Annotated in this window: 40 protein-coding genes (1 of these 40 running past the window's edge); 12 read left to right on the top strand and 28 right to left on the bottom strand. The window is 34.8% G+C overall.

The annotated features are described in order from the left end of the window. The 4 genes from rpoB to FF52_RS15295 form a co-directional block, all read left to right on the top strand. On the top strand, positions 1 to 2,258 hold the 3' portion of the coding sequence (gene rpoB / locus FF52_RS15310) for a DNA-directed RNA polymerase subunit beta (protein ID WP_008466915.1). It extends 1,555 nt beyond the left edge of the window; the window shows 2,258 of its 3,813 coding nt (coding positions 1,556–3,813); its start codon lies beyond the left edge, outside the window; the stop codon is at positions 2,256 to 2,258. Between the two features lie 288 nt (positions 2,259 to 2,546). Further along, complete coding sequence (gene rpoC / locus FF52_RS15305; RefSeq protein ID WP_008466914.1) at positions 2,547 to 6,854, top strand: DNA-directed RNA polymerase subunit beta'; 4,308 nt, start codon at positions 2,547 to 2,549, stop codon at positions 6,852 to 6,854. Positions 6,855 to 6,864: 10 nt separating this feature from the next. Further along, positions 6,865 to 7,176 carry a DUF3467 domain-containing protein gene (locus FF52_RS15300; RefSeq protein WP_008466913.1) on the top strand — a complete coding sequence of 104 codons (312 nt, stop codon included), beginning with the start codon at positions 6,865 to 6,867 and terminating at the stop codon, positions 7,174 to 7,176. 322 nt (positions 7,177 to 7,498) lie between these two features. Then, the gene (locus FF52_RS15295) at positions 7,499 to 8,236 is read left to right on the top strand and encodes a hypothetical protein (RefSeq protein ID WP_008466911.1); all 738 of its coding nucleotides are present in this window, start codon (positions 7,499 to 7,501) and stop codon (positions 8,234 to 8,236) included. Between the two features lie 88 nt (positions 8,237 to 8,324). Here the strand turns inward: FF52_RS15295 and FF52_RS15290 are convergent, their stop codons facing one another. Continuing rightward, the gene (locus FF52_RS15290; RefSeq protein WP_008466910.1) at positions 8,325 to 9,917 is read right to left on the bottom strand and encodes a peptide chain release factor 3; all 1,593 of its coding nucleotides are present in this window, start codon (positions 9,915 to 9,917) and stop codon (positions 8,325 to 8,327) included. 146 nt (positions 9,918 to 10,063) lie between these two features. Beyond that, positions 10,064 to 11,506: an alpha-amylase gene (locus FF52_RS15285; RefSeq protein ID WP_008466909.1), complete on the bottom strand. Its 1,443-nt coding sequence runs from the start codon at positions 11,504 to 11,506 to the stop codon at positions 10,064 to 10,066. Between the two features lie 491 nt (positions 11,507 to 11,997). Between FF52_RS15285 and FF52_RS15280 the strand changes: the two genes are divergently transcribed. From FF52_RS15280 to FF52_RS15265, 4 genes are all read left to right on the top strand, one after another. Beyond that, complete coding sequence (locus FF52_RS15280; protein WP_008466908.1) at positions 11,998 to 13,428, top strand: peptidylprolyl isomerase; 1,431 nt, start codon at positions 11,998 to 12,000, stop codon at positions 13,426 to 13,428. A gap of 78 nt (positions 13,429 to 13,506) precedes the next feature. Beyond that, positions 13,507 to 14,460, top strand: a complete 954-nt coding sequence (locus FF52_RS15275) for an AAA family ATPase (RefSeq protein WP_008466907.1) — start codon at positions 13,507 to 13,509, stop codon at positions 14,458 to 14,460. Between the two features lie 388 nt (positions 14,461 to 14,848). Then, positions 14,849 to 17,620, top strand: coding sequence for a bifunctional aconitate hydratase 2/2-methylisocitrate dehydratase (locus FF52_RS15270; protein ID WP_008466906.1), 2,772 nt, complete (start codon positions 14,849 to 14,851; stop codon positions 17,618 to 17,620). Between the two features lie 124 nt (positions 17,621 to 17,744). Beyond that, the gene (locus FF52_RS15265; protein WP_008466903.1) at positions 17,745 to 20,009 is read left to right on the top strand and encodes an aconitate hydratase; all 2,265 of its coding nucleotides are present in this window, start codon (positions 17,745 to 17,747) and stop codon (positions 20,007 to 20,009) included. Positions 20,010 to 20,071: 62 nt separating this feature from the next. Here the strand turns inward: FF52_RS15265 and FF52_RS15260 are convergent, their stop codons facing one another. Beyond that, on the bottom strand, positions 20,072 to 21,448 hold the full coding sequence (locus FF52_RS15260) for a carboxypeptidase-like regulatory domain-containing protein (RefSeq protein WP_035691707.1): 1,377 nt from the start codon (positions 21,446 to 21,448) through the stop codon (positions 20,072 to 20,074). 240 nt (positions 21,449 to 21,688) lie between these two features. Here FF52_RS15260 and FF52_RS15255 point away from each other — a divergent pair, with 240 nt between their 5' ends. Then, positions 21,689 to 22,852 (top strand): C40 family peptidase, encoded by a 1,164-nt coding sequence (locus FF52_RS15255; RefSeq protein ID WP_008466899.1) that lies wholly within the window; start codon positions 21,689 to 21,691, stop codon positions 22,850 to 22,852. On the opposite strand, the gene FF52_RS15250 is transcribed toward FF52_RS15255, so the two are convergent. From FF52_RS15250 to FF52_RS15235, 4 genes are all read right to left on the bottom strand, one after another. Further along, on the bottom strand, positions 22,849 to 23,238 hold the full coding sequence (locus tag FF52_RS15250; protein ID WP_008466897.1) for a response regulator: 390 nt from the start codon (positions 23,236 to 23,238) through the stop codon (positions 22,849 to 22,851). The two genes, FF52_RS15255 and FF52_RS15250, sit on opposite strands and share 4 nt — an antisense overlap. After that, positions 23,228 to 24,652 carry a sensor histidine kinase gene (locus tag FF52_RS15245; protein ID WP_008466893.1) on the bottom strand — a complete coding sequence of 475 codons (1,425 nt, stop codon included), beginning with the start codon at positions 24,650 to 24,652 and terminating at the stop codon, positions 23,228 to 23,230. The genes FF52_RS15250 and FF52_RS15245 overlap by 11 nt, the downstream gene beginning before the upstream one ends. A gap of 266 nt (positions 24,653 to 24,918) precedes the next feature. Then, on the bottom strand, positions 24,919 to 25,677 hold the full coding sequence (locus FF52_RS15240; RefSeq protein WP_008466891.1) for a methyltransferase domain-containing protein: 759 nt from the start codon (positions 25,675 to 25,677) through the stop codon (positions 24,919 to 24,921). A 193-nt stretch (positions 25,678 to 25,870) separates the two neighbouring features. Then, a complete protein-coding gene (locus FF52_RS15235; protein ID WP_008466890.1) occupies positions 25,871 to 26,725 on the bottom strand; it encodes a hypothetical protein in 855 nt (284 codons plus the stop codon). Positions 26,726 to 27,131: 406 nt separating this feature from the next. On the opposite strand from FF52_RS15235, the gene FF52_RS15230 reads away from it, so the two are divergent. Beyond that, the gene (locus FF52_RS15230) at positions 27,132 to 28,541 is read left to right on the top strand and encodes an APC family permease (protein ID WP_008466888.1); all 1,410 of its coding nucleotides are present in this window, start codon (positions 27,132 to 27,134) and stop codon (positions 28,539 to 28,541) included. Between the two features lie 79 nt (positions 28,542 to 28,620). On the opposite strand, the gene FF52_RS15225 is transcribed toward FF52_RS15230, so the two are convergent. From FF52_RS15225 to dinB, 7 genes are all read right to left on the bottom strand, one after another. Beyond that, positions 28,621 to 29,022, bottom strand: a complete 402-nt coding sequence (locus FF52_RS15225; protein ID WP_008466886.1) for a hypothetical protein — start codon at positions 29,020 to 29,022, stop codon at positions 28,621 to 28,623. Between the two features lie 157 nt (positions 29,023 to 29,179). Further along, positions 29,180 to 29,641 (bottom strand): DUF1810 domain-containing protein, encoded by a 462-nt coding sequence (locus tag FF52_RS15220; protein ID WP_008466885.1) that lies wholly within the window; start codon positions 29,639 to 29,641, stop codon positions 29,180 to 29,182. Positions 29,642 to 29,802: 161 nt separating this feature from the next. Then, the gene (locus FF52_RS15215) at positions 29,803 to 30,429 is read right to left on the bottom strand and encodes an alpha-ketoglutarate-dependent dioxygenase AlkB family protein (protein ID WP_008466884.1); all 627 of its coding nucleotides are present in this window, start codon (positions 30,427 to 30,429) and stop codon (positions 29,803 to 29,805) included. 7 nt (positions 30,430 to 30,436) lie between these two features. Further along, positions 30,437 to 31,213 carry an exodeoxyribonuclease III gene (gene xth / locus FF52_RS15210; RefSeq protein ID WP_008466883.1) on the bottom strand — a complete coding sequence of 259 codons (777 nt, stop codon included), beginning with the start codon at positions 31,211 to 31,213 and terminating at the stop codon, positions 30,437 to 30,439. A 49-nt stretch (positions 31,214 to 31,262) separates the two neighbouring features. Then, on the bottom strand, positions 31,263 to 32,642 hold the full coding sequence (locus FF52_RS15205; RefSeq protein ID WP_008466882.1) for an exonuclease domain-containing protein: 1,380 nt from the start codon (positions 32,640 to 32,642) through the stop codon (positions 31,263 to 31,265). 129 nt (positions 32,643 to 32,771) lie between these two features. Then, the gene (locus FF52_RS15200) at positions 32,772 to 35,831 is read right to left on the bottom strand and encodes a DNA polymerase III subunit alpha (protein ID WP_008466881.1); all 3,060 of its coding nucleotides are present in this window, start codon (positions 35,829 to 35,831) and stop codon (positions 32,772 to 32,774) included. Next, a complete protein-coding gene (dinB, locus tag FF52_RS15195) occupies positions 35,831 to 37,012 on the bottom strand; it encodes a DNA polymerase IV (protein ID WP_008466880.1) in 1,182 nt (393 codons plus the stop codon). The genes FF52_RS15200 and dinB overlap by 1 nt, the downstream gene beginning before the upstream one ends. An 89-nt stretch (positions 37,013 to 37,101) precedes the next feature. Between dinB and FF52_RS15190 the strand changes: the two genes are divergently transcribed. Continuing rightward, the gene (locus tag FF52_RS15190) at positions 37,102 to 37,875 is read left to right on the top strand and encodes an XRE family transcriptional regulator (RefSeq protein ID WP_008466879.1); all 774 of its coding nucleotides are present in this window, start codon (positions 37,102 to 37,104) and stop codon (positions 37,873 to 37,875) included. A 160-nt stretch (positions 37,876 to 38,035) separates the two neighbouring features. Here the strand turns inward: FF52_RS15190 and FF52_RS15185 are convergent, their stop codons facing one another. From FF52_RS15185 to FF52_RS15125, 14 genes are all read right to left on the bottom strand, one after another. Beyond that, the gene (locus FF52_RS15185; RefSeq protein ID WP_008466878.1) at positions 38,036 to 38,797 is read right to left on the bottom strand and encodes a phosphatase PAP2 family protein; all 762 of its coding nucleotides are present in this window, start codon (positions 38,795 to 38,797) and stop codon (positions 38,036 to 38,038) included. A gap of 338 nt (positions 38,798 to 39,135) precedes the next feature. Further along, positions 39,136 to 40,851 carry a sensor histidine kinase gene (locus FF52_RS15180; protein WP_008466877.1) on the bottom strand — a complete coding sequence of 572 codons (1,716 nt, stop codon included), beginning with the start codon at positions 40,849 to 40,851 and terminating at the stop codon, positions 39,136 to 39,138. A 137-nt stretch (positions 40,852 to 40,988) separates the two neighbouring features. Beyond that, on the bottom strand, positions 40,989 to 42,110 hold the full coding sequence (locus FF52_RS15175; protein WP_008466876.1) for a sensor protein KdpD: 1,122 nt from the start codon (positions 42,108 to 42,110) through the stop codon (positions 40,989 to 40,991). A 146-nt stretch (positions 42,111 to 42,256) separates the two neighbouring features. Next, positions 42,257 to 43,333, bottom strand: a complete 1,077-nt coding sequence (locus FF52_RS15170) for a porin (RefSeq protein WP_008466874.1) — start codon at positions 43,331 to 43,333, stop codon at positions 42,257 to 42,259. Positions 43,334 to 43,625: 292 nt separating this feature from the next. Then, positions 43,626 to 44,177, bottom strand: coding sequence for a K(+)-transporting ATPase subunit C (locus FF52_RS15165; protein WP_008466871.1), 552 nt, complete (start codon positions 44,175 to 44,177; stop codon positions 43,626 to 43,628). Between the two features lie 81 nt (positions 44,178 to 44,258). Beyond that, positions 44,259 to 46,316 carry a potassium-transporting ATPase subunit KdpB gene (gene kdpB, locus FF52_RS15160; protein WP_008466870.1) on the bottom strand — a complete coding sequence of 686 codons (2,058 nt, stop codon included), beginning with the start codon at positions 46,314 to 46,316 and terminating at the stop codon, positions 44,259 to 44,261. A gap of 193 nt (positions 46,317 to 46,509) precedes the next feature. Then, complete coding sequence (gene kdpA, locus FF52_RS15155) at positions 46,510 to 48,231, bottom strand: potassium-transporting ATPase subunit KdpA (RefSeq protein ID WP_008466869.1); 1,722 nt, start codon at positions 48,229 to 48,231, stop codon at positions 46,510 to 46,512. Between the two features lie 134 nt (positions 48,232 to 48,365). Then, complete coding sequence (kdpF, locus tag FF52_RS23435; protein WP_073418200.1) at positions 48,366 to 48,443, bottom strand: K(+)-transporting ATPase subunit F; 78 nt, start codon at positions 48,441 to 48,443, stop codon at positions 48,366 to 48,368. Positions 48,444 to 48,604: 161 nt separating this feature from the next. Continuing rightward, a complete protein-coding gene (locus FF52_RS15150; RefSeq protein ID WP_008466868.1) occupies positions 48,605 to 48,886 on the bottom strand; it encodes a hypothetical protein in 282 nt (93 codons plus the stop codon). A gap of 376 nt (positions 48,887 to 49,262) precedes the next feature. Beyond that, entirely contained in the window at positions 49,263 to 50,606 is a 1,344-nt protein-coding gene (locus tag FF52_RS15145; protein ID WP_008466867.1) for a sigma-54-dependent transcriptional regulator, read from the bottom strand. Positions 50,607 to 50,802: 196 nt separating this feature from the next. Further along, positions 50,803 to 54,342 carry a M1 family aminopeptidase gene (locus tag FF52_RS15140; RefSeq protein ID WP_157498621.1) on the bottom strand — a complete coding sequence of 1,180 codons (3,540 nt, stop codon included), beginning with the start codon at positions 54,340 to 54,342 and terminating at the stop codon, positions 50,803 to 50,805. A 4-nt stretch (positions 54,343 to 54,346) separates the two neighbouring features. Beyond that, positions 54,347 to 55,231 (bottom strand): ABC transporter ATP-binding protein, encoded by an 885-nt coding sequence (locus FF52_RS15135; protein ID WP_008466865.1) that lies wholly within the window; start codon positions 55,229 to 55,231, stop codon positions 54,347 to 54,349. A 115-nt stretch (positions 55,232 to 55,346) separates the two neighbouring features. After that, positions 55,347 to 55,553 (bottom strand): helix-turn-helix domain-containing protein, encoded by a 207-nt coding sequence (locus FF52_RS15130; RefSeq protein WP_008466864.1) that lies wholly within the window; start codon positions 55,551 to 55,553, stop codon positions 55,347 to 55,349. Between the two features lie 2 nt (positions 55,554 to 55,555). Continuing rightward, positions 55,556 to 56,071 carry a DUF2975 domain-containing protein gene (locus FF52_RS15125; protein ID WP_008466863.1) on the bottom strand — a complete coding sequence of 172 codons (516 nt, stop codon included), beginning with the start codon at positions 56,069 to 56,071 and terminating at the stop codon, positions 55,556 to 55,558. A gap of 173 nt (positions 56,072 to 56,244) precedes the next feature. Here FF52_RS15125 and FF52_RS15120 point away from each other — a divergent pair, with 173 nt between their 5' ends. After that, a complete protein-coding gene (locus FF52_RS15120) occupies positions 56,245 to 57,249 on the top strand; it encodes an LLM class flavin-dependent oxidoreductase (protein WP_008466861.1) in 1,005 nt (334 codons plus the stop codon). Positions 57,250 to 57,671: the final 422 nt, after the last annotated feature.

Here is a 57,671-nt window from a genome sequence, read left to right as displayed (position 1 = left end):
GTCCGATTGAAACTCCTGAGGGACCAAACATTGGTTTGATTTCATCTCTTGGTGTTTATGCAAAAGTTAACGGAATGGGATTCATTGAAACTCCATACCGTAAAGTAACAGATGGTGTTGTTGATTTAGAAAGCGCACCAATTTATTTAAGTGCTGAAGAAGAAGAAGGAAAAATGATTGCTCAGGCAAACATTGAAATGGATGCTTCTGGTAAAATTACAGCTAGTAATGTTATTGCTCGTGAAGAGGGTGACTTCCCAGTTGTTGAACCAAGTTCAGTACATTATACAGACGTTGCTCCTAACCAGATCGCTTCGATTTCTGCATCTTTGATTCCATTCTTGGAGCATGATGATGCGAACCGTGCGTTGATGGGATCAAACATGATGCGTCAGGCAGTTCCTTTGATCCGTCCTGAAGCACCGATTGTTGGTACAGGTTTAGAGCGTCAGGTAGCTTCAGATTCAAGAGTATTGATCAATGCTGAAGGGCATGGTACTGTTGAATACGTAGATGCTAACATCATTACTATTAAATACGATCGTACAGAAGACGAGAGAATGGTAAGTTTTGATGCTGATGAGAAAACGTACAACTTAATTAAATTCAGAAAAACCAACCAAGGTACAAGTATCAACTTGAAGCCAATCGTAAGAAGAGGTGACAGAGTTGTTCCTGGACAAGTATTATCAGAAGGATATGCTACTCAAAATGGAGAATTAGCTTTAGGTAGAAACTTAAAAGTTGCGTTCATGCCATGGAAAGGGTACAACTTCGAGGATGCGATTGTAATTTCTGAAAAAGTAGTTCGTGATGATATTTTTACATCTATTCACGTTGATGATTATTCATTAGAGGTTAGAGATACTAAGTTAGGAAATGAAGAGTTAACAAACGATATTCCTAACGTTTCTGAAGAAGCTACTAAAGATTTAGATGAAAACGGTATGATCAGAATTGGAGCAGAGGTTAAGCCTGGCGACATTTTGATCGGAAAAATTACACCAAAAGGAGAATCAGATCCAACTCCAGAGGAGAAATTGCTTCGTGCAATCTTCGGGGATAAAGCTGGTGATGTGAAAGATGCTTCATTAAAAGCTTCTCCATCTTTACATGGTGTAGTTCTTGACAAAAAATTATTTGCAAGAGCCGTAAAAGATAAACGTAAACGTACTCAAGATAAAGATGCTTTAGGCGCTTTAGAAATGGAATTCGAAACTAAATTTGTTGAATTAAAAGACAGATTAGTAGAGAAATTATTCTTGATCGTTAACGGAAAAACATCTCAAGGTGTAATGAATGATTTGGGTGAAGAAGTTTTACCAAAAGGTAAAAAATATACTCAAAAAATGCTTTACGCAGTAGAGGATTTTGCTCACTTAAGCAAAGGTCAGTGGGTTGCTGATGACGCTACAAATAAAATGGTTAATGATTTGATTCATAACTATAAAATTAAGCTGAACGACTTACAAGGAGCTTTAAGAAGAGAGAAATTCACTATTACAGTTGGAGATGAATTACCATCTGGAATTTTGAAATTAGCTAAGATTTACATTGCTAAAAAACGTAAGTTAAAAGTGGGTGATAAAATGGCGGGTCGTCACGGTAACAAAGGTATTGTTGCTAGAATCGTTCGTCATGAAGATATGCCTTTCTTAGAAGATGGAACACCAGTAGATATCGTATTGAATCCACTTGGGGTACCTTCACGTATGAACATTGGTCAGATTTATGAAACAGTATTAGGATGGGCTGGTATGAACTTGGGTAGAAAATTTGCTACTCCAATCTTCGACGGAGCTTCTCTTGACGAAATCAATGCTTTGACTGATGAAGCTGGAGTACCGCGTTTCGGACATACTTACCTATATGATGGTGGTACTGGAGAGCGTTTTGCACAAAAAGCGACTGTGGGTGTAATTTACATGCTTAAATTAGGACACATGGTTGATGATAAGATGCACGCACGTTCTATTGGACCATACTCATTGATTACGCAACAGCCACTTGGAGGTAAAGCTCAATTTGGAGGTCAGCGTTTTGGAGAGATGGAGGTTTGGGCACTTGAGGCTTATGGAGCTTCTAGTACACTACGTGAGATCTTAACTGTTAAGTCTGATGACGTTATTGGTAGAGCTAAAACTTACGAGGCTATCGTTAAGGGTGAAACTATGCCAGAACCAGGTTTACCAGAATCATTCAATGTATTAATGCACGAATTGAAAGGTCTAGGATTAGATCTTCGTTTGGAAGAATAATAAAAGTTTTGAGTCACAGTTTCAGTATTCAGTTAACACTGAAAACTGAGACTGTCGACCATTACGAATAATATTAAAGTTTTTAAGATTTATACCCGTAACCCGTTCCGATTTTTTATAATAATGCAGGGCATTTTATAACTAGCACTTCAAATAAGAGTTTGAGGTTTAGAGAAGTAAACCGAGGTAAGCGCGATGATTTAACTCTTTTGAAAGGAATTTTTGAAAGATGGAGATTATGAAAATCTAAAATCAATTTTTAACAGCAGTAAATCAATAGTAAAAACTATGATGAATAATAGAAACAATAAAGATAAGAATCCAGTAAAAAGATTTAACAAAATCTCTATTGGATTGGCTTCACCAGAATCTATCTTGAAAGAATCAAGAGGAGAGGTTTTAAAGCCAGAAACAATCAACTATAGAACTCATAAACCAGAGCGTGACGGACTTTTCTGCGAAAGAATCTTCGGACCAGTAAAAGATTTCGAATGTGCTTGTGGTAAGTATAAAAGAATTCGTTACAAAGGTATCATCTGTGACCGTTGTGGTGTTGAAGTTACAGAGAAAAAAGTACGTCGTGATAGAGTAGGACACATCAACCTTGTTGTGCCAATTGCTCACATCTGGTACTTCCGTTCTCTTCCAAACAAAATTGGTTATATACTTGGTCTTCCATCTAAGAAATTAGATATGATTATTTACTATGAAAGATACGTAGTAATTCAGCCAGGTATCGCTAAAAATGCAGATGGAGAATCATTACAAAGATTAGATTTCTTAACTGAAGAAGAATACTTAAACATTTTAGATACTCTTCCGCAAGAAAATCAATATTTAGATGATTTAGATCCAAATAAATTTGTTGCCAAAATGGGAGCAGAGTGTATTATGGATTTATTAGCTCGTATTGACTTAGATGCTTTATCTTATGAATTAAGACACAGCGCTAACAACGAGACTTCTAAACAAAGAAAAACTGAGGCTTTAAAAAGATTACAAGTTGTTGAATCTTTCCGTGAGTCTAACGAAAACCGCGAAAACCGTCCAGAATGGATGATTATGAAAGTGGTTCCAGTTATCCCGCCAGAATTACGTCCGCTTGTGCCACTTGATGGAGGTCGTTTTGCAACTTCAGATTTGAACGACTTATACCGTCGTGTAATCATCCGTAACAACCGTTTGAAAAGATTAATGGAGATTAAAGCTCCAGAAGTTATCTTGAGAAACGAGAAACGTATGTTACAAGAATCTGTAGATTCATTATTCGATAACACTCGTAAAGCTTCTGCTGTTAAAACAGAATCTAACAGACCATTAAAATCATTATCTGACTCATTAAAAGGTAAGCAAGGACGTTTCCGTCAAAACCTTTTAGGAAAACGTGTGGATTATTCTGCTCGTTCGGTAATCGTCGTTGGTCCAGAGTTAAAATTATATGAGTGCGGATTGCCAAAAGATATGGCTTCTGAGTTATACAAACCATTCGTTATCCGTAAATTGATCGAAAGAGGTATTGTTAAAACAGTAAAATCTGCTAAGAAAATCATTGACAAAAAAGAGCCTGTAGTTTGGGATATCCTTGAAAACGTAATTAAAGGACACCCAGTATTGCTTAACCGTGCTCCTACTTTGCACAGACTTGGTATTCAGGCATTCCAACCAAAATTAATTGAAGGAAAAGCGATCCAGTTACACCCATTAGTATGTACGGCATTCAACGCCGATTTCGATGGTGACCAGATGGCGGTTCACTTACCATTAGGACCAGAGGCTATTTTAGAGGCACAATTATTAATGTTGGCTTCTCACAATATCTTGAACCCTGCAAATGGTGCTCCAATTACTGTACCTTCTCAGGACATGGTCTTGGGTCTATACTATATGACCAAAGAACGTATCTCAACAGGAGATCACAAAATTATCGGCCAGGATTTAACTTTCTATTCTGCTGAAGAAGTAAATATTGCATTAAACGAAGGAAGATTAGAATTGAATGCTCGTGTGAAAATTAGAGCAAAAGATTTTAATGAGAACGGAGAGTTAGTGTACAAAATCATCCAGACAACTGCGGGACGTGTATTATTTAACGAAGTAGTACCAGAAGCAGCTGGATATATCAATGACGTATTGACTAAGAAAAACCTTAGAGATATTATCGGACACATTTTAAGTGTGACTGATGTACCTACAACGGCAGCTTTCTTGGATAATATGAAAGATATGGGGTATAAATTCGCATTTAGAGGAGGTTTATCATTCTCTTTAGGTGATATTAGAATTCCAGAACAAAAAACGAAGTTAATTGCAGATGCTAGAGAGCAAGTTGAAGGTATCTCAACTAACTATAACATGGGTCTTATCACAAATAACGAGCGTTACAACCAAGTTATTGACGTATGGACTTCAGCAAATGCTCAGTTAACAGAGTTAGCAATGAAAAATATTAGAGAAGACCAGCAAGGTTTCAACTCTGTATATATGATGCTTGACTCTGGGGCGAGGGGTTCTAAGGAGCAGATTCGTCAGTTAACTGGTATGCGTGGTTTGATGGCTAAGCCTAAAAAATCTACTGCTGGTGGTGGTGAGATTATTGAAAACCCAATTCTTTCTAACTTTAAGGAAGGTCTTTCGATTCTTGAGTACTTCATTTCTACTCACGGTGCTCGTAAAGGTCTTGCGGATACGGCTCTTAAAACAGCCGATGCTGGTTACTTGACAAGAAGGCTTCATGACGTTTCTCAAGATGTTATTGTTAACATCGAGGATTGTGGAACTTTAAGAGGTGTTGAAGTTGCTGCCTTGAAGAAAAATGAGGAAATCGTTGAATCTTTAGGTGAGAGAATCTTAGGACGTGTTGCATTACAAGACGTTATCAATCCTCTTACTAACGAGATCATGGTTAGATCTGGAGAGCAAATCACTGAATCAATTGTTAAGACTATCGAAGCCTCTCCAATTGAGAAAGTTGAAGTTAGATCTCCATTAACTTGTGAAGCTTTAAAAGGTATTTGTGCGAAATGTTACGGTAGAAACTTAGCTACTGGTAAGATGACACAAAGAGGTGAAGCTGTCGGAGTTATTGCAGCTCAGTCTATTGGGGAGCCAGGTACACAGTTGACACTTCGTACGTTCCACGTTGGAGGGGTTGCTGGAGGTATCTCTGAAGAGTCTAGTATTGTTACAAGATTCAACGGTAGACTTGAAATCGAAGATTTAAAAACAGTTAAAGGAGAAGATAGTGAAGGTAACGAAGTTGATATCGTTGTATCACGTTCTACTGAGTTGAAATTAATTGACGAAGGAACCGGAATTGTTTTAAATACGCATAACATTCCTTACGGATCTAGTATTTTTGTAAATGATGGAGATGTAGTTACTAAAGGAACTGTAATCTGTAAATGGGATCCATATAACGGTGTAATTGTTTCTGAGTTTACGGGTAAGATTGCTTACGAAGATTTAGAACAAGGACAATCGTACATGGTTGAAATCGATGAGCAGACTGGTTTCCAAGAAAAAGTAATTTCTGAGGCTAGAAACAAAAAATTAATCCCAACTTTATTAGTTTATGGTAAAGAAGGTGAATTGATTCGTTCATACAACTTACCAGTAGGTGCACACTTAATGGTTGAAAATGGTGAGAAAATTAAAGCAGGTAAAGTATTAGTAAAAATCCCACGTCGTTCTTCTAAAGCAGGCGATATCACGGGAGGTTTACCTAGAATTACTGAGCTTCTTGAGGCTCGTAACCCTTCAAACCCAGCAGTTGTATCTGAAATTGATGGTGTTGTATCATTCGGTAAAATTAAGAGAGGTAACCGTGAGATTGTTATCGAGTCTAAATTTGGTGAGGTTAAAAAGTATCTAGTGAAACTTTCAAGCCAAATCTTAGTACAAGAAAATGACTTCGTAAGAGCGGGAGTTCCATTGTCAGATGGTGCAATTACACCAGATGATATCTTAAGAATTCAAGGGCCAGCTGCTGTTCAACAGTACTTGGTAAATGAAATTCAAGAGGTTTACCGTTTACAAGGGGTAAAAATCAATGACAAACACTTCGAGGTTGTAATTCGTCAAATGATGCGTAAAGTTAAAGTTGAAGATCCAGGAGATACTCTATTCTTAGAAGATCAATTGATCCACACTAAAGACTTTATCCTTCAAAATGATAAATTATACGGTATGAAAGTGGTTGAAGATGCTGGAGATTCTTCAGTATTAAAACCAGGTCAGATCATTACACCTCGTGAGTTACGTGATGAAAATTCATTATTGAAACGTACAGATAAAAATCTTGTTGTAGCAAGAGATGTAATTACTGCAACTGCAACGCCAGTTCTACAAGGTATTACAAGAGCTTCGTTACAAACTAAATCATTCATTTCTGCGGCTTCATTCCAGGAGACAACGAAAGTACTTAACGAAGCTGCAGTAGCTGGTAAAGTAGATGATCTAGAAGGATTAAAAGAAAACGTAATCGTTGGACACAGAATCCCTGCCGGAACAGGTATGAGAGAATACGATAACACAATCGTAGGATCTAAAGATGATTACAATGAAATGATGGCTAATAAAGAAGAATACATTTATTAATTAGGAAACTATGAGTAATCCGAAACAACAACAAGAGCAAATTAATATTGAGCTAGACGAAACTGTCGCAGAAGGAATTTATTCTAATCTTGCGATTATTAATCACTCATCATCTGAGTTTGTTTTAGATTTTGTGAGCATTATGCCAGGTATTCCTAAGGCCAAGGTAAAGTCAAGAATTGTCTTGACACCACAACATGCTAAAAGATTATTGAGAGCTATAGGTGAAAACATCCACAGATTTGAGGCCGCTCATGGCGAAATCAAAGAAACGGAACAAGCACCAATTCCGCTTAATTTTGGTCCAGCTGGACAAGCATAAATTTTAAAAGCCCCTTTTTTTAAGGGGCTTTTTTTATGGTTAATGAATAAAAAGTGCAATTCATCGGATTTAATTTATTTTAGTCGACTAAGTTTCTTCTCTAATCAATATTGTTTTAACTTTCTATAACCTAAAAAGATTGAATTTTGAAATATAATGACTTAGTAAAGGTTAATTTAATTCAAATTATAAAAAAGCGCTAATTTAATATTAGCGCTTTTTTTATTCTGATTTTTTTTCTATTCTTCCCAACCTTTCGATGCAAAATGTACTCTATATAAGTAAATAGTCTGTGAAAGATTTTAACTTAAAAAGAGACATGATGAAAAAGAAATTCACCTTAGAAATAGCAAATCCTTGTTCTGAAAATTTTGATAAAATGATTCCAAATTCAGAGGGCTCATTTTGTAATTCATGTATGAAGAATGTAATTGATTTGAGCAAGAAAACGAATTCAGAAGTTGCTAAATTCATTACTGAAAATAAAAATAAATCTATTTGTGCAAGGCTGAAAACAATACAGTTGGAAGAACAGTTTGAATACAATGAAACTTCTAAAATCAATACTTTGAAATATGCTGCAGTTGCTGCATCTGTATTATTGGCATCAAATGTTTCAGCGCAAGAAAAAGAACCTGTTAAAACAGAAATAAACTGTCTGAAGCCCAACAATACTTATAAAGTAGGCAAAGTAGATTATAATCACGCTTCAAATGCTGAAATTTCTATAATTATAAAAGGAAAATTGTTGGAATCAAAAACAAACAAACCTTTTAATAGAGAAATCTATCCTAATTTGATGCTTGCCGTTGACGGTGCTCAAAATCCGGTGAAAGTAAATCCTAAAACAGGTGAATTTTCTATAGCGGCCAAGGTTTTGAAGAATAGTAAAACACTAATGGTAACAATTACAGCAAATGATTATTATTTGTCAAAAGAAATAGCCTTTGATGTACAGTCTGCTAAAAATAAAGTTTTGATAAAAAATATAATTATTGCTTCTAATGAGCTTAACAAAATTTATATCGCGGGCGGATTAGGAATTAACTACACAAAATAATCATCAAAATTACATATTGGGGAATGTAAATGAAAAAGGCTGTCTAAATAAATTGACAGCCTTTCTTATATTTTTAATCTAAAGTAAATTAATCAAACTCAGAGGTAAAGTATAATTTCACGGTTGGATATTTACTTTGCGTCATTTGAATAGTAAAATCAGAATCAGCTAAGAATACTAATTGTCCGTATTTATCATGAGCCAAGAATTTTTGTTTAATACGTTTAAACTCTTTAAATTCCTCATTTTTAGCGTCATCAGGTTTAACCCAGCAAGCTTTATGCACTGGGAAGTTTTCGTAAGTACATTTAGCTCCATATTCATGCTCTAAACGATATTGAATAACCTCATATTGAAGCGCTCCAACCGTTCCGATAACTTTACGATTGTTCATTTCTAAAGTAAACAACTGAGCAACTCCTTCATCCATTAATTGGTCAACTCCTTTTTCCAATTGTTTCGCTTTCATAGGATCAGCATTATTGATGTATCTAAAATGCTCAGGAGAGAAACTTGGAATACCTTTAAAACTCATGATTTCGCCTTCAGTTAAAGTATCACCAATTTTAAAGTTTCCAGTATCGTGTAAACCCACAATATCACCAGGATAAGAAATATCTACAATTTCTTTTTTCTCAGCAAAAAATGCATTCGGACTAGAAAATTTTAGATTTTTCTTTTGGCGAACGTGGTAGTAAGGTTTATTTCTTTCGAAAGTTCCAGAAACGATTTTGATAAATGCTAAACGGTCACGGTGTTTTGGATCCATGTTAGCGTGGATTTTGAAAACAAATCCAGTCATCTTCTCTTCTGTAGGTTCAACTGTACGAGTTTCAGAATCTTTTGCTCTTGGAGAAGGAGCAATTGTAATGAAACAGTCTAATAGTTCGCGAACTCCAAAGTTATTCAAAGCAGAACCAAAGAATACTGGTTGGATTTTTCCATCTAAATAATCTTGGCGTTCAAATTTTGGGTAAACCTCGTCAATTAGTTCTAATTCTTCTCGAAGCTTATTAGCAGCTTTTTCTCCCACAATTTTATCTAGTTCAGGATTGTTCTGTACATCAGAAAAAGCAATTGTTTCTTCTATATTTTTACGGCTATCTCCGCTGAAAAGGTTAATGTTTTCTTCCCATAAATTATAAATTCCTTGGAAATCATAACCCATTCCGATTGGGAAACTTAAAGGTGTTACTTTCAATCCTAATTTTTGTTCAACCTCATCCATTAGATCGAAAGCATCTTTACCTTCACGGTCTAATTTATTGATGAAAACAATCATTGGAATGTTACGCATTCTACAAACAGCAACCAGTTTTTCTGTTTGCTCCTCAACCCCTTTTGCAACGTCAATTACAACAATTACACTATCAACAGCGGTTAAAGTTCTAAAGGTGTCTTCTGCAAAATCCTTGTGTCCAGGAGTATCAAGGATATTGATTTTTTTATCTTTATAATTAAAAGCAAGCACAGAAGTCGAAACCGAGATGCCTCTCTGACGCTCGATTTCCATAAAGTCACTCGTTGCTCCTTTTTTAATTTTATTGTTTTTTACCGCTCCAGCTTCCTGAATAGCACCTCCAAACAACAGTAATTTTTCAGTTAAAGTTGTTTTACCGGCATCAGGGTGCGAGATAATCCCAAATGTTCTTCTGCGTTGTATTTCTTTTAAAAAGCTCATATTTTGTATAAATAGGTTGCAAAAGTACTATTAAATACGGCTTTATGAAAATATTCAGTTCGTAAATTTGGAAGTCTTTATTATTAAAAGGTTTTTTTAGAAAAAAATAAGGCTGTTTTGCAACAGCCTTAAATAGTCATTTTAAATTACTGATTAATTGACCAAATTGAATATCCTTTTGGAGGACATTGTATTTTTACCCATTTATCGGCTTGAGTTGTCGGATACCAAGATGAGTTTCCTGTGAAATCTTTAATTTGAGTATTAGCCCAATTCGTCTGAATCCATCTTTCTTGCCAAACATCTGAGTTGTTGATATAAACTACCAATCCTGGATTTCCGTTGTACCCGTTTCTTCTTGCCACATATTCGTCATTATCAGAATATAAGATAGAAGTTGTTCCTGTTGCTTTATTGTTATGAATCCAAATCAGATTATTCAGTTTGTTTTTGTCCAGCCATTCTTCATAATCTCTATAGAAAATGGTTGGATATCCTTCGTGAGTTAATATATAGGAGTAAGCTAACATTTTGCTCCAAATTTCATCGGTATCATGATTGGTTACAAAAGTTACTGCTTTGTACGGATTACGTTTCCACATCATGTCATCATTCAAAAGGGCAAGGTTGTTTCCGTCAAAAGCATCGTTCATTTTATAGTAGCATGCGAAATCAAAAACAGAACTGTTTGCGTTATTAGCCCACCATTCAAGCGTATTTACATTAGAGTCCCAATATTCTCCAACAGAGAACCCGCCTACGTTGGCATTCCAAGCATTTACAACCCATGGGCCAAATCCTTTTACATAGTCAAATCTCCAGCCGTCAAACTTCATAGTGTTTTTATAATATTTCCCAACTCCATCTGTTCTTAACCACAGCCAGTCTTTTACATTTTGAGCGGCATGGCATAAATCAGGGAATCCACCAAAGGAACCTTCGTCATTATTTCCGAAGCTGTTTTTGTAAAAATCATTATAAGTTCGTTTGAATTTTCCAGAGGCGATTCCAGTAAAATTAGTCCATGTATTTGTACCAGTAAACGGATTTGCTTCAGATTGTCCGCCGCTGTTATGATTGATAACGATATCTGCATAAACTTTGATGTTTTCGTTGTGAGCAGCCGTAATTAAATTTACTAATTCAGTTTTTGATCCAAATCTGGTTTCGATACTTCCGTTCTGATTGTAATCTCCAAAATCAAAGTAATCTGTTGGATCATATCCCATGGAAAATGCTCCGTTTTGTGCTTTTGAAGCAGGCGGAAGCCAAATAGAACCAATTCCGGCATTGCCCCAAGCCGTTACCTTGCTGCTTACGGTATTCCACCAAGTTCCCCCAGAAGGGACGTCCCAGTAGAAAGCTTGCATCATAACACCTCCACCTGGATTATCAACATATTTTCCTGTTGAAGAAGAATTGGAAGTTCCTGTGCTAAAAGGTTTTCCGTCATGATGTGTAACATCAATAATTTTAAATTTCTGACTCTCAGCTTTTGAGTCAGATTCGTTCATTTCGTTCTGTGAACACGAATACAGAAGTCCAGTAAATGCCGTAATAAGGCATAATTTTAAAATAGGTTTTTTCATAATAGATGTGGTTAAGTTAAATAGTAAGTTTTGTAATTGTCAAATTTTGAGCTTAAAAAAGCAGATATTGCTATTTTTTGATACCCTAAAATGATAATTACGCATCTAAAGTAATTTTTTTTTGATTTAATTTTAATTTGTAAGAAAATTGTTTGTCACGAAAACGTTGTAGTGTTGAGAACTTTTTCTAGGGACTACAATTTAGGGGGGTATTGATCAATAAAAATTCAATTTTTAAAAGCAATCATAAAAAATTGTGTTTCATAGAATTAGAAAAATTGAAATGTACATCTCTATATGCCTATGTAGAACTATCCTATAATTTTTTGTTAATAGTATATCGGATAGTTGGATTATGTAATTGAATTGTTATTTTTGTTCGTTATAAGTTACGAAAGAACTATACTTTAATTATTTATGTTAATGATCAACATCAATAATTTCTGAGGGAACATCTAATATAGACTTACATTCAAATAAAATTTAAAATAATGTTATTAAAAAAATTACAGCTAAAAACAATTGATTTCAGGTTTGCACTAACAATTTGTTTTTTTCTTTTTTTAACTCCAATAATTACAGCGCAAGAAGTTATTCCGGATGTTGTTGCTCAAAAACCAGCTGAAACTCCTTCTGGCGGAAAATTGAAAATTGATGGAATTATTGCGACAGTAGGAGATTATATTGTTTTAGATTCTGATATTGATAAAGGATTTTTAGAAATTACTGCTCAAGGCGGATCTATAAAAGATATTACAAGATGCCAAATGCTTGGTAAACTTTTAGAAGACAAATTATACGCTCACCAAGCCATTCAAGATAGTATTATTGTGAGTGATGCCGAAGTTAGAAGTATGATGGAAGAGCGTCTTAACTATATGACGCAGCAAGTAGGTGACATTAATAAAGTAGTTGAATACTATAAAAAGAGCTCTGTAGAAGAATTTAAAACCTATTTTGCTGATATCTTAAAGGAGCAGAAATTGGCTTCTGAAATGAGAGATAAAATCATTAAAGATGTTGAGATTACTCCAGAGGAAGTTCGTAATTTCTTTAAGAAAATCCCAAAAGACGAATTGCCAACTTTTGGAGCTGAAATGGAAGTAGCACAAATTGTTGTGGAGCCTAAAATTTCTAAAGAAGACAAACAAAAAGTAATCGATAGATTAAACGCTATAAGAAAAGATGTTCTTGAAGGTTCTAGTTTTGCTACAAAAGCCGTTTTGTACTCTCAGGATCCAGGATCATCACCAAACGGTGGTTATTATAAAATGACAAGAAAAACACCTTTTGTGAAAGAGTTTAAAGATGTTGCGTTTAGTTTGCAGGCGGGAGAAATTTCGCAACCATTTGAGACAACTTTTGGTTTTCATATTATAATGGTGGAAAAAATTAAAGGGCAAGAAGTTGAGCTTCGTCATATTTTGATTGCTCCAACAGTTTCAGAAGCTGCCTTAAAAGAAGCAAAAGAAAGAATTACCAATATTAGAAATAAAATTATCAATAAAGAAATAACTTTCGCTGAAGCGGCAAGAACCGAATCGGATGAAAAAGAAACTAGAGCAAACGGAGGAACATTAGTAAATCCAACAACACAAGATACTCGATTTGAGCTGACAAAAATGGATCCTCAATTGTATAGTCAAGTTTCAAATTTAAAAGGAGATGAAATTTCTCAACCACTTTTAAACACAGACGATAAAGGTAAAAAAACGTATAAGTTAATTACAGTTACAAACAGAATTGACGAACACACTGCTGATTATGCTAAAGATTATACTAAAATTAAAGAATTAGCACTTAAAGAAAAGCAGATCAATGCCATTGCAAAATGGTTTGATACTAAAATTAAAGATACTTACATCAAAATCATTGGAGAGTATAAAGACTGTACTTTTGCAAACAATTGGTTAAAAAAATAAGTTTTAATAAATAAATAAAAAGAGTTAGTTTTATGATTTCATAGAATTAACTCTTTTTAATTTTAAATACATTCATAAATGTCTGACGTAACAGCAATTCACAATTTAGTTCAAAAAAGAAACGAATTAAAAAAAGAAATAGCGAAAATCATTGTAGGGCAGGACGCCGTTGTAGATCAAATTTTACTTTGTATATTTTCTGGAGGGCACGCGCTTTTAATTGGAGTTCCTGGTTTAGCAAAAACCTTAATGATAAATACTTTGTCTCAGGCTTTAGGGCTAGATTTTAAAAGAATTCAGTTTACGCCAGATTTGATGCCTTCTGATATTTTAGGAAGTGAAATTTTGGATGAAAATAGAAACTTCAAATTCATTAAAGGGCCAATTTTCTCTAATATTATTTTGGCAGATGAGATCAATAGAACGCCGCCAAAAACTCAGGCAGCGTTGTTAGAAGCGATGCAAGAGAGATCGGTAACTATTGCTGGGCAGCATCATAAATTAGATTTGCCTTATTTTGTTTTGGCAACTCAAAACCCAATTGAGCAAGAAGGAACTTATCCTTTGCCGGAAGCTCAGTTAGACCGTTTCATGTTTGCTATTAAATTAGAATACCCAACTTTTGAAGAAGAAGTTCAAGTAGTGAAGCGAACAACTTCTGATGTTAAAACAGAAATTAATCCGTTATTTAATGCGCAGGAAATTATTGATTTCCAACATTTAATACGCAGAATTCCAGTCGCAGACAACGTTATAGAATATGCAGTGACTCTGGTAAGCAAAACTCGTCCAGACAATTCTTTGACCAATGATTTTGTAAAGAATTATTTAGATTGGGGAGCAGGGCCAAGAGCTTCGCAGAATTTAATTTTAGCAGCAAAAGCACACGCTGCATTCAACGGAAAATTTTCACCAGATATTGAAGATGTTCAGGCGGTGGCAACAGGAATTCTTCGTCATAGAATTATTAAAAATTATAAGGCCGATGCAGAAGGAATTGCAGAAGAAGCAATCATTAAAAAACTAATGTAATTACTGCGAAAAATATTTACTAAATCCCGATAAGTTATTGTCGGGATTTTTTGTTTTTGTCTGGAATTTAAAATAGATTGATGACGTTTAAACGACGTCAAAAAGATCAACTATAACGTTATAATTTTTTATTTAGAAAGATTCTTAGCGAAAACAGAGGTAAAAACTTACTTACTTTATAACATCGAATTTCGACTTTGTTAAAGAAAAGATTTTTAAATATTAATAATTCATTATTTTAATTAAAAATTGATTTTTTGGCAAAAACAAGCAGTGAAAATCGTTTTTTAGCAATAATAATTTTTGAAAAGCCTTGTTCTATTATATTTTTTTTAATTATCGGGTTTAATGCTTAAATTTGCCTCAAAAAAATAAATCCGCTTTTATTATGAGTATTTATCAGGATTACCTTCAAGAAATTGAAGAAAGAAAAAATCAAGGGTTACACCCTAAACCAATCGATGGAGCTGAATTATTAAGCGAAATCATTGCCCAAATTAAAGATGTTGATAACGCATACCGCGAAGATTCTCTTAAGTTTTTTATTTACAATACTTTACCAGGTACTACAAGTGCTGCTGGTGAAAAAGCTAAGTTCCTAAAAGAAATTATTTTAGGTCAATCTGTAGTTAAAGAAATTACTCCAGTTTTTGCTTTTGAATTATTATCACATATGAAGGGTGGACCTTCAATTGAAGTGTTATTGGATTTAGCTTTAGGAAACGATGATGCAATCGCTAAACAAGCTGCAGATGTTCTTAAAACTCAAGTTTTCCTTTACGATGCAGACACAGATCGTTTGAAAGAAGCTTTCAAAAATGATAATGCAATTGCTAAAGAAATTCTAGAAAGCTATGCGAAAGCCGAATTCTTCACGAAACTTCCAGAAGTGGCTGAAGAAATTAAGGTTGTTACTTATATCGCTGGAGAAGGTGATATCTCTACGGATTTATTGTCTCCAGGAAACCAGGCTCACTCACGTTCAGATCGTGAGCTTCACGGAAAATGTATGATTACGCCTCAAGCGCAAGAAGAAATTCAAGCTTTACAGGCTAAGCATCCAGATGCAAGCGTGATGTTAATTGCTGAAAAAGGAACAATGGGAGTTGGTTCTTCTCGTATGTCAGGTGTAAACAACGTTGCACTTTGGACAGGAAAACAAGCTAGTCCATACGTTCCATTCGTAAATATTGCTCCAATTGTTGGAGGAACAAACGGTATTTCTCCAATTTTCCTTACTACGGTAGATGTAACAGGAGGAATCGGAATTGACCTTAAAAACTGGGTTAAAAAACTTGATGCAGACGGAAAACCTGTATTAAACGAAAATAATGAGCCAATTCTTGAGCAAGCATATTCTGTTGCTACGGGAACTGTTTTGACTATCAATACTCAAACAAAAAAACTTTATAATGGTGATCAAGAATTAATTGATATTTCAAGATCATTTACTCCTCAAAAGAAAGAGTTCATTAGAGCTGGAGGATCGTATGCAATTGTGTTCGGTAAAAAACTTCAAACTTTTGCGGCTAAAGTTTTAGATATTCAAGCTCCTGCAGTATTTGCTCCGTCTAAAGAAATTTCTAATGAAGGACAAGGTTTAACTGCAGTAGAAAAAATCTTCAATAAAAATGCTGTAGGTATTGCACCAGGAAAAGTATTGCATGCTGGATCTGATGTTCGTGTAGAGGTAAACATTGTAGGTTCTCAGGATACTACAGGTCTTATGACTGCTCAAGAGTTAGAGTCTATGGCTGCTACAGTTATTTCTCCAATTGTTGACGGGGCTTACCAATCTGGTTGTCATACAGCTTCTGTTTGGGATAAAAAAGCTCAGGCTAACATTCCTAAATTGATGAAATTTATGAACAACTTCGGTCTAATCACGGCTCGTGACCCGAAAGGTGTTTATCATTCAATGACAGATGTAATTCATAAAGTGCTTAATGATATTACTGTAGACGAATGGGCTATCATTATTGGTGGTGACTCTCATACAAGAATGTCTAAAGGTGTTGCTTTTGGTGCTGACTCAGGAACAGTTGCTCTTGCTCTTGCTACTGGAGAAGCTTCTATGCCAATTCCAGAATCTGTAAAAGTGACTTTCGTTGGAGATATGAAAGAATACATGGATTTCCGTGATGTAGTTCACGCTACACAAGCTCAAATGCTTAAGAAATTCAATGGTGAGAACGTATTCCAAGGTAGAATTATCGAGGTTCATATCGGAACCCTTACAGCTGACCAAGCGTTTACATTTACAGACTGGACTGCAGAGATGAAAGCAAAAGCTTCTATTTGTATTTCTGAAGATGATACTTTGATCGAATCATTGGAAATTGCTAAAGGCAGAATCCAGATCATGATTGATAAAGGAATGGACAACGAAAGACAAGTTCTTCAAGGATTAATCAATAAAGCAGATAAGAGAATTGCAGAAATTAAATCTGGCGAAAAACCAGCTTTAACTCCAGATGCAAATGCTAAATATTATGCTGAAGTTGTAGTTGACTTGGATCAAATTGCTGAGCCAATGATCGCTGACCCAGATGTAAACAATAAAGACGTTTCTAAACGTTATACTCACGATACTATTAGACCATTATCTTTCTATGGTGGAGAGAAAAAAGTAGATCTTGGATTTATTGGTTCTTGTATGGTTCACAAAGGAGATATGAAAATTTTAGCTCAAATGTTGAAAAATGTTGAAGCGCAACAAGGAAAAGTAGAATTTAATGCTCCTCTTGTAGTTGCTCCTCCAACTTACAACATCGTTGATGAATTGAAAGCTGAAGGTGACTGGGAAGTTTTACAAAGATATTCAGGTTTTGAATTTGACGATAATGCTCCAAAATCGGCAGCGCGTACAGAATACGAAAACATGTTGTACTTAGAGCGTCCTGGATGTAACCTTTGTATGGGTAACCAAGAAAAAGCAGCTAAGGGAGATACAGTAATGGCAACATCTACTCGTTTATTCCAAGGAAGAGTTGTAGAAGATGCTGATGGTAAAAAAGGAGAATCATTGCTTTCTTCTACGCCAGTTGTTGTTCTTTCTACAATTTTAGGTAGAACTCCAACAATGGAAGAGTACACTGCCGCAGTAGATGGTATTAACTTAACGAAGTTTGCTCCATCTAACAAACAGTTAGTTATGTAATCTAGACATTCTTTTAGGATATTTTAAAAGCCCGAGTCGTAAAACTCGGGCTTTTTTAGTAATAATTGTTCTATTTTTTGTAACTTGTCATGTTCAAAAAAGAATAATAAAAACAAAAAAATCTATGGCTTTTGATATCGAAATGATTAAAAAGGTGTACGAAAACATGCCAGCGCGAGTTGATAAAGCGCGTGAAATTGTAGGTCGCCCACTTACTTTAACAGAGAAAATTTTATACAATCACCTTTGGAATGGAAATCCGACTAAGGCGTTTGGAAGAGGAATTGATTATGTTGACTTTGCACCAGACCGTGTTGCTTGTCAAGATGCAACAGCACAAATGGCTTTATTGCAGTTTATGCATGCGGGTAAATCTAAAGTGGCAGTGCCTACAACAGTTCACTGTGACCACTTGATTCAGGCAAAAGTTGATGCTGCAACCGATTTGGCAAGAGCAAAAACTCAAAGTAATGAGGTTTTTGATTTCTTATCGTCAGTTTCTAATAAATACGGAATCGGTTTCTGGAAGCCAGGAGCTGGAATTATTCACCAAGTAGTGCTTGAAAATTATGCTTTCCCAGGCGGAATGATGATTGGTACCGATTCTCACACTGTAAATGCAGGTGGGTTAGGAATGGTCGCTATTGGTGTTGGTGGAGCAGATGCTGTAGATGTTATGTCTGGAATGGCTTGGGAACTTAAATTTCCTAAACTGATTGGAGTTAAATTAACAGGTAAATTATCTGGCTGGACAGCTCCAAAAGATGTCATTCTTAAAGTTGCTGGTATTCTTACTGTAAAAGGAGGTACTGGAGCAATTGTAGAATATTTTGGAGAAGGTGCGAAAGCAATGTCTTGCACGGGTAAAGGAACTATTTGTAACATGGGGGCTGAAATTGGAGCTACAACTTCAACTTTTGGCTATGATGATTCAATGAGCCGTTACCTACGTTCTACAAATAGAGCAGATGTTGCAGATGCTGCAGATAAAATAGCTTCTTATTTAACAGGAGATCCAGAAGTATATGCTAATCCGGAGCAATATTTTGATCAAGTAATTGAAATCAATTTATCTACATTAGAGCCGCACTTAAATGGTCCTTTTACGCCAGATTTGGCTACTCCGATTTCTAAAATGAAAGAAGAAGCAATCAAAAATAACTGGCCGTTACAAGTTCAGTATGGTCTGATAGGTTCTTGTACAAACTCATCGTACGAAGATATTTCTCGTGCTGCTTCTTTAGCAAAACAAGTTGCTGCTAAAAATTTAAAAACAAAAGCGAAATTTACTATTACGCCAGGTTCTGAGGTAGTGCGTTCTACAATAGAAAGAGACGGATTTATTGATACTTTTAATAAAATCAACGCCACAGTATTTGCAAATGCATGCGGACCATGTATTGGTATGTGGGATAGAGAAGGAGCAGAAAAAGAAGAAAGAAACACTATTGTGCACTCTTTTAACCGTAACTTCTCAAAACGTGCCGATGGTAACCCGAATACTTTAGCTTTTGTAGGTTCTCCTGAATTGGTGACTGCTTTAGCTATTGCAGGTGATTTAGGGTTTAATCCATTAACTGATAAATTAATTAACGAAGATGGTGAAGAGGTAATGCTTGAAGAGCCAACAGGAGATGAACTTCCTGCTAAAGGTTTCTATGCTGAAGACCCAGGATTCCAAGCTCCGGCTGAAGATGGATCAAATGTTCAAGTTGTTGTTAATCCGACTTCAGAACGTTTGCAATTATTGGCTCCTTTTGATGCTTGGGATGGTAAGAATATTACAGGTGCCAAATTGTTAATCAAAGCATTCGGAAAATGTACGACCGATCATATTTCTATGGCTGGCCCATGGTTGCGTTTCCGTGGACATTTAGATAATATTTCTAATAATATGTTGATTGGTGCTGTGAATGCATATAACCAAAAAACAAACTCTGTAAAAAATCAATTAACGGGACAATATGATGCTGTTCCTGCGGTAGCTCGTGCGTACAAAGCTGCTGGAGTTCCATCTATCGTAGTTGGAGATCATAATTACGGAGAAGGTTCTTCTCGTGAGCATGCTGCTATGGAGCCTCGTTTCTTAGGAGTTAAAGCGGTATTGGTGAAATCATTTGCTCGTATTCACGAAACTAACCTTAAAAAACAAGGCCTTTTAGGATTGACGTTTGCAAACGAAGCAGATTATGACAAGATACAAGAGGATGATACAATTAACTTCTTAGATTTAACAGAATTTGCTCCTGGAAAACCATTAACTCTTGAATTTGTTCATGCTGATGGTACAAAAGATATTATTTTGGCAAATCATACTTACAACGAAGGTCAGATTGGCTGGTTTGTAGCTGGCTCTGCATTGAATTTGATTGCTGCAGGAAAAGCTTAATATTTGTATTCAATTATATCAAAAAAACGCTCTGTTTTTACTGGGCGTTTTTTTATTATTCATTAATTAATTTTAATTGAATTTGATCCCAAAGTTTTAATCCGATTTGGTTTTGTTGTTTCGAATTCATCAATTGAAATGCTATAAGTGTTTGCAGAAGGTGTTTTAGAATAATCGTTATAGGTATAACCTCCAATTATGTATAATTTGTCTTTGTAAAAATACATAGCAGAAAACTTTAATCCCAATTCAATTTTGTATTCTTTGAGTTGTCTTGTTTTTAATTGATATGTGTACATTTTTGTGTCTTCAAAAAAGTAAACAACATCATTATGGCAGGCTATTGCAGGTCTTTCTAATTCCGAAAATAATTCGCCTTCCGTCTCCCATTTTTGAGTAATCAAATTAAAAGTTTCAATTTTGGAAAGAGGTTGGCCGTTATTTCCTCCGATAAGATATATTTTGTCATCAATTAAAATTCCTGTAGTTTCTTTTGCTGTTGGCATATTGTCCAATTCGTACCAATAGCCCGAAGTAATGTTGTATAAGTGCGTTTTGTTGGTAAAAGTTTTTTTACCGCTTTCAGTCATTTTTTCAGAACCACCCATTATAATGATATTGTCCTTATAAGTAAAAGAAGCGAAATCTGCAGCTTGATGCGGATTTGTATTGTCAACTGTTATGGTTTGGCCGGCAAGGCTTAGCACTTCGATCTGATCTTGTAAATACTCAAACTTTCCATTTGCAGAAATTCTTTTCCCGCCTAAAACGTAAACTGAGTTATTATATAAATGTATATTGTGGTGTGCTCTTTTAATAAACTTTACAGGTGTAATTTCCCAGTTGTCATTTGAAATGTCATAAGTGCAAAAGTCTCCTTTATAAAACAGAAAAGTCGAATTTCTGCTTAATTCATTTTGAAAATCTTTTAAAGTGGGATCGGGTTTTTCTGCAGCAACTTTCTTCCATGAGTCAGCTTCATTCGATCCGTTTCCGCCAATGACATAAATTTTGCCATCATTTAAAAATGAGCCAAAAGAGAAGATTGGATATTTTAAAGGGTTTAATTTGTTAAAATCTAGCTTTGGTTTTAATTTAAGCTGATAATTGGCAGTAATCTTCAATTCAGATAAATCTTCTACTTCATTAGTCATAAAAATCCTGAAATTTGATTTTTTTAAATCTTTCAGATTTATTTTTATAGTGGTAAATCCAATATGAGTGAATTCTAAAATTTCATCATCTTTAAATTGGAAAAGCAGCTTTAAAGAGAATTTTCCGTTGCGATCTGTTGTAGTTCCCACTTTGCTTGATAGTGCGAAGACATTAATATTGTCAATAGGAAGGCTGTCTTTTTTTGAGATTACTTCGCCATTTATATTCTGCGAAATAGAAAAGAAAGGAATAAAGACTAAAAACAAGAGGATTGTTTTTGCCATTTCTTTTGGTTTTAGCATAAAAAAAACTTTTAAAAAATTGCCTCAAATGTAAAAAACTGCATTTCAAAAAGTTGGCTCAATTTCTATGCCGAGGCTGTTAATTTGAGGTAAAATAATTGTTAAAAATACAGGTTTTTTTACTTTAAAAAGTTAAATTCGCTTTTTAGGCAATATATTTGTTTTTTTTGAGTTGAGATTAATGTATAATATAAAAAAAGTGTAAAAACTTAATAATAGAATATGGTTTATCGGTTAATAATAGTATTGTTTTTTTTCAGTGTTGGAGCCTTTGCGCAGGATAATTTTATTAAGCACAAAATTTCACAAGGAGATAATCTTTCTGTTATTGCTAAGAAATACGGTGTAAAGGTAAAAGACATTACAGATGCAAATCCGAATGCTCCTAAAATATTAAAACTAAATTCAATTCTTTTAATTCCAAATAAAAATAAAGCCACTGCAAAGACAAAAACAAAAAATGTTGAAGTTGCGGCAAATGATACTCCTTCTATTTCTGCTTCCGGCACTCATGAAGTAGCTGCAAAAGAGACACTCTGGGGAATTTCTAAAAAATATAATGTCTCTGTTGATGATTTAAAGAAAGCAAATCCATCTCTGGAAAACGAAGGCTTAAAAATAGGTCAGCAAATAAATATTCCCTCAAATAACGTCGCGTCAAATATTAGTTCATCAAGTGAGGCTCCAGTTAATTCAGAAGTAGTTTCAACAGAGGTAGAGCTTATAAGAGAAGTTAGGCCTAAAGAAACAAAATATGGTATTTCTAAAGAATACGGCATTACAGTCGCAGAATTAGAGCGTCAGAATCCGTCAATTAAAGGAAAAGTACCTGTTGGATATTTGTTGAAAATTCGTGTTCCGAAAGAAAAAGCAGATGCAATTCAGGCTGCAAAAACTTCGCAAGAAACTACTGTGCAGACAGATGCTTCATCTAGTGAAATAGCAGGAACAGCGCCAGAAATAAAAAAAGATTCTGCGTTTGTCAGAACAGGAAATAATTCTGAATTAATTGATCAGCTTATAGCTAGCGCAACTGAGAATATAGGTATTAGATATAGATCAGGCGGGACAACAAAAGCAGGTTTTGACTGTTCAGGATTAATGTTTTGCACTTTTGGCAATTTTGATATTAAACTGCCGAGAAGCTCAATAGAACAATCTCGAATAGGAACAAAAGTAGCTTCGGAGGAGGCTCAAAAAGGCGATTTAATTTTCTTTCGAACCAATGGTAGACGCCATATCAATCATGTAGGTATGGTTGTTGAAAATATTGACGGTGAGATTAAATTTGTACATTCATCTACTCATGGCGGTGTGATGATTTCTTCTACAAAAGAACCATATTATACAAGAGCCTTTTCTCAAGTAAATCGTGTTTTAAATTAAATCTGAAGAAAAGTATTTCTCAGTGTTTCTAATTTAAAAGGTTTGTTCCAGAAATCAGTTACGTACTTGTTTTCTTTGACCTTTCTGATTTCTTCACTATCTAAAGTAGAAGAAAGCACAAAGATTTCGATTTTTTCTTTTACATCTTTTGGAAGCCTGTCAAATTCTTCTAAAAATTCAAAACCATTCATAATAGGCATTTGAATGTCTAAAAGAATAATCAATGGATTTAGATTCTGATTTTTTAGAATCCAGTTCATGCCTTCTTTTCCGTTGTTGGCAATATAAACAGGATTGATATCCAGTCCTTTTTTCAATAGCTTTTTTGTGACAAATTGATCAATCAGATTGTCTTCTATAATTATAAATTGAGATTTATACGGCATACGAATTTGGTATTGTTACTATAAATTTACTTCCGACATTATTTTCTGAAAAAACAGAAATATCGCCTTTAATATTTTCAATGGCTTCTTTCACAATATATAAGCCTAATCCAGAACCTTTATTTTTGTTTGTTCCAAAATACATATCAAAAATTTTAGATTTGTAATCGTCATGAATTCCGATTCCATTATCTGTCACTTCAAGTTTATTTAGACCTTCACTAAAATAGGTTTTTATCGTAATAAACATTTCTGGCTTATTGCAATCTGCATACTTAATAGCATTAGAAAGCAGGTTGTTGATGATAATTTTTAAACGAAGTCCATCACTTTCAATATTATCGACCAAAAGCTCTTGCGTGAATTTAATTCTGTTTGCATTTTCAATATGCATTAATTGCAGAATGGCTTCATTGCATAGTTCTTTCAGGTTTACAGGCTCCATGATTATTTGTTTTCTTTTGTTTTTGGAGTAATCAATAATATCACTAATAAACTGATCTTGCCTTGCAAGGCTTTGATGCATCATTTGCAAATAATTTCGAACCTGTTGCACATCATCTTCTAATGCTGTTATTTCGATAAGACCTTTTAATGAAGTAATTGGAGATCTCAAATCGTGTGATGCACTATAAACAAATCGGTCCAATTCTTGATTTACGATTATAAGATTTTCGTTTTTTACTTCGGTCTCTTTTTTTGAAACCAATAATCTTTTGACCATTATAGAATAATAAAGACAAACGCTGCAGATTATAACCAAAATGAAAAAGATATTTGTAATAATTAGTAAATCCTTTATTTTTCGAGTTCCCTCTCCCAATGTGTTTGAAAAATTACGTTCATTAACCGTTAATCGATCGCTTATCGAACTTATTTTTTTTAAATATTTCTTCTGATCCTCAGTGGTCAAGATATTATGTTTGATTTTGGCGTTGATTTGCTGGCCAATAACAAATAATTCAAAAATTAGCTGATCTCCTTGTCCCCATTCATTTATGGCTTTAGATAAAAAGCTAACATTCTTAAAGTTCTCAAATAGCCATATAATATCGTCTAAATCATTTTCATTATTTCGGCCAGTCAAAAAACCTTTTCTGGCGATTTTATTATCTCCCGCTTTTAAGAGTGTAACTCTTGCAATACCATCTCCTTGAGGTACCTTTAATTCTTCGAGGTACAATTTCCATTGTGCGGGGTTTTTAGTAAATAAATAGGTAATTAAATGTCTAGACGCATCTTTTTGTCCTTTTGAATAATGTGATTCTCCATTTACATATGCTCTATTGGCTGATAAGATTTTGATAGTGAAAAAATTGATGCAGATTAATAATGCACACGAAATGAAAACTACTAAAATAAGAATGAAAACATTTGGGAAGCGAAAATTTTTTAAAGCTTGCAATTTGGACATAATCTAAAATTAGTAGGTTAATAAAAATGCGCCTTTTGCGTGTTTTGTTGAAAGTATGAATAAATAATTACGAGGAAAAATCAATTCATACTCATTAAACACTTGTTAATGTATTTTGCTATCTATAAATGCTGTTGTAATGATTCTCTCAAATATAATAAAATTTATCTTATAATTTTAGTAAAAAAAATAATGTAAAAACAATAAAATTTCTGTTTTGAATAATTTTGTTTAAGATTGAAGATTGGCTTTATCTAATAGATTAATTAAAATTTAGCATAAATAATTAATCTTCTAAACGCATAGATAGAAGGTACGACAGGAAAATACGCATCTATTCTTTTTTTGAATTCGGCTGTTAATGATGCAAATTCATTTTCTCCCAATCTTTCTTGATAAACTGTTAGAGCAGATCCTGAAATGAAGTTAAAAAAGTCGTCTTTTTTATTAGAAATTATAGGGTAAACCTTCTCATAAAGCGCTAAATCTTTACCGTCATTTTCAAATAATATTTTAGCATATTCATCTAAAGTCAATACGGGAGAAGGACGCGTCCAATTTTTGAGGTAAGAAGCAAAAGGTTCTTCTTGAACCAATTGTAAAAGTATTTTGTTCAAAATGTTTTCATTTTGTTGTGGCATTTGGACAGCCAGTTGTCCGCCTGGATTTATGCGGGATATAATTTTTGGAAAAAGTTTGTTATGATTATCAATCCATTGCAATGCAGCGTTTGAGAAAATTAAATCCCATTTGGTTTCATCTTCAATCTGTTCAAAAATTGTTTTTTCTTTAAATTGAAGATTTTCCTGTACTGGAGCTTTTGCCAGCATTTCGGCAGAATTGTCAATGCCAAGAATAAAAGGATTGGTAAGCTTTTGATGTAATTTTTGGGTAAGTTCACCCGTTCCGCATCCAAGATCTATAACTTTTAGATTGGATTTATCAACTATATGACTTGTTAGATCATCAAAAGGTTTAGAACGTTCTTCTTTAAATTCGTTGTATTTTTTTGGATCCCAAGTCATGATGCTGTTTTTATTTAAAATTAATGAAAAATTCTAATGCATCAAAACAAAAGGCAAATGTAGTTTCATGATAGTTTCGGTGACTACTTTATCTTTTTAAGTTAATATTTTGCTTCCTCGTTGGTGGCATTCAAGTAGGTAAAAAAAAACTGCAAAAATATTTTGCAGTTTTTCAAACTTTATAAATTAAAAATTATTCAGATGTTTCAAGCGGTCCTAAGGTAACTACAGTTGCAGTTACTGTAGGACAGCCATTACTAAAATAAAATGTAGCAGTACATGCAATGTCAGGCATACATTCTGAATTAGTAAAAGATAAACGAATTTTATTATTATTTAGATTATATGGAGCTATTAAAGTCCCTTGACTTTGGTTGTATAAACTGCTAGGAGAAGTTGTTGTGAACCTTGTGCCATTAGAAAGGCTTACATCAATTTTAGAAATTGTAGCCCAATCAATGTTGCAACCTGCAGGTATAGAGATATCGACTGCTCCTCCAGCACTTCCTGATCCACTTCCTCTACAAATATATGATGCAGAAAGGATTGGTGTGCAACATGAAGATCCGCTTCCGCTAGATTTTACAATTGGTATAACTGGGCCGCATAATTGCCCTGAGCTATCAGTTCCTAGTGCTTGAATACTACCGCTGCTGAAAGTTGAAGATGTTGTAATTGTTGCCGCCACACCATTTCCTGTAATTGATAGACTTCCTGCGGGAACAACACTTCCAGCTACAATGCTCCAAGTTATCGAGTTTACAGAAGTGCTACTATTATACTGATAAGTAGCAGATGAATTTGGATTTACAACTGAATATGCATTATTTGTGTTTACATTAAATACACTTGATCCAGAAATATAGCATGTAATTGCACCTGAAGCAACCGCTGCTGTTTTGCCTGTTTTGTTTGAGATAGTTGATGTTTTATTTTCGAGATTGCTGTTGTTTGGAGTTAGGGTTTCCTCATTAGAGCAAGAAAACAAGATTATACCGAGAATTACTAGTAGAAAATTAATACGCAAATAATTGTTTAAATTTTTCATGATTTTTATTTCCCTTTTGCGGCATAATAGCCTTTAAAGACGAAAACTTTAGGTACTAGATTTGGGTTAGTTTGTTCCGCCTTTCAGATTTTAACTTTAGATTTTACAATCCGCTCAATTGATTTATTTGCAGTTATATCAAAGCACCTGAAATTATTATTGAAACGTTAGGTTAAATTTCTGAAACTTATTATTTGACAAGTTTCTATTCTGTATGTAACTGTCGAATAGTTTGCCAAGAGATACTTTCGCTACATTCAAATTTATGTAAATTAAATATTATAACATTACGGAAAACCGTAAGGGAGTAAGTTTTCTTATATATTTTTTCTCTTTTTTTAAAATTATCAGTGGAGATTAAGATTTCCAAAAAAAGTATATCTTTAGCCAACCTAAACCAATAAAAATGCAAGAAAACGACCAAGAACATTTTAAAAGAGAACTCGGACTCTTAGACGGAACCATGCTTGTGGTTGGCTCTATGATCGGATCTGGGATATTTATTGTAAGTGCCGATATCGCCAGACAAGTAGGTTCGGCGGGATGGCTTACCTTAATCTGGCTTTTGTCAGGCTTTATTACAGTTGTCGCAGCAGTTAGCTATGGCGAATTGAGTGCGATGTTTCCAAAAGCAGGAGGACAGTATGTTTATCTGAAAGAAGCATATAACAAGCTGATCGCCTTTTTGTATGGCTGGAGTTTTTTCGCAGTTATTCAAACTGGAACTATTGCGGCTGTAGGAGTGGCTTTTTCTAAATTTGCAGCTTATTTGTATGAACCGTTAAGCGATGAAAATATTCTTTACGAACTGGGAGCTTTTAAACTGAATGCTGCTCAGCTAGTTTCGATTTTAACCATTATCATTCTGACTTTCATTAATAGCCGTGGAGTAAAAAACGGAAAAATTCTACAAACCGTTTTAACAATAATTAAAATTTTATCACTTCTGGGATTAGTTATTTTCGGATTAACGCTTGCCGCGAAAGCTTCTGTTTGGGATGCAAATTGGGCAGACGGATGGAGCACAAAAACATTTGATAAAGAAAGCGGATCATGGTTGCCAATTAGTGGAACTGCTTTGATTTCTGGAATTTCGGCGGCAATGGTCGGATCATTATTCTCTAGTGATGCTTGGAATGGTGTGACTTTTATCGCGGGTGAAATTAAAAATCCTAAACGAAATGTTGGTCTTAGTTTGTTTCTAGGAACTTTTATTGTGACCTGTCTATATGTTGTGACAAATCTTATGTATTTGGCAGTAGTTCCGTTTGATGAAATCGCTACAGCAAAATTTGACCGTGTTGCAGTTGTGGCCTCTGATTATATTTTTGGAAATATTGGAGCCTTGATTATCGCCATTATGATTATGATTTCGACTTTTGCCTGTAATAACGGACTAATTATGGCGGGTGCGAGAGTGTATTATACGATGGCAAAAGACGGTTTATTTTTCAAAAAAGCGGCAGTTTTAAACAGTTCAAGCGTTCCTGCTTGGGCACTTTGGGCACAGTGTATTTGGGCTTCGGCTTTGTGTTTGACAGGGAAGTATGGCGATTTGCTTGATTTTGTAATTATCATCGTATTGATTTTTTATATTCTGACCATCTACGGAATTTTCATTTTAAGAAAAAAGATGCCAGATGCAGAAAGACCTTATAAAGCTTTTGGATATCCATTTTTACCAATGTTATATATTGTTGTAGCGTCAGCGATTTGTATTTCGTTATTAATTACAAAATTCTCAACCTGTGGCTGGGGAGTATTAATTATGTTAACCGGAATTCCAGTGTATTATTTAACAAAACCAAGTGAATAATATTTGATTTCAATTGAAAACTAAATAAAAAAGCATCTTGAAAAATCAAGATGCTTTTTTATTTTAAGTTTTGGATTTACTAATTAGATAAATCATTGGTAATTCTTTCCTCGGTAGGTCTCAGATAAAGAAGATAAGCAATGAGAAGTATTCCGAATAGGATAAATTCGGGTTTTATGAATAGTATTAAAAAGGCGGCACCTTCTAGAACTGCCCATCGCATGATAGAAGCAGCTTGGTAAACAGGCAATTTGTCTTCAAGTTTTAGTTTCGGGTCAATCTGTTTTAATTGAGCCTTAAATAATATACTGCTCAAAACAAAGGCAAGAACAGGAATAACAAGATATAATATTGAATTCGAATCAATAGCAGGAATGTTTAGTGTTTCTAATGAAATATCTCCTACAATGAAATACGCGATAATTGTTCCTGCACAAATGCCAAGATGGATGATTTGTAAAGTTTTGATTTTTTCATTCATAATTTGGTTTAGATTTGAGGTTGATTATGCAAGTTAATGCTAATTATCTTTAAATAAACAAATTAAGATCTTGATTTTAGTAAATGATATAGTTGCAAACAAAAAAAGACACTAAAATTAGTGTCTTTTAAATGTAAATAATCGTTGTGAACTCTTATTATAATGTAACAGGTTCATCAACAGATTTTATAGTTGAATTAATAATAGACAAAGTAAGTGGATCTTTTTCTCCAGAAAAGAAAGCCTCCAGAATTTCCTGAAATATCGGATTTGCATTTTCTATCAAAGAAAATAAAGTCATGCAAGAACGCAATTTTCGAGCATCTAAGTCTCCAAAAATTCCATCAGCCGATTTCATTTTAAAGGTTAATAATAATTCTGAAATTTCAATTAAATGTTTTCCTAAAATCGGATGCTCCAAATAATCTGAAGCTTCTTTTAAATCATTAATGGCATAAAGATTTGCAGTATCGCTTTTTCCTAAACCTTTTATTTGCGGAAAAATGAACCACATCCAGTGCGTTTCTTTTTTCCCTTTGCTGATTTCAGAAAGAGCGGTAAGATAAAGTTTGTTCTGTGCGTCTAAGAAACGCGCTAAATCATTGTTCGAATAAGCCATTACGGTATTGTATTTTAAAAAAGGTTGCAAAAATAGTAAAAAAGATAGGTTTTGCCTAATAAAACGTTCATACAGTGCATGTTTTAACTTTTTAAAGAAGGAATATCCTACTTCGTTTTAGCTAAAAAATGCTACTTTTTAAGAATTCAATTCTATAAAAATCAAAGATTTCGATTGGTTCTTCTAAAGGTAAGATTGATCCTTGGCAAAACATCACGAGCTGTTTTTGGAACTTGATGCTGCCAATAACTATTAGTTGTTCCTGCCATTAATAAAAAAGAGCCGTGATGCAACGGAATCTCAATTGTTGGAATCTCTTTCCTGTATTTATGACGGAGTTTAAACATTCGAGTCTCTCCAAAAGTAACCGAAGCAATAATCGGATTTGGCCCTGTATTATGTTCCTTGTCGCTATGCCATCCTACGCCATCATTTCCATCTCGATATAAATTAAGCAAAACAGTATTAAAATCTAGCTGTGTTTCTTTTTCAACGCGGCCTCTAATTTTTAATAATTCATAAGTCCAATCTGGCCCTTTTGGGTCTGCTCCAACATTATCTTTATCTTCGTACCAGGCAATCATTCTAGGAACAGTATAGGTTTTATCGTAAATTTCCATTTGATGTTCTCTCCATTTGGTCTTGCGAAGAATTCTTTCATAAAAAATATCAGACTCTTCTTTTGAAAAAAAGTCATCGATTAAAATCAGTTCAGAATCTGGGATGTCAAATATTTTTTTTCCTCCCAAACCAGTTGTAAACAATTCGGTGTCGTTAAATAGTGTCATTTTCCAATTATATTTTGTCAATTTCAATCCACACAGGAGCGTGATCGCTGGTTTTTTCCCAGCCTCGCACATGACGGTCAACGCCGCCAGCACTCAATTTTTTTGCTATTTGCGGACTTAATAAAAAGTGATCAATTCGCAAACCCGCATCACGCTGATACGCATTTCTGAAATAATCCCAAAACGTATAAATTTTCTCATTAGGATATAATTTTCGAATGGCATCTGTCCATCCTTGAGAAACAATAGTTGCAAATGCATCACGGATTTCCCTTCTAAAAAGGGCATCATTGACCCATTTTTCAGGTTTATAAACGTCCAGTTCTGTTGGCATTACATTATAATCGCCAACCAATATTACAGGAACTTTTAATTTCAATAAAGTTTCGGCACGATGCGCTAGACGATTAAACCATTTCAATTTGTATTCAAATTTTGGACCTGGATAAGGATTTCCATTTGGAAGATAAAGACACGCAATTACAATTCCGTTAATCAAAGCTTCGATATAACGGCTCTGGACATCTTCCTCATCGCCTGGCAATGCCCTGGTTATTTCTTCAATTTCCATATTCCGCGCAAGAATGGCAACGCCGTTCCATTGTTTTTGTCCGTGCCAGATAGCGTTGTAACCTGCATCATTAATGGCTTTAAACGGAAATTTATCCTGCGGTGCTTTTAATTCCTGTAAGCATACAATATCAGGAGTGGCTTCTTCAAGCCAGCGTAACAAAACATTTAATCTCCCGTTAACTCCGTTTACGTTATAAGTGGCTATTTTCATAGTAGATTTTCAATTAGTTCTAATCTTAAATTTACGGCTTTTCGGAACTTTATTTTACAAAGTGTTTGTTAAAGAATACTTTACGAGGATATTTTTCGGCGTAAGCAAAAATCAACTGGTCAATATATTGATTGCTTTTGTAAGGTGTGACGTAACTTTTTACTTCATCAGAATCGTTGATTGCCACATCTCTTGAAATATATCCCATTCCGTAGAAACGGCCATTTTCGATCCAGATACAGCTTCGTTCATCTGCAGATCTTCCTTTGTCGATTATGGCAAAACTCGGTCTGTTATTTAATAAAAAAGCAATTGCATTATCCACTTGCTCGTTATGAAGTACAGGATCTGGCAGTTCTTTTATTTCTGGCGTATAAAAAAACTCGCCTTCTTCTGGTCTCGAATATTTGCAAAAACGGTGGTCAATTTGAAATTGTTCCGCCAAGCTTCTCAATAAATGAATTCCAGTATGTTGATTATTAAATTCATGAATACAAGTTTGAAATTTACTCAGTTTTCCGATTGCCAGATATTTATAACCATTTCGAGCTTCATATTGGTAAATGCCAAATTTGGCTTCAAAACGTTTTAAAGCTCTATTATAAGTTGGCCAAAGTTTTTTGATTTCGGTACATTCCAAAAGAAGCGCCATGAGTTCAGTGGCACAGACTTCAAAAGAAATTCCATGAATATCTCTTAAAAAATGCTGTCTTTGAGGTTTGATATTATTTCCTGTAAAATGTGAAGTAACACGTTTTTTCAGATTAACTGCCTTTCCAACATAAATTACTTTTTTCGCCTGATTATAAAAATAATATACTCCAGGTTTATCAGGCAAACTATTAAAATCTTCTTGTGGTAAATTTGGAGGCAGACGCTGATCGTGTGCCGTTTTCTTAATCATTTTTTCAATTTCTCCAGCATCATCCCATTCTAGTAAAAGTGAAAACAATAAAGCAGTAGCATCTGCATCCCCGCCGGCACGGTGCCGGTTTTCTAAATTGATATTTAAAGAATTACAAAGGTTTCCTAAACTATAAGAGCCTAAACCTGGCTTGATTTTTCTAGCAGCGCGAACGGTACAAAGTTTTTTGGCAGACCATTTAAAACCAGCCTGTTCCAGTTGATGATGCACAAACGAATAATCAAAGTTAACGTTATGCGCAACAAAAACACGATCAGTAAGCATTTCTAAAACCTTCTCTGAAATATCATCAAAGATTGGCGCATTGGCGACCATTTCGTTATTAATACCCGTTAATCCAAAGATAGAAGGAGGAATGTCCTGTTCAGGATTTACAAGGGTTTCGTAACGATCTAATACATTTTTACCATCATGAATAATGATCGCAATTTCTGTAATGCGGCTGCCACTGGCATTTCCGCCTGTGGTTTCAATATCGACTATAGCATATTCCTGATTCTTCATTTGTATATAACGTAAAATGTTCTATTTCTGTTGTTTAGTTTTTTTCTCGCAAAGTCGCAGAGACGCAAAATTTTTATTTTAAAAAAACTTAAAAAGAAAACTTTGTGTCTTCGCGAGCAATTTTCATCACTAAGAATTAAACTTCATTCGATGTCTCGGCATATTGATTTCGTGTTCTGACGGATAAGGCGCTCGATGCGTCATGCTGACATCTTCTTTAATCTGATTTTGTGTTTTATATTGATCTTTAGCGTCCATGTAACGCGGATCTGGAATAAAAGGCATTTTTGCCATTTTGATAATCGTAATGGTAGGGAAGTGGTAATCAACCTCAACATTTCCTAACAAAAGATAACAGCCTCCGCCTTGAAAAGGATATTTTTCTAAACTATCAGGAAAATGAGCTGTATCAAAGTAAGTGCCTTCGTGATCAATCCAAGTTCCGAAATACATGGTTCCTTTTTTGGTTGGAACGTGTTTTCTGGAAATGAGATAAGCGAGCATTCTAACCTGTTTTTTATGATATTTCACTAAATCTTTTGCCATAATATCTCCGCGGTGTTTGGTTTGTAAAAGATCAAAAACAGTGCAAGAAACTGGGAAACTCAAAAGTTCAATTTCATCAAAAGCATCTTCAAAAATAGAGCGCTCCAATGTTGGAAGTTTATATTCTTTGACAGGTTCCTGTAAAAGCTTTAGATTTCTATTTTCGGGTTTAAAATTGTTTAGAAGCAAACTTGCGCTTATCAAAAGCTGATTTTTTGTTTTTCCTGTAAAACGGAAAGCGCCAATGAAAATAAGAACTTTAACACCTTCAATGCCTATTGGAATGCGATTGATGAAATCTTCCAAAGAAAGATATTCGCCATTTTTTTCTCTTTCGGATTCGATTAAATGTGCAATTTTAGATTCTAAACTCTGCAAATGCATAAAACCAAGATAAATATCAGTGCCGTACAAAGTAGTCTGATATTCACTTTTGTTCACACACGGATTATGAACAGTTCCGCCAGACATTCGCGCTTCGTGCACATAAACTTCAGTTCTGTAAAATCCGCCTTGATTGTTGATTACCGCAGTCATAAATTCGACAGGAAAATTCACTTTCAAGTATAAACTCTGATAACTTTCAACTGCATAAGAAGCCGAGTGCGCTTTGCAGAAGGAATATCCCGCAAACGACTCGATCTGGCGATAGATTTCCTGACTCAATGCCAACGGATGTCCTTTTTGAGCACAGCTGGCAAAGAAATTATCTTTTACTTTTTGCAATGCTTCCAGAGACCTTCCTTTTCCCGACATGGCACGACGCAGAATATCTCCGTCTGGAGCGGGAAGTCCGCCGTAATGCTGAGCAATTTTAATCACATCTTCCTGATATACCATTATCCCATACGTTTCGCCAAGATGCTCTTTGAAGACCTCATGAAAATATTCAAACTGATTGGGGTTATTATGACGGAAAATATATTCTTTCATCATTCCCGATTGTGCAACTCCAGGACGGATAATAGACGATGCCGCGACGAGAATTTTATAATTGTCACAATTCAATCGGCGTAATAATCCGCGCATCGCAGGACTTTCGATATAAAAACAGCCAATCGTATGTCCTTTTGCTAAATACGAATTGCAAACGGCTTCGTCTTTAGAAATCGAAGTATCACGAATATTAACTTTTATGCCTCGGTTTTTGGCAATCAGTTTTACACTGTCGTCAATATGGCCAATACCGCGCTGACTTAGAATATCAAATTTGTCGAAACCAATTTCTTCGGCAATATGCATATCAAAAAGTACGATTGGGAAACCTTTTGGAGGCATTTCCAGAGGCGTGTAATTGGTAATTGGGTCTTCAGAAATCAAAATTCCACACGCATGCATGCTTCGTTGATTTGGATATTTTCCCATCATTTGTCCGTATTCCTGAACCAATTTTACAATTTTATTGGTTGGATGAAGTTCTTCTGGATTTTTTGCCAAAAGATCTAATTCTTCTTTAGGAAGACCAAAAACTTTTCCCACTTCCCTAAAAATAGAACGGTATTTAAACTCGACGTTTGTGCCGCAAAAAGCAACATGATCTTTGCCATATTTTTTAAATATATACTCTAAAATTACATTGCGTTCCTGCCAGCTCCAATCAATGTCAAAATCAGGCGGTGTTTTGCGGTTTAGATTTAAAAAACGTTCAAAATATAAATCCAGTTCGATAGGGCAGATATCGGTAATTCCGAGACAATAGGCGATGATGCTGTTGGCACCGCTTCCGCGACCAATGTGCATAAAACCCATACTGTTGCTATACTGAATAATATCCCAAGTAATTAAAAAATAACCGCTGAATTCTAATTCGTCAATTACTTTTAATTCTTTTTCTATACGTTTTTTTGCTTCAACATTCTCATTTCCATAACGTTTTGCAAATCCTTCCCAAGCTAAATCTGTCAATTTTTCTAAATCTTTTTGACGGTTTTCAGTATAGAATTTTTTATTCTTTTTAGCTGCAAAATCATATTGAAAATCACAATCGTCAATGATGCGTTGCGTATTCGAGATGATTTCAGGATATTTTTCATAAAAAGGCAGAAGAGATTCTACGGGCTTCATCAGATCAGAAGCTTTACAGTAATCAGCTTCTGTAAGTTTCGATAAAATAATATTCGTGTCAATAGCCCGAAGCACTTTATGCAGATTGTATTCTTTTTTAGTTCTAAAAGTTACAGGTTGCAAAATTACCATTTTGGAGATTTTATTTTTATGTTTTGATGTCAGCAGACTTGAAACTTCTTCGGGACGGACTCCAATAAATTCATTTTCAAACAGTGTTTCGGGAGCATTTTCTAAAGTATAAATCACAAAAGACGAGTCAAACTTCGGAGCTCGAAAAGGCAGAGTTTCTCCGCTGAAATTATGATTCGTTAAAAAACGGTTCATTTCTGCCAAGCCTTCTGCATTTTTAGCCAGACCAATATATCGGAATTCATGATTGCATCGAAATTCCATTCCCACCAAAGGTTTAATTTCTTTTTCCTGACATGCTTTTATAAAATCATAAATTCCAGTAACAGTATTAATATCCGTTAATGCCATTGCTTTTATACCGCACGAAACAGCTTCGGCAATCAATTCCTTAAGCGGAATCGTGCCGTAACGTAATGAATGATATGAATGGCAATTAAGATACATTATTTGATACGTTTTAAGATTTCGTCTTTAGTGTTTGGTTTAAAATGGGCTCCAGCACAGCGCATTACGGCATCAAAACCATAACGGCTTTTCATTTTATCCATAGCGGCATAAAGCGCAAGCATTTCCTGAGTATCTTCAAAAAGGTCAATTTGATACGTTCCGCGTACCAATCCGCTAAAGCGAACGCCAATCAAACGCAGACGCATACGACGTTGATACACTTTTTCAAAAAGTTCTATTACGTTTTTGGTTAAAACATGGTCGGCAGAGGTGTAAGCCACTCGGCATTGTTTGGTTTCGGTATCAAAATTGGCATAACGTATTTTGACCGTAACGGTTGAAGTTAGCCATTGTTCTGATCGAAGCTGAAAAGCTAGTTTTTCGACCATCCCAAGAAGCACTCTTTTGAGTTTGTCAATGTCAATTGTGTCTTGAGAAAAAGTATGTTCTGTCGAAATAGATTTTCTTTCGCTGTAAGGTTCTACAGGGGTATGATCAATTCCGTTGGCTTTTTTCCAAAGTTCCAAACCATTTTTACCGATCATTTGCTGTAAAACCTCAGCAGGCATTTCGGCCAAAGTCTGGATTTTACGAACGCCAATTCGCGACAAAAGCTGGAAAGTCACCGCTCCAACCATTGGAATTTTCTGAATCGAAAGCGGATTTAAAAAGTCTTGTACTTGTTGTTCTGGAATTTCAAGATTTCCTTTTGGTTTGCCTTCCCCAGTAGCAATTTTCGAAACGGTTTTATTAATAGATAACGAAAAACTAATAGGAAGCCCAGTTTCCTTAATTACCTTTTGCGCGAGTTCATTCGTCCATTTATAACTTCCGTGAAATTTATCCATTCCGGTAATATCCAAATAGAATTCGTCGACACTGGCTTTTTCCAGAACAGGAGCTTTTTCCTGAAGAATCTCGGTAACATCGTGAGATAATTGTGAATATAATTCCATGTCACCTTTCATCACTTTTGCGTCTGGACAAAGTTTTAATGCCATACGAATCGGCATAGCAGAACGCACTCCATATTTTCGAGCTTCATACGAACAAGAGGCTACAACACCACGTTCTCCACCGCCTATAATAAGCGGAATTCCATTGAGTTCTGAGTTGGTGCGTCTTTCACAGGATACAAAAAAGGTATCCAAATCCATATGTACAATTGCCCGTGCCATTTTTTCCTTTTGTTTTTGTATGAAACAAAATTAGTACAGATTAGAACATTTTTAGTATATTTGCTGTTCCAAATTATAACAAATTAATTATGTCCTTATTTTCAGACAACATCAGAGCATTAAGGGTTAAGCATAAAATATCACAAGAAAAATTAGCTGAAAACCTGAGTATTACAAGAGGAAGATACGTGAAATACGAAGATGGAACTTCGGAAGCACCGTATGACATTTTAAAGAAAATTGCATTGTATTTTCATATGAGTATTGACTTGATATTATCGGTAGATATTCGCAAAATAGATGTGCAAAATTTGATAAAACTAGAAGGCAACCGACTTATTTTGCCGATTCAAGTGGATAGTTTTGGAGAAAATTATATCGAAATTGTATCTCAAAAAGCAAAAGCTGGTTATCTGAACGGATATGCTGATCCAGAATATATTGAAAGTTTACAGCAGATTACGCTTCCGTTTTTAGGACCAGGAAAACACCGCGGATTTCCAGTTGAAGGCGATTCAATGCCACCGCATGAAGACGGTTCCATTATTATTGGCCGTTATGTGGAAAAGCTGGGAGAGGTGATGGACGGGAAAACCTATATTCTTATCACTAAAAATGAAGGAATAGTATATAAACGTCTCAATAAAAACAAAAAGAATAGTTTGGTTTTAGAATCTGATAATAGTTTTTATCCAAATTATGAAGTGAAAGCTTCTGAAATTTTGGAGATTTGGGAGTACGAATGTAACATTGGCCGTTCGGATAAAAAACAAGAAACTACAGAAACTGGAGCAATGAAGGATTTGCTTTTAGAATTGAAAAGAGAAGTTAGGGAAATCAAGAATAATACTTCGAATACATAATTTTTTTTTCCGCCACGAATTCACGAATTATTTCAAATAAAAATTCGTGAATTCGTGGCTAATAAATTTACACAAAGCCATTCCAAAATCCTTTTAATCTGTGCAATCTGTGGCTTTAAAAAACTTTGTGCCTTAGCGCCTTCGTGGCTAAAAAAAAAAACTAAAAAACCTTCGCAAATCCCAAACCATATTGCTGTCCGTTATAAAAAGGCATTATCATAGAAGTCGATTTGTTTTCGGTTGAAGATTTGAACAGCTTTTTAGTGATATACGGATTGATCCAATACGCAATTTTGGTGCTCAAAATTCCGATTCCAGCTCCAGCCGCAACATCTGTCAGCCAGTGGCGATTATTGTAGATTCTGAAAAGGCCCGTTCCGGTTGCAACGGCGTAACCCGTGATTCCGTACCAAATGGATTTGTCTTTGTATTCTTGCCATAAAAATTCGGCACCCATAAATGCCGTTGCAGTATGTCCAGAAGGGAATGAATTATTCGAACTTCCGTCAGGCCTTTCTTCGTGAACAATAGATTTTAGGCTTAAAACCGTTGTCGCCATAATTACATAAGAGGTCACAAATATCACAGAACGGTCACGCATATTATTTTTACCTTTTACACCAAAAGCATTTAAGGCATAAACCGATGCAGCAGGTGCATATTGAGAGAAGTCATCAATTGTAATTTTTTCGTCAATATCTTCTTTAACTTCTGCTCTGATTTGAGAGTTGAAACTCAAAAGCTGATTACTTTCCAAACCAATTACGCCATAACCAATTAAGACCGACGGAATAATTAATTGTTTGTAAGTGAATTTTAAATGATTAGAAGTACTGTCAATTTTTGTGATTGAATCATTTTGTTGTGCATTCACATAAAATAATCCGAACAGGAATACGAGGGAAATCGTTTTGCGGAACATTGTTTTTGTCGTTATATTTTGCAATAGTAACGAATGGTTGTCTCTGATATTTTGAACTTAATTGAACCTTAAGCGAACTTTAATTTGTTGGTTTTAAATAGGGTAGTTGAATTAAGATTGGCTAAATTTTATTTTATTCAGATTGATGATTTTAAGTGAAAAAGTCCCAGCGGGACGATATGTTTATAGAAAATTCATAAGGCGCGTTTTTAAGCCCCAGCGGGGTGAAATATGCCGCTCCGCTGGAGCTTATTATCTACGTGAATCAAATTAGCTATAAATATCTAGCTTCTCCGAAGCTCTTTTAATATTTTTTCTTTTAATAATTCACAATTATTCTAAACCATCAATGTAAACCAAAATGTACTTCCCAATCCAAGATTACTTTCAACACCAACGCTTCCATTTTGCGCTTCAATAAACTCTTTGCTGATTGCTAATCCCAATCCCGTTCCAGATTTCTGACTTCCCGGAACCTGAAAATATTTATCGAAAACTCGATCTTTATATCTTGTGTCAATTCCTTTTCCAGTATCAATAACCTGAAAAACCATCTGATTGTTTTCTTCTTTTAGTTTGATAAGAATCGTACTTTTTTCAGATGAATATCTGATGGCATTCGATAAATAATTAATTAAAACCCAGCCTGTTTTTTCGGCATCGGCTTTTACATTTTTAAGGTTTTCATCGGCGTCAACAACCAATTGAATCTGTTTTTGATCAGCTTGGACTTTTACGGCTTCAACGGCATATTTTACAATTTCGTACGGATTGCTTTTCCCAATATTCAGCTGAATGTTTCCAGTTTCCAATTGTGATAAATTGAGCAATTCGCCTGTAATTTTCAATAAGCGCTGACTGTCATCTTTAATACTTTCGACCAATTGTTTCTGATCGTCGTTCATATCGCCCGTTTTTCCATTTTCAAGCAATTGAAGACTTAATTTTATAGAAGCAATTGGCGTTTTTAATTCGTGTGAAACAGTAGCAATGAAATTCGTTTTGGCAAAATCCAATTCTTTAAAAAGCGTAATATTTCGCAGAATAATGACATCGCCAATATTAATTTCTTTTTCTTCGCCCGTTGGCGTTATCGTGATATTATGAATTTCTTTTTCGAAATAACTTTCTTTTCCGTGAGCAAAAATTTTGAGAGGCTGTTTTTTCGGAGTTTCACTTTCTTTCAGAATCAAAGAACGAATCAAATCATTAGAAACCGCTAATTCAGAAGCATGTTTTCCGATAATATCTTCCGATTTTAGACCGATAATTTTCAGTGCTTCATCATTTACAAACAAAACAATCCCTTCGTTATCTAAGCCAATAATAGGATCGTTCATATTATTAATTAATGTTTCCAGTCGTTTCTTCTCAAAAAGAAGCTTATAGACATTGCTGTCATGATATTCTTCAAGCTTTTGCGCCATCGTATTGAATGATTTGGCAAGATCTCCAAATTCGCTATGACTTGTAAAATGAACGCGTTCCGAATAATTTTTATTCGCAATTTCCTTAATACTTAGCGTTAATTCTCTAATCGGATTGGCAATATTATTAGGCAGATTCACCAATAAGTTAAAAGCAATCAGAAAGCATAAACTTCCCACAATAGCAATAGACAAATTGGCTGTTTCAGCTGAATGTTTGGCAATGTCGCTCTTCTGCTTTATGGCGTCCAAATTGAGTTTCATAATCGCAAAAATATCCTGACGAATCTGTGTTTTTACAGTTTCGTCGGAGTTGTTTTTGTCTAAAAGAGCAAAACTGGCTTTCAGCTTTTCGGTAGCCTGTTTTTCGCCTGGTTCCGTAATATTTTGAGTCTGCTTTTCGAGATTTTCCTCAAAACTCTGAATCGTTTCTTTAGAACCCGATTTCATTTCGTCCAAAGCCAAAATCATATTTCTCGAATATTCCAGCGTATTATAATTCGATTTCAGGATGTTTTCGGTGTCCTGCTTAATCAGAAAAACAGAATAAGCACTCACTAACGAGAGAATGATGATCATTAAAAATAACAATCCAACACCCAGATTCAATTTGGTTTTAATTCTCATGATGTTTATTTAAAAAACAAGTTTTTTATTTGAACCATTAAGATATTAAGAAAATAAAGGCGATGCTTAATTTTCTCTTTGTAAGTTTCATTAAGTTCAAAGCTTAATTCCCTTAATATCTTAATGGTTAGAAAATTTTATGACAGAATAACAAGATCAACATTTGATAAAGACAATTTGTTTAGCAAACGCCTGAAAATTGTTGTAGACAAAATTACTTTAAACAAATTAAAATGTGGTTTTCCGATGCACACAGTTGTAATTTGTTTTTCTTCTACCGTTGTCAAAATAGCATTTGTAATATTTGAATTTTCCAATTTAATAACTTCTGCGCCTAATTGTACAGCGAGTTTAAAGTTATTAATTAGATGTCTTTGTTTGTCAAGTGCGATTCTTGTACTGCTTTCTTTAGGAGTTTCGACATACAAAACATACCACGATCCGTTGTAATAACTGGCTAATCGAGCCGCTTTCCTAATAATAATTTTAGCAGTTTTTTCATTGCTGCTAATGCAAGCCAACAATTTTTCATGCCGTAAAGCATGCAGATTCGGAACTTCGCTTTCTACTTTTCGAACCACCTGACTTGCCACTTCTTTTAAAGCCAATTCACGCAATTGCAGAATCTGTTCCGATTTAAAAAAATTAGCCAAAGCTGTCGGAATTTTATCTGCCGTATAAATTTTTCCTTCTTTTAATCGAGCAATTAAATCCTCTGAAGTCAAATCGATATTTACAACTTCATCTGCCAGACGTAAAACATTATCAGGAATTCGCTCCTGAACATCAATATTGGTAATTCGTTTTACATCTTCGTTTAAACTTTCAATATGCTGAATATTCACGGCTGAAATTACATTAATTCCAGCGTCTAAAATCTCTAGAACATCTTGCCAGCGTTTTTCATTTTTGCTTCCTTCAACGTTAGTATGCGCCAATTCATCAACAATAACCACTTCTGGTCTAAGGTTGATGATGGCCTGAACGTCGAGTTCTTCGAGTTCTTTTCCTTTATAAAAAATAGTCCGCCTCGGAATAATCGGAAGACCAGCCAATAATTCATGCGTTTCCTTCCGCATATGCGTTTCTATGTAGCCGATTTTGACATCGATTCCGTTTTTCAATAACGAATGCGCTTCCTGAAGCATACGAAAAGTTTTGCCCACACCGGCACTCATTCCAATGTAGATTTTAAACTTTCCCTTTCGAGATTTCTGAATCAAGTCCAGAAAATGCTGTGCGTTGTTTTCGTTTTCCATGTTTTTTGGTTTAACCATTAAGATATTAAGGAAGTTAAGCTTTTCTTTGTCTGCAGAACATTAAGCTTAATGTCCTCTATTCTAGATTAAGATCAGGTGCAAAAACTTAATTTTCTTAATCTCTTAATGGTAAAAAAAATTAATGTTTAGAAACTAATTGCCAAAGAAGTTGTCACAAAGGTATTTGTATCTGTTGGCTGATTGTTTTTGGTAAAAATTTCATCTTTGCTTGACAGATTTCTCGCTTCAATTCTAAACATAACATTATCGGCTACTAAGTAATCAAAGTTAGCTGAAAATCCGTAAGTTTTAAATCCGTTTGGTGTTTCTGTCGCGATGATTACACCTTTTTCATCACTATAGTATTCTCCTCTTGCTGCCAGCTGAATTTTATCTGTCGGTTTGTATTGCAAAATCAAAACAGGAGAAAACCAAACATCATATTTCTCATTTCCTTTAGCCGATTGCTGAGAACCAATATCAAATCCAGTTGTTAAGTTTAATTTTTCAGCCACTTTAAATTGTCCGTAGAAATTATTAAAATAACGCCATTTTTTATCTGCATCTGGCTGTTCGTTTCCAATATATGTACTCCAATTCAAAACCACTCTGTCAGATGGTTTGTAAGTAACCTGAGTTCCAAAAGCCGGTGTTTGATTTCCATCTATTTTCTGAATTCGCTGCCAACCGTTCAAATACATCGCAGCCAAATACCATTTTCCAGAATCAGAAGTATAACCAATTTTTAGTCCAGTTTCATAATAAGGAGAATTCTCTGCCAGAATGCTTCGGGTTAAATTGGCGCAATCTTTTCCAATCGCGCTTTCAAAACCAATATGCGAGGGCATAATTCCCGCATCAATCCATAAATCATGTTTTTTCGAAATCTTCACGCCTACATTCGCTTCATAAACATTTTGCAGTAAATCCTGTTCAGCAGACATATTATATTGTGCATAAGTTCCCGCCATCAGTGCTAAATTTGCTCGGACATTTCCTTTCGAATAATTCACTTTTGCCAAACCCAAATTCAGGTTGACTTCATTGCTTCGGTTATAATTATAAAAAAAGCTTGGCTTGGTATGATTCTCAGGCTTCCCGAAATCATAACCATAATAAACGTCTACATATCCAGAAAACGTAAACGGACTTTTAGATTCTTCTTGTGCATGTAAATTGCTAAAACCAAAAGCGATTAAAGCAGTAAGTATTATTTTTTTCATATGTCATTGCGAGGAACGAAGCGATCTCGTCCTCTTAATTTAAATTATTAGTAGATTTTTTAGGAGCTAATCCCGCTATCCGTTCCACACGAGCGATAGCGAACTGACGAAGTAATCTTTTCCTGGCTAAAGAAGCCAGAAAAAGGATTTCCACTTCTATCGGGGCTAGGGCATTTGGGGGAAAAAAGGCGTTTTTGTATTACAATATTTTTATACCCTAACAGGTTTTGGAAACCTGTTAGGAAAAAAAACTTAGTAGCTCAGTATCTTAGAACCTTAGCAACTTTGAGCTTTAGCGAAGCTGATCCAAAGCCACATTCAATTCCAAAACATTCACAGTCTCAGGGCCAACAACAGCCGAATTAATTTTAGATTTTACTAAAGCTTTTACTTTAGTTTCATCTAGTTTTCGTTCTTTAGCAACTCTTTTAACCTGAATAAAAGCACCTTGCGGAGAAATATTCGGATCTAAACCACTTCCTGAAGCCGTAACCATATCAGCTGGAATATCAGATTTTTTCAAATAAGGATGAACCAATAAAAGCGTATCAATTCTCTTTTGTACCAAAGCCAAATACTCGGCATTGCTTGGCCCTTTATTGCTTCCGGCGCTTCCTGCTGCATTATAATCAACAGCCGAAGGTCTTCCCCAGAAATAATTTGATTTGTCGAACTTTTGTCCGATTTTTTGATATCCAACCACTTTTCCGTTAACCGAAATAGTTTCTCCTTTTCCTTGATTGGGAGCAATTTGGGCGATTCCGTAAATCGCAAGAGGATACATAACTGCAAATAAGATTAAAGTAATCGCAGTAAGTTTTAGTATTGAGAATATAGATTTCATTTTTTTTTGTTTTTTAAGATTCTGAGTTTCTAAGATGCTAAGAAAGAAAACTTAGAATCTTAGCGTCTTAGTAATTTTTGTTTACATAAATAAGGCAACAATTACGTCAATCAGTTTGATTCCAATAAAAGGAACAATTAAACCACCTAAGCCATAAATCAAAAGATTACGTTTTAGAATCGCGCTTGCCCCAATCGGACGATACTCAACACCTTTCAATGCAAGAGGAATCAAAATCGGAATGATAATCGCATTGAAAATCACAGCCGATAAAATGGCACTTTCTGGACTGTGGAGATGCATAATATTTAAACCTTGAAGCGCAGGAATCGCAGTAATAAAAAGAGCAGGAACAATAGCGAAATATTTAGCAACGTCGTTAGCAATTGAGAAAGTAGTCAACGTTCCTCGCGTCATTAAAAGCTGTTTTCCAATTTCGACAATCTCGATTAGTTTGGTTGGATCATTGTCAAGATCGACCATGTTTCCAGCTTCTTTTGCAGCTTGAGTTCCGCTGTTCATGGCAACTCCAACATTCGCTTGAGCAAGGGCAGGAGCATCGTTTGTTCCGTCTCCCATCATCGCAACCAATCTTCCTTCAGCTTGTTCTTTTCGGATATAGTTCATTTTATCCTCAGGTTTTGCTTCAGCAATAAAATCATCAACACCAGCTTTTTCGGCAATAAACTTAGCCGTAAGCGGATTATCTCCTGTAACCATAACCGTTTTGATTCCCATTCGGCGTAAGCGTTCAAAACGTTCTTTCATTCCAGTTTTGATAATATCCTGTAATTCGATTACACCCTGAATTTCGTTGTTTTTAATCACTACTAAAGGCGTTCCTCCGTTAGACGAAATTGAAATTACTTGTTGCGCAGTATCTTCTGGAAAAGAATTTCCAGCTTGTTGTGCAATATTCCTTGCAGCATCTTGTGCACCTTTTCTAATATTAGTTCCGTCTTTTAATACGACTCCAGAAGTTCTGGTTTCAGCAGTAAATTTGATAGTGTGCGCGATGTCAGAAGTAGTTTGTAAAAAGCTGGCTTTCGTTTCACTTTTTACATCGATTATTTCACTTAACTCGAGAATACTTTTCCCTTCCGGAGTATCATCGGCAAGCGAACTCAAAACAGCCGATTTCACAAAGTCATCAAAAGAGATTCCTTTTGTTGGGTAAAAATTGGTTGCTTTTCTGTTTCCAATTGTGATGGTTCCGGTTTTATCCAAAAGCAAAACGTCAATATCTCCAGCAGTTTCAACCGCTTTACCAGATTTTGTAATGACGTTGGCACGTAAAGCTCTGTCCATTCCCGCAATACCAATTGCAGAAAGCAATCCTCCAATCGTGGTTGGAATTAAACAAACGAATAATGCAATAAAAGCAGCAATAGTAATAGGAGCATTGGCATAATCGGCAAATGGTTTTAAGGTAACGCAGACAATTACGAAGATTAAAGTAAATGCGGCTAATAGAATTGTCAAAGCAATTTCGTTTGGCGTTTTCTGACGGCTTGCACCTTCAACCAAAGCAATCATTTTATCTAAAAAGCTTTCGCCAGGTTCAGAAGTTACTTTTACTTTAATTTTATCAGACAATACTTTTGTCCCTCCAGTTACCGAAGATTTGTCTCCGCCAGCTTCACGAATTACTGGAGCACTTTCTCCCGTAATGGCACTTTCGTCTATTGTTGCCAAACCTTCGATAATTTCTCCGTCAGCGGCAATTAAATCACCCGCTTCGCAAATGAAAATATCGTCTTTTTTTAATGCCGAAGAGCTCACGTTTTTAATTTCGCCGTTTGGCAGAATTTGTCTGGCAGGAGTTTCTTCTCTTGTTTTTCGTAAACTGTCAGCTTGTGCTTTTCCTCGGGCTTCGGCAATCGCTTCAGCGAAATTGGCAAACAAAAGCGTTGCAAATAAAATTAGAAAAACAATGAAATTATAAACAAAACTTCCCTGATCATTTGCACCCATTAAGATCGAAACGCAAACGGCAAACATAATGGCAGTTCCGATTTCTACGGTAAACATTACCGGATTTTTAACCATCATTTTTGGATTCAGCTTCACAAAAGACTGCAGTAAAGCTTCTTTTACCTGTTTGCTTTCAAATAATGATGTGGATTTATTAGTTGTCATTTTTTTATATTATTTGGTTGACTTTTTCTAAACAATAGAAACATAGATTTTACTTTGAGATAAAGACGTTTCACTTGCATCAATACACATTACTATGTGTTAGAAACTAGTTTCTTTTTGGTTTTCTTTTTTAGTAAAGAAAAAACTATGTTTCTATGTGTCTAAAATATTTTCAGCATTGAAAAATGAGTTATTATTTTAAAGTAAAGAATTCTGCCAATGGACCTAAAGCCAAAGCTGGGAAGAAAGATAAAGCAGCGATAATGGCAATCACAGCAAAAATCATTATTCCAAAAATTGAGGTGTCAGTTTTTAAAGTTCCCGCACTTTCAGGAATATATTTTTTATTCGCTAATAAACCTGCAATTGCAAGAGGCCCTATGATTGGAATGAAACGGCTTAAGAGTAAAACAATTCCAGTTGTGATATTCCAAAACGGATTATTATCTCCCAAACCTTCAAAACCAGAACCGTTGTTGGCAGCGCTCGAAGTATATTCATATAGCATTTCTGAGAATCCGTGGTTGCCTGGATTGTTTAACCAACCTGTGGCATTTCCGCTGAACCAATATCCCATTGCTGTATCATTTGCAGCAAAGTAAGAAGCCAAAGCAGTTCCCGCTAAAATCAATAACGGATGAAGAATTGCAATAAAAGCAGCGATTTTTACTTCCCGAGCTTCGATTTTCTTTCCTAGAAATTCAGGAGTTCGACCGACCATTAAACCAGAAATAAATACGGCCAGAATAATAAAGATGTAAAAGTTGAGGTAACCGACACCACATCCGCCGTAAAAGGCATTGACCATCATAGCCAATAACTGCATAGCTCCAGAAACTGGCATTGCGCTATCGTGCATACTATTTACAGATCCTGTAGAAATTACTGTTGTAGCAATACTCCAGAATCCTGAAATAGCAGGGCCAAAACGAACTTCTTTTCCTTCCATTGCTCCAGTTGTCTGAGCGATTCCCATTTTTGCGATAGCAGGATTTCCGTTGATTTCGCTAGAGATTGTCGGAATTACAAGAAGTAAAAATCCAATGGTCATGACACCAAAAATGATGTAAGAGAATTTCTTTTTATTTAGGAAAAAACCAAGTGCAAAAATCATTGCAAACGGAACAATCATTTGAGCCCAAAGTTCAACAGCGTTTGTAAAATAAGTTGGATTTTCTAACGGATGAGCCGAGTTTGCTCCGAAGAATCCACCGCCATTTGTACCAATATGTTTAATAGCAATAAAAGCAGCGGCTGGCCCTCGTGATACTTCAACGTGATCGCCTTGCAAAGTGGTTATGGCATCTTTTCCTTCAAAAGTCATTGGAGTTCCACTGAAAACCAAAGCGATAGCAACGATTGCTGAAAGAGGCAATAAAATACGAGTACAGCTTTTTACGAAATAATTGTAGAAGTTGCCCAGTTGGTCTGTAGTTCTTTCTTTCATTGCAGTAAAAACCATTGCAGCAGCAGCGATTCCAACACCAGCCGAAACGAATTGCAAAAACATTAAGACCATTTGCGACAAGTAAGAAACACCGCTTTCGCCTGAATAATGCTGTAAATCGCAATTGACTAAAAATGAAATAGCCGTATTAAAAGCCAAATCTGGAGTCATCGACGGATTGTTATCTGGATTTAGCGGCAATGAACCCTGAAAAAGTAAAACAAAAAAGCAAAGAAAGAACCAAACCATATTGATGCTCAAAAGCGCTTTTAAATGCTGTTTCCAGTTCATTTCTACGGCTGGATTAATACCGCTGATTTTAAAAATAAGTTTTTCAATTGGATTGAAAATTGGGTCAAGAAGTGTTTTGTTTCCCAAGAAGACTTTAGCAATATATTTCCCAAAAGGAATGGCTAAAACAACGGTAAGGATGAAAATACTTATGACACCTATTAATTCTGTGTTCATATTTTATTTGTTAGAAATTATTTAAATTTTAGATTTTTATAAAAACAGGATAAGTACGATAAAGGCTAATGTCCAGACAGCACATGCATACAGTAGGGATGTCTTTTTATTTTTATAATTCGACTTTTTCATTTTTAAAATTTTTCGGGTTTGATTAATACATAAATCAAATACACGAAAACGGCGATTGAAACAATAAAGAGTGCAGTCATGATTTAGATTTTTTCAAAGAATTCAATTGACAGAAAACAAATCGCAAACAGTAAAACTGCCAAAGCGAGAAGGAGGATTGTGACCATGATTATTTTAGATTTAAGATTGTAAACTTTAGATTTTTCGATTAAGCAATTAAACAGTTAACCGATTAAACTTTTTAGACTCCCGAAGCATTAACCTGTTTGATATATTCTGCTTTAAGCGTTTGAGGGAAAAGGTGTGAGATATTGCAGTGGCGCATTTCCATAAAAGACGAAACTGAAAAAACGTATACGTTAGAAATGGCATTTTTAGTTTCGATGCTTCCATTTATAAATAACCGTTCAGCAAGCGCTAGACACTTTTTAGCACGAACGATATTACCGCAGATAATATTTTTTTTAGTAATCTCAGCAAAGCGTTCTGCTTGTTTGTAGATTGAGGTAACTTGATTTTTCATTTGGAATGAATTTTTAATGTTCATCCTCTTTATGCCAAAAGATGTTCCGAAAAAGTCAAGTGATGTCTAAAGTGTTGTAAACAAAAGAAATGTAGTTTTGTGCCAAAAATCAGGCATAAAAAAAGCCTATCATTTTGATAAGCTTTTCTCGTTTTGATATAGTATTTGCGAGCTCCAGAGGAGCGAAATATTTATAGAAGCAAATACGTATAATTATTCAAAGCCCCAGCGGGGCGACATATTAGAATGTTGGTGTCGCTCCGTTGGAACTTTTCAAATCGAATTAAATATTGATTTTTGAAATTTGCTATTGCCATTGGAATTTGGACCCGAGCGATAGCGGACAGGCGAAGCAATTTAAAAATTGGAATTTATTCTATTGAATCCCATATTCTTCAATTTTTCTATACAAAGTTGCAATCCCAATTTCCAATAATCTAGCCGTTTCAGCCTTATTTCCTTTTGTATAATTTAAAACCTTTTGAATATGCAATTTCTCAACACTTTGCATGGAGAAAGCCGACATTGGTTTCGAATTATTTTCAGATTGATGCTGCATTTCATAAGGCAGAACATCTGCAGTCAAAGTATCGCCACTGCTTAAGATAACGGATCTCTCGATGACGTTTTTCAGTTCACGGATATTTCCTGGCCAGGAATAATTCTCTAATTTCTGTAAAAAGTCATCCGCAATTTGTAGCGCTTTTTTATTCGTTTTTTCTGAAAATTGCTTCACGTAATAATTGGCTAATAACGGAATATCTTTAATTCTTTCTCGTAACGAAGGCAATTTGATTTCGAAGATATTCAAACGGAAATACAAATCAGAGCGAAAACGATGTTCGTCGCTTTCTATCTTTAAATCACGGTTTGTAGCGGCAATTAACCTAAAATTTGATTTTTTTGGAGTCGTGTCTCCAACGGGAATATATTCAGAAGTTTCTAAAACACGCAATAATTTTGCCTGAAGATCAATTGGCATTTCACCAATTTCATCTAAGAATAAAGTTCCACCGTTTGCTTCTTCAATAAAACCTTTTTTATCTTTTACAGCTCCCGTAAAAGAGCCTTGTTTATGACCGAAAAGCTCGCTTTCTAAAATTTCTTTTGTGAAAGTGCTGCAGTTCAGCGCAACAAAAGATTTTCCTGCACGATTGCTGTTTTCATGAATAGCTTGCGCAAAAACTTCTTTCCCTGTTCCAGTCTCACCAGTCAATAAAACAGTCGAATCGGTTTTGGCTACTTTTTGGGCAAGATCAATAACCTGTTCGATTCCTTTTGATTTACCAATTATGGTATTAAAAGAATATTTATCGTTGATTCGTTTTTCAAGCTGTTGGACTTTTTTCTGCAAATGCACTTTTTCAACGGCTTTATACAGAAGCGGAATAATTTTATCGTTATCGTCGCCTTTTACAATATAATCGAAAGCGCCATTTTTCATTGCCTGGACACCATCTGGAATATTTCCGAAAGCCGTCAGCAGAATTACTTCTGTTAAAGGAAAACTGTTTTTTATGTTTTGAAGAAAATCAACGCCGTTTCCGTCAGGAAGTTTTACATCGCACAAAACGACATCAATTTCGGTTTGTTCCAATTTTTTGAAACCCGATTTTAAATCTTTCGCTTCAAAAACTTCAAATCCTTCCGATTTTATAATTCGCGCCAGCAGACTTCTTAGTTTTTCTTCGTCGTCTATAATTAAAATTTTATGTGTCATTTTGCAGATAAGCTAAAACCGAATTAGTGTTTGATGTACAAATTTAGGTTTAAAATCTGTTCGCTTTTTTGATTGGGAAGAAATTATTTCTATGTTAACACATAGAGCGCTATGTGCATTAATGCAAGTGAAACGCCTTTTAACAACAAATAATCTATGACTCTATGTGTTTAAATAAATATAAGTAACAAAAAAACTAATCAATTTCCTTCTCGTTGTCCTTTATAAAAGTGTCAATATTCATTAAAAGAGGATCAATTACAATGCGTTGAGGTTTGTTTTTGAATTTAATTTTGCCTTCAATTCTATTGTTTTTGATTGGAAAAGTATAACGAAATAACTTTCCGTTTTCATCATAAATTCCAATATCTATTGTTTTATCATTGTCAATTTGCTTTCGAATTCCTGTTGCGTTTTCAATATATTTTTTAGTATCTGCTTTAAAAGAAACTTCATAAAAGCCATTCTTTTTTACACTTTCAACTTCAGAAATTTTAGAAGAATACGTAATAATCTTTTTGAACATTTCATCCAATTTTGGATAGAGTTTAGAATCTGTAACCAAATAAATCTCACTCAATAAATCTTCAGAATCAGGAATTGGATTAGGATGTTTATAATGATTCAGGAAATTCTGTAAAGCCAGATTCACTTTTTCTTCGCCAATTAAAACTCTTAGGTGATGCATAACCAGCATTCCTTTATCATAAGGCAAATGTGGAGTTTCATAATTTGTTTTATATAAAGGAGTTTCGAGCTCATAACTTCGACTGCTTAAATACAAATCCAGATGAATTTTTAAAGTTTCTAAAGCTTTCTCTAAACCATGTTCTTTTTCATACAACATCAATTCGGTGTATTGTGCGAGAGTTTCGGTCAAAATCCAACTTCCTTCTTTTTGTTCGGGACTGATTTGCGCATTTCCCCACCATTCATGCGACAATTCATGCGCCGTTAATTGATTGATGACATCTTCTTTATCTCGATTATTCAAGTTGCTGTAAAAACCAAAATTCTCTTTCATAAAAACTGTAGATGGATAAGAAGTTGCAGCAAATCCATCCGCGAAAGCAGAAACTTCGGCATAACGAATGGTTTTGTATGGATATTTTCCAAAATTGTTTTGGCAATAATCTAACGTATTTTTTACATCTTGAATCAGTTTAGCAACATTTCGAGAATGTCTTTTATCATAATAAACTTCAATAGAGATGCCTTTATAGTTTGTTTTTTGAATTTGATATTCGGCAGAAGAAAAAGCAAATCGGAACGGAATTTTTCCATTAGATTTATAATGAAAATAATTTCGGTTGTCTTTTTTCCAATTTCCAACTAAATCGCCAATTCCAATTGCGGTTTGATTTTTAGAAGTAGAAACCACAACATCATAATCAATAAAATCATTTGTTGTTTTAGACTTGTCCTCAAGTCGCTTAAGCGGAGTCTGTGGTTTTAAATGCCTTTTTTCCCGCTCCTTTTTACTGCTGATTTCGTTAGAATCTTGATAACCAAAAGTTGGAAAGTAACGGCTTATTCGCATAAACGAACCATTTTCAATTATAGAATTAAATGCAGTATGCCCTTTAAATGGCGACCAAGTTGAGGTAAAAGCAAAACTCATTTTCATTTTCTGATGAGGTTGCAAAGGCTTTTCCAATAGATACCAATAATGCTGAAATTCAGAAGAATCATCCAGATTTTTCGCATTCTCAATTGCAACAGAAGTCAGTTTCGAATTTCGATCTATATATAGGAGTAAACTATCAATTGGTTTTTCCGAATTATTGATCAATTCATAAGTGCCGCTTACTTCATAACGATTTTCTTCCGGAAACATATCGACTTTACTCTTTACAGCAATAATCGTTGGCTGTGCAAAATTTGTATATTTTTTAAATTGGAGTTCATATTGTTCGCTCCAATTGTTAAAATCATCTTTTGTCAAGTATGGATATTCGATATTCGTTTTATAAAAAAGATAGCTTCCAAAACCAATGAGAAGAATAATTCCCAAAACAAAAGTTATTTTCTGAATGGAATTAAACGAATTTCTTCGAATGGTTTTCAGAATGGAAGAATTTCGTTTCCATAAAATTCCGGTCAATGTAAGCAGAATCAAAGTCAATCCAGAATTGTAGAGCATCGAAATATGAAATGGATAAGTATAACTTCCGAAACCATTCAAATCAAAATATTCCCTTTTGAAAGAATCTCCAAATCGAAATAATGTGTGTGTGATTCCCAATTGTTGCCCAATTCCGGTGCAAAATAAAAGAACAATAAAAGCAGAAACAGCTAATCCTAAATATTTGTTTTTAACGAAAGTTTGAATGGCAATCACCAAAATTGAAATCAAAAACAAAGGAAAGCCAATATAATAAAACATTGAAAAGTAAAGACCAGCTTCAATTGGTGCGTTTGCATGTATAATCTGAAAACCAATTCCAATCAAAACACTAATTCCAATCAAGATTAACGGAATCATAAAAAGCACTGTCAATTTCGAAAGTAAAACGATTAGCTGAGAATATGGTGCTGTATTTTCAAGCATTTCAAATCTCGAATTTTCACTTCTATTCAATAATTCACTGCTATAAAAAAGAATAATCAGAATCAAGATGAATGGCAGGCGATCCATTATGGTTGAAATCATCAAAGCCGTATCGGTAATTTTTTCCGCCAATCTGATTCCACCGTCAATTTCATCTGAAATCTCAATCATTAATAATCCCGAAAGTAAAATTACAATCAGTAAAAATGGAATTCCTTTTAAAATCAAATAAAAATCCATTTTCAAATTGCTTTTAAAAACAGCCCAATTATGTTTTGAGGTTTTAAATTCAAGCTGTTTCGGAATTACAGCAGAATATGTTTTTGTTTCTCTCGCGTTGGTTTTAATGGTTTTTACCTTTTTAGTTTTTGTTTTTCGAAAAGAAAACATTTTATAAGAAGCAAAAATCAGAAGGAAAGAAATGCAAATCCATAAGATTCGATTGAATAAAAAGTTGCCCGAAAGTGAAATCAGTTGGGTGTTTTTTTCTATTGATGTCCAATATCTCGTTTGTTCCAAAAAAGCAGCCAAACCAAACGGGTCTATTTTTGCTGCCAATGACATCGCTTTCGCGGAAGACGGAGATGCATTTGCAAATAATGGCGAATTAGAAAAAATCGAGCCCGCTATATATAATAGGTAGATGAATAATCCGCCAACGTAAACAAAAAGTTTGCTTCGCGTAAGCCAAGCAAGCGTAGCAAGAATTGAAAGACATAAAAATATGTTGGGAACAACGATCACCAAATAAGGCCAGACGTAATTTAGAATTTCAAACGGACCGATTTCGGTTCTAGGAATCCACGACATTTGATGTCCGATAATCATTCCTATAATAAACATTCCGAACGAAGAAACGGCAATTACAAAAGCTGTAATAAATTTACTTCCTAAATAATAAAATTTAGAAATAGGAGTAGAGAAGATTATTGCATCAAATTTGGTTTCGTATTCTTTTAAAAAATGCTGTGCAACAAGAAGTGTGGTGGAGAAAATAGTCATTAGCGAAATCAGACCAATCGCATAAGTTAATGTAAATGGACTGTTTTTGTAAGCTCCCGAAAACGAAAAGTTCGCAAAAGCACTCACAAAAAATCCTAAAACCAAATAAATAATAAATATGGCATAAAATGTCCAGTTTCTGGTATTGTTATGCCATTCAAATTGAATTAATTTAGAAAGCATAACGTTATTTTTTAAATTGATTTTGAGATAATATATTAAAGTAAACATCGCTCAAATCTGGAGAAGCCAGTTCGAAACCAGAATCAGGCTGTTGTTCGGAGAAAACATGAATGTTGATTTTTCCCGAATTTAGATGAGAAGAAATAATATTAAAATGCTCCTGATGTTGTTTTAGTTCGTTTTTATGAATCGCTTTTATCCAGATTTTTTCTTTCAAAGAATCTACAGCTTCATTTGGATTTCCTTCCAAAATCAATTTCCCATTAGAAATAATTGCCATTTTGGTGCATAAATCGCGAACATCTTCTACAATATGTGTAGATAGGACTACAATAATGCTTTCACCTATTTCACTCAAGAGATTATTGAAACGGTTTCGTTCTTCAGGATCAAGCCCAGCAGTTGGTTCATCCACAATAATAATCTTTGGACTACCCAATAAGGCCTGTGCAATTCCAAAACGCTGACGCATTCCACCAGAAAAAGAATTTACGGCTTTGTCTTTGTGTTGTAATAAATTGGTTTGTTGCAGCAAATACAAAATCTGGTCATGTCGTTCTTTCTTATGGACAATTCCTTTTAGAATTGCCAAGTGATCGAGAAGACGATAAGCAGAAATCTTAGGATAAACGCCAAATTCCTGCGGAAGATATCCGAGATTTTCTCTAATAAACATTGGGTTTTCGATAACGTTTATGCCGTTAAATTCGATAATTCCAGAAGTTGGTTCTTGCAAAGCAGCAATGGTTCGCATTAAAGTCGATTTTCCTGCGCCATTTGGTCCAAGTAAGCCAAACATTCCGTTTGCAATTTCAAGCGATAATTGGTCAATCGCCTTTGTGCCGTTCTCATACGTTTTACTGAGATTTTTGATAGATAAACTGTTCATTTTTTGATTGATTTTTGATGATTATATAAATGATGATTTGAAAATTTTGGACAATAAAAGTCCTGTCGGCCTCAAAAAGCCGATTTTTAGATTCAGAAAATTTGATTAAAAAAAACTACTCGCTTACATATTCTAAAATATCACCAGGCTGGCAGTCTAGGATTTTGCAAATTGCTTCAAGAGTATCAAATCGAATACCTTTTGCCTTTCCAGTTTTTAGAATCGATAAATTAGCAGGCGTTATATCTAATTTCTCTGCCAATTCTTTACTCTGCATCTTGCGTTTGGCAAGCATTACATCAACATTTACAATTATTGGCATAGCTATATAAATAAGTCTTGTTCGTTTTGAAGGTTTAAACCTTGTTTAAAAATGGCAGCTAAAAAATAAGCAAAAGCGCCAAGCATTCCGTGCAATATGATAAAAAGTGCCACTTCATTATCTAAAGGAACAAAGAAGAACGCAAAAAATATAACGATACTCGGAATGAATAAATTGGATAAATAAAAGCGTTTTAAGTGCAAAACTCCATTTTGAGTAAATAATTTTGGCTGAAAGAAAACTTTAAAGACATTACTGCTCAGTAAAAAGAAAAGTCCATAAAGACTCAGTGGAGCTAAAAAATCAAAAAGAATATATGGCAGGTTGTAATCGCCCAACATTACAGGATGCGTAGTAAACGGATAACAAACCTGAAAATACTTTCCGTTATCTTTAAATGTTAGAAATAACCCTGTCACTAAAGTAAAAACCGAGTAAGTAGCCAAGAAAAAATAAACTACAGACAAGAATCGGGTAAAATAAAATAATATTTTAGAAACAATATGAGTGGTCTTCATACAATGAAAAATTAAATTGATATTGCAAATGTATAATTAATTATTGTAAAACAATAATTAATTATTAAAAATTAGATATTTTGAATCATTTGAGAATATTATAATTCTATTAACATTAGAAAACAAAGGCGTTTGCATAAATGAGTTAATTTTGCATTTTAGCCTTAATTTATATGAAAAAACCAATTTCAGTCTCAATATTAGAGCTTGCAATTATCACTCAAGATAGTAACGCAACAGAAACATTCCAAAAAACAAAAGACATAGCGCAATTAGCCGATAGATTAGGATACAAGAGAATCTGGCTCGCAGAACACCATAATATGGCACACGTTGCCAGTACTGCAACTGTGGTTTTAATTGGTTATGTAGCAAGTCAAACCGAGAATATCCGTGTAGGCTCTGGCGGAATCATGCTTCCAAATCATTCTCCTCTAGTAGTGGCAGAACAATTTGGAACTTTAGAAACCCTTTATCCAAACCGAATTGATTTAGGTTTAGGAAGAGCGCCAGGAACAGATCAGCCAACTGCCGAAGCGATTCGAAAAGACTTTTTTGAGCAAGCACAGCGATTTCCGCAAAATGTAAGCAAGCTTCAAGAATACTTTTCATCTGAAAATGCATCAGGAAAAGTTCGTGCATTCCCAGCCGAAGGGTTAAATGTCCCAATCTGGATTTTAGGATCAAGTATGGACAGCGCGGCTTTGGCAGCAGCTTATGGATTGCCTTATGCTTTTGCTGGACACTTTGCACCAAAACTAATGATCCAGGCATTTGAGTTTTACAGAGAAAATTTCCAGCCATCAGAGTATTTAGATAAACCAAAAACAATGGCTTGTGTTAATATCATTGCGGCAGATACAAATGAAGAAGCAGAATTGCTATCGACAAGTTTGTATCAAATGTTCTTGAACCTAATTAGAAATGATCGCAAAGGATTACAGCCACCAGTTTCATCTCTAGACGATATCATGAATGAAGCAGAACGTTTTCATGTAAATCAAATGACAGCAGGAACCTTCACAGGAAACAAAGAACAGCTAGTAACCGATTTGAGAAAGTTTATCGACTATGCCCGAATCGACGAGCTAATGGTGACAAGTCCAATCTTCGATCATCAAGCAAAACTAAAAAGCATTCAAATTACCAAAGAAGTAATAGACGCCTTGAATGAATAATACATATAATGTAGTTTTTAAATTATACTTATATATGTATATATAAGAGTAAGTCTCAGTTATAACCCGAAAGGTTTTCAAAACCTGTCGGGTTTATTTTTTTATACATATATAAGGATAAAGCCACGGCTCCTATCCTGAGCGAAGTGAAGCGCATCCAGTTTTGGGATTTGGAATTTAAAAGATTGGGATTTTGTTTTTTTTTAGGAGCTGTTTCCCGCTATCCGCTGCAATCTTCTGCTTTTTAAAGAAAAAAGCAGAAGGATTTCCGCTCCTATCGGGGCTAGGGCGCCGGTTTCCAGAAGAAGGGGCAGAAAACTCAGCGTCTAAAAAGTAGGGAAAACAGCCTTCGAGCCTTAGCGGCTTTGCGGCAAAACGGCCCGATTCCTGGGTGTACGAAGAAAAACCTTACGCGCTGTGAA

Origin of the sequence: Flavobacterium sp. F52, assembly GCF_000278705.1 — a bacterium.
In the GTDB taxonomy this organism is placed as follows: domain Bacteria; phylum Bacteroidota; class Bacteroidia; order Flavobacteriales; family Flavobacteriaceae; genus Flavobacterium; species Flavobacterium anhuiense.
The sequence above is the reverse complement of the archived record's forward strand: the minus strand, read 5'-3'. Positions and strand labels throughout refer to the sequence as shown.

Coding starts and splice junctions, on each gene's coding strand:
- FF52_RS15145 (WP_008466867.1), bottom strand. CDS start 50,606: ATGACACATAAAATTTTAATTATAGACGACGAAGAAAAACTAAGAAGT.
- FF52_RS15225 (WP_008466886.1), bottom strand. CDS start 29,022: ATGAATGAAAAAATCAAAACTTTACAAATCATCCATCTTGGCATTTGT.
- FF52_RS15250 (WP_008466897.1), bottom strand. CDS start 23,238: ATGCCGTATAAATCTCAATTTATAATTATAGAAGACAATCTGATTGAT.
- FF52_RS15245 (WP_008466893.1), bottom strand. CDS start 24,652: ATGTCCAAATTGCAAGCTTTAAAAAATTTTCGCTTCCCAAATGTTTTC.
- FF52_RS15125 (WP_008466863.1), bottom strand. CDS start 56,071: ATGAAGACCACTCATATTGTTTCTAAAATATTATTTTATTTTACCCGA.
- kdpA (WP_008466869.1), bottom strand. CDS start 48,231: ATGAACACAGAATTAATAGGTGTCATAAGTATTTTCATCCTTACCGTT.
- dinB (WP_008466880.1), bottom strand. CDS start 37,012: ATGGCACGGGCAATTGTACATATGGATTTGGATACCTTTTTTGTATCC.
- FF52_RS15165 (WP_008466871.1), bottom strand. CDS start 44,177: ATGAAATCTATATTCTCAATACTAAAACTTACTGCGATTACTTTAATC.
- FF52_RS15230 (WP_008466888.1), top strand. CDS start 27,132: ATGCAAGAAAACGACCAAGAACATTTTAAAAGAGAACTCGGACTCTTA.
- rpoC (WP_008466914.1), top strand. CDS start 2,547: ATGATGAATAATAGAAACAATAAAGATAAGAATCCAGTAAAAAGATTT.
- FF52_RS15220 (WP_008466885.1), bottom strand. CDS start 29,641: ATGGCTTATTCGAACAATGATTTAGCGCGTTTCTTAGACGCACAGAAC.
- FF52_RS15290 (WP_008466910.1), bottom strand. CDS start 9,917: ATGAGCTTTTTAAAAGAAATACAACGCAGAAGAACATTTGGGATTATC.
- FF52_RS15285 (WP_008466909.1), bottom strand. CDS start 11,506: ATGAAAAAACCTATTTTAAAATTATGCCTTATTACGGCATTTACTGGA.
- kdpB (WP_008466870.1), bottom strand. CDS start 46,316: ATGACAACTAATAAATCCACATCATTATTTGAAAGCAAACAGGTAAAA.
- FF52_RS15130 (WP_008466864.1), bottom strand. CDS start 55,553: ATGCCAATAATTGTAAATGTTGATGTAATGCTTGCCAAACGCAAGATG.
- xth (WP_008466883.1), bottom strand. CDS start 31,213: ATGAAAATAGCCACTTATAACGTAAACGGAGTTAACGGGAGATTAAAT.
- FF52_RS15300 (WP_008466913.1), top strand. CDS start 6,865: ATGAGTAATCCGAAACAACAACAAGAGCAAATTAATATTGAGCTAGAC.
- FF52_RS15170 (WP_008466874.1), bottom strand. CDS start 43,333: ATGAAAAAAATAATACTTACTGCTTTAATCGCTTTTGGTTTTAGCAAT.
- FF52_RS15120 (WP_008466861.1), top strand. CDS start 56,245: ATGAAAAAACCAATTTCAGTCTCAATATTAGAGCTTGCAATTATCACT.
- FF52_RS15215 (WP_008466884.1), bottom strand. CDS start 30,429: ATGACACTATTTAACGACACCGAATTGTTTACAACTGGTTTGGGAGGA.
- FF52_RS15240 (WP_008466891.1), bottom strand. CDS start 25,677: ATGACTTGGGATCCAAAAAAATACAACGAATTTAAAGAAGAACGTTCT.
- FF52_RS15260 (WP_035691707.1), bottom strand. CDS start 21,448: ATGGCAAAAACAATCCTCTTGTTTTTAGTCTTTATTCCTTTCTTTTCT.
- FF52_RS15295 (WP_008466911.1), top strand. CDS start 7,499: ATGAAAAAGAAATTCACCTTAGAAATAGCAAATCCTTGTTCTGAAAAT.
- FF52_RS15235 (WP_008466890.1), bottom strand. CDS start 26,725: ATGAAAAATTTAAACAATTATTTGCGTATTAATTTTCTACTAGTAATT.
- FF52_RS15185 (WP_008466878.1), bottom strand. CDS start 38,797: ATGTTCCGCAAAACGATTTCCCTCGTATTCCTGTTCGGATTATTTTAT.
- kdpF (WP_073418200.1), bottom strand. CDS start 48,443: ATGACTGCACTCTTTATTGTTTCAATCGCCGTTTTCGTGTATTTGATT.
- FF52_RS15255 (WP_008466899.1), top strand. CDS start 21,689: ATGGTTTATCGGTTAATAATAGTATTGTTTTTTTTCAGTGTTGGAGCC.
- FF52_RS15150 (WP_008466868.1), bottom strand. CDS start 48,886: ATGAAAAATCAAGTTACCTCAATCTACAAACAAGCAGAACGCTTTGCT.
- FF52_RS15190 (WP_008466879.1), top strand. CDS start 37,102: ATGTCCTTATTTTCAGACAACATCAGAGCATTAAGGGTTAAGCATAAA.
- FF52_RS15275 (WP_008466907.1), top strand. CDS start 13,507: ATGTCTGACGTAACAGCAATTCACAATTTAGTTCAAAAAAGAAACGAA.
- FF52_RS15140 (WP_157498621.1), bottom strand. CDS start 54,342: ATGCTTTCTAAATTAATTCAATTTGAATGGCATAACAATACCAGAAAC.
- FF52_RS15205 (WP_008466882.1), bottom strand. CDS start 32,642: ATGAAGAATCAGGAATATGCTATAGTCGATATTGAAACCACAGGCGGA.
- FF52_RS15135 (WP_008466865.1), bottom strand. CDS start 55,231: ATGAACAGTTTATCTATCAAAAATCTCAGTAAAACGTATGAGAACGGC.
- FF52_RS15175 (WP_008466876.1), bottom strand. CDS start 42,110: ATGGAAAACGAAAACAACGCACAGCATTTTCTGGACTTGATTCAGAAA.
- FF52_RS15180 (WP_008466877.1), bottom strand. CDS start 40,851: ATGAGAATTAAAACCAAATTGAATCTGGGTGTTGGATTGTTATTTTTA.
- FF52_RS15270 (WP_008466906.1), top strand. CDS start 14,849: ATGAGTATTTATCAGGATTACCTTCAAGAAATTGAAGAAAGAAAAAAT.
- FF52_RS15265 (WP_008466903.1), top strand. CDS start 17,745: ATGGCTTTTGATATCGAAATGATTAAAAAGGTGTACGAAAACATGCCA.
- FF52_RS15280 (WP_008466908.1), top strand. CDS start 11,998: ATGTTATTAAAAAAATTACAGCTAAAAACAATTGATTTCAGGTTTGCA.
- FF52_RS15200 (WP_008466881.1), bottom strand. CDS start 35,831: ATGTATCTTAATTGCCATTCATATCATTCATTACGTTACGGCACGATT.